We start from the raw sequence: 57,671 nt of genomic DNA, 5'->3' as shown, positions 1-57,671 counted from the left end.
GCTGCAATACCTTTATCTACGGCTGCAGGAAACACAAAACCATCGTTATAATCGGTATGCTCGCCTATAATATTTATTCTTCCTGGTGAAAAAAATAATAAAGGTTCTGTTTTGAATGTATTGATAAAATTTACTTTAACGTTCTGAATTAATGATTCTTGCATTTTAGAAATGATTATATGTAAGTCTGTCCTTAGATGTTATTTGCTATTTCTTAATTTTTACAAATTTCAAGTTATCATTATTTATTGCTAAGATGATGTAAGCTTGATTTTCTACTGTAATTATATTCATGTCTTTTACGTCTCCATGAGCAAAAAAACCACTTTCCGAAGCTTGCTTAGCTATAAAAGAGCCGTTGTTCTTTCCTTTTAGGAACAAACCGTAACCTGCATCGTTTCTTGGAGTTTCTACTTCAGAAGCAAATAGATTCCCTACGATAATTGCATCCAAGGCCCCATCATTGTCATAATCATCAACCAGAATTTTATTGATGCTTGATAGTTGTGCTTCTGCTGGTAATTCATGAATGATGAATTTACCATCCTTATTTTCTAAATACACACTAGCAAACGATTTTACTTGATAATGTAAAGCTGATTCCAGAGATTTTTCTTCGTAAACATCTACCAATGTGGCATTAGAAAAGGTTTCATAATTTTTAAATTTCTCTTTTATTTGAGGAATTTGTTGAGACGAACATTCACGTCCTCTTACGGGGTATTGCTTCCCTTCGTTATAGTAACTTAAAACAATGTCTTTTTTATTGTCGTGATCGAAATCGTTTATATAAATGTCAAAGGTTTCATCTTCTGTAGCTTTGTATTTGTAGTTTAAACCATTATTTCCTACTATGTAATCCATATCGCCATCATTATCAAAATCACCTTCATTAATGCTCCACCACCAACCTGTAGTATCGTTTGTCAAATCTAATTCTTCAGAAACCTCTTCAAAACCAGTTTTGGTATTTTTAAAAACTCGAATCGGCATCCATTCACCAACAATAATAATGTCTTGCCAAGTGTCATTATTAAAATCGGTAATTACAGCGCTGGTTGCCATACCTAGGTTTTTAAAAGGATTAGCGCGTGTCTGGGTTACATCTTCAAATTTTGAAATACCCTTTTCAGATTTATTTTCAAGTAAATAACTACTAGCTGGTGCTGGATAATTTCCCGGAATTTGTCTGCCTAAAACCAACAAATCTTGTTTACCGTCTTTATTATAATCAAGATTGTAAACTTTAGAACCACTTGAAATCATTTCAGGTAAAACCGAAGGATTGGCTTTTGATAAATTACCGTTCCCATCATTAATATACAATCTGTCTTGAAGCATTTTAGATTGTGGTGAAAACTCATAGCCACCACTTACCACATATAAATCGTTATCCCCATCATTATCGGCATCAAAAATTAAAGCCCCTATATCTTCACTTAACTTATCAGGTTCAAGAAATTGTTCGTCCTGCTTCTTAAAACCATTTTCAGTTTGAAAAAACAAACTTCCTGTTCTGTTGAAAGAACCTCCAACAAAATAATCGTCTAAACCATCATTATTTAAATCGCCAACCGCTAGAGCAGGACCAAAACTCGACATTTTATGTGGAAGAAGTACTTGGTACTTAAAATCATCAAAAGTGTTTTCTGAATGCTTATGAGGTGGAAAAATAGTGTTAACTTCAGAAGTAAATAGTTGTTTTGATTTTTTTGGATTTACATTAGAAAGATATTGTGCATCCAAATATTTTAGAACCAACTCTTGATTTGTCGAAACGTTATTTAATATTTGAGTTTTACCATCTGTCCAAACAACTTTTAATTGGTCAATTTTTTTAGATTGATTGAAACCAAAATGTAATTCTGGTGCTACGGATGATTGAAACCCTCTTGTTAAAGTGAGTTCTTGCATTTGAGTATTACCATTAGTTGTTGCGAAAACCCGATTCCCTAATCCGAATTTGTTTTTTGGAGTTCCTTCAAATTTAATGGTTAAATAATTGTTAGAATTAGAACTTTTGTTTTCAAAAACCGATGCATAATCATCAATATTATTGGTAATGATTTCTAAATCGCCATCATTATCTAAATCGGCATAAGCCACTCCATTCGAAAAGCCTTTAAACTCAATACCCCAATCTTTATTAGCTTGTTCAAACTTTAAATTTCCCTTATTTTTATAGATGAAATTATCAATTCTTTCAGAAGGAATTTTTAAACTCATCTCCAATGTCTTGTCACTATCAATACTAAAAGCATCATCAATCTGATTAAAGAAATCACGGTTGTTAACTTCTCGACGTGTACCGTTTGATACGAATAAATCTTTTAAACCATCGTTATCAAAATCAGCAAAAAGAGGCCCCCAACTCCAGTCAGTAGACGATACGCCTGTTATTCTAGATACGTTTGAAAAAAACGGATTATCATTTTCAAAAATACCTGTATTCATTTGTAAACAATTTTGCATGTATTGGTAATGAAAACCAGCATCTACAACCCCCCAAAATAAGTCAGGATTCATCCCTGCCATATTCGCTTTTTTACGCTTATTGGTTTTGGCATCCATATCTACTTGAAAAACATCTAAGTTCCCGTCGTTATTAAAATCGGCTATGTCAACACCCATACCATAAAATGCTGTATGCGATGTAACTTCTTTTACAACTTCTCTAAATGTACCGTCTTGATTATTCATGTATAAATAATCAGGAGAAGCAAAGTCGTTTGAAATATAAATATCTGGCCAAGAGTCGTTATTCAAGTCACCCACTGTAGCACTTAGTGTTAAGCCAAAACTTTTTACGCCTACTTTTTCTGTAACATCAGTGAATATATCGCCATCATTTCTATATAGATGATCGGTTTCAGTATGATTTACAGTTTTCATTTTTTGTTCGTAAACGTACACCGATGCGTTAAATTTTGTAATTGGATAGTTGGCTACATACACATCTAAATCGCCATCTTTATCATAATCAAAAAAAGTAGCTTGTACGCTATTTCCAATGTCTGCCAAACCATATTCTTTGGCTTTTTCAGTAAATGTACCGTCCTGATTGTTTATGAATAACTGATTTTCTTTAGGGTTGAATTTCCCAGCGACAGAGCAATAAATATCCAAATAACCATCGGCATTTACATCGGCCATAGTTACACCTGTGTACCATCTGTTATCTCCTGAAACACCAGCGTTTTGAGTAACATCTTCAAATTTAAGATTGCCTTTGTTTAGGTACAATTTATTAGAAACTTGATTTCCGGTAAAGAAGATGTCCTTTAAACCATCGTTATTAATATCGCCAACAGCTACGCCTCCTCCCATATATAAATAGGAGTAGGTAAAATAGTTTAAACTATCGTTTTCTATAAGTGTGTTTGAAAAGTCAATGCCAGAAATTGAAGCATCAAGAGTTTCAAAAATTGTTTTTGAAGCGGTTGTTTTTTCTTCTTTTTCACAATTGAAAAAAAGCATCAATAAAGCTAAACAAGTTACTAATTTTAATACTCTATTTTTCATGCTATTATTCTATATTTTATTCAAATTCTTCCTTGTAATATGTTGTCGCATCTTGTAAAAGTAATTCCATTTTTTCTTTTTCAGAAGCCATACGTTTTGTGTCCCAATTTAAATAATTTGCACAGTCATCGGAAATGATTTTCATATACTTTTTCACGCTTGGAATATCGAAATATAGCCTTCCTGTGCGCCTCACAAAGAAATCAGTTAAGCTATTTGTCATTTCATGATGCATACAGTACCAAAGTTCGGCTCTTATCAAACGCTCTAAAGCCTCTTTATTTTCAAAAACTTTGGATTTTTCAATGATAACATCAGCCTGTTTGCCATATGTGGTACATAAATACCAAGCATGATAAGTGTCAGAAATGCCCAGCTCTAAAAATTTTATTTCCAACTCTTTTTGATAAATTTTTACTTCATTGGAGCTTTCAAGTGAGGGAGAAACCAAAGAAATTTTTTCGGTATCAGACTTCTTTAAATTTTTCTTATGCTTACTTTTCATGGTTTTTAAAACCGCTTCAATCACACGCTCTGCCATTCTTCGATACCCCGTAAGTTTTCCTCCAGCTATCGAAATTAATCCGCTTTCTGAAATGAATAACTCATCTTTTCTTGACAATTCTGAAGGGTCTTTATCCTCTTCATGAATCAATGGTCTTAAGCCAGCCCAGTTTGATTCAATGTCATCAATATTAAGGTTAACGTTAGGAAATGTTTTATTTATGGCATTTAATAGATATTCTGCATCTTTTTTAGTTGCTACGACACGCTCTAAATTTCCTGAGTAATTGGTGTCTGTCGTACCAACATAAGTGGCACGTCCTCTTGGAATTGCAAAAATCATTCTACCGTCTGGCACGTCAAAATAAAGGGGTTGTTTTACCGGTAAATTTTCATAAGGAAATACAATATGAACCCCTTTGGTTAAGTGCAAGTATTTGTTGTTCATAGAATGGTCTTTGGTTCGTAATTTATCGACCCATGGACCTGCTGCAGACACATAATTTCTTGCTTTTATTTTGAAAGTATTTCCCGTATTGTTGTCTTTACAATTTAGACTTTTAATTTTAGAATCATCATCATAATTAAATGATTCCATTTCACAATAATTAATTATGGTTGCTCCAAAAGAAGCTGCTTTTTTTAATATTTCAATGGTTAAACGAGCATCATCTGTTCTGTATTCTGCATAAAGTCCGCCTCCCAAAATAACATCTTCATTAAGTAAAGATTCTTTTGCTAATGTTTCTTCCTTATTTAGCATTCGTCGTCTATCATCACCTTTTACATCAGCTAAAAAATCGTAAACTTTCAGGCCGATGGAAGTCATCATTTTCCCATAAGTTCCGCCTTCTACTAAAGGCAATAACATTTTTTCTGGAATAACTAAATGTGGTGCTAATTTATGCACGATCGCGCGTTCAGAACCAGATTCCCTTACCAAACCAATCTCAAATTGTTTGAGGTACCGCAACCCGCCATGAATTAGTTTTGTAGATTTATTACTGGTTCCTGATGCAAAATCATTCTTTTCTACAAGACATACCTTTAAACCACGTGAAGCGGCATCCAAAGCTATTCCTGCACCTGTAACACCACCACCAATTATAGCTAAATCAAATTTTGTTGTTTGTAACTTTTCGATTTGCTCTGCTCTATTTAAAACTGATAACTCTATGTTTTTTTCCATCACCTCCAACTTACTTTCTTTTTGTTCTTTTTATCGCTTTTTTCCAGCCTTTGTATTTTCTTTTTCTTATTTTTTCTTCCATTTTTGGACTGAAAATAGTATCAATTTCTCTAATTAGAGCAATATCACTTTTTGTCCAAACGCCTGCTTTTATACCGGCTAAGAGCGCAGCTCCAAAAGCAGTAACTTCTATCATTTTTGGCCTGTCAACTTCAACGTTTAAAAGGTCTGCTTGAAATTGCATTAAGTAGTTATTCGCACTAGCTCCACCATCTACCTTTAAAGTTACTATTTTTTTCTTGCTATCTTTTTCCATAGCGCCAATAACATCTTTGGTTTGATACGCTAAGGCTTCAACAGTAGCTTTAATCAATTCTTCTCTTCCTGTATCTAAGGTCATGCCATATATACTGCCTTTTGCTTTTCCATCCCAATGTGGCGCACCCAGACCCGCAAAGGCAGGCACTACGTAGATGTTTTTTAATGGCGGAATACTGGTGCAAATTGCTTCGGTATCGCTTGCTTTTTTTATAATTTTCATTCGATCTCTAAGCCATTGAATGGAAGCTCCTCCAGCAAAAACACTACCTTCTAAAGCATAGTTTACAGGCTCGGAGTCTAAACTACAAGTTAATGTAGTAAGTAATCCTTTTTTTGATTTTACCTGTTTTCCACCTGTATTCAACAAAATGAAACAGCCCGTGCCATATGTACTTTTTGCAATACCAGCTTCAAATCCTCCTTGTCCAAATAAGGATGCTTGTTGATCGCCTGCTACTCCATAAATAGGAATTTGAATTCCTTTATAATCTATTGTCCCAAAATCTGAAGATGATGTTTGTACTTTTGGTAATAAAGATTTTGGAATGTTTAATTCGTCCAGTAATCTTTCGTCCCAATCCAATTTTTTAATATTGTAAATCATGGTACGGGATGCGTTGGTATGATCCGTAACATGTTTTTTTCCATTTGTGAATTTATAGATGAGCCAACTGTCAATAGTTCCAAACATTAATTTTCCAGCTTCAGCTTTTTCTTGAGCCCCTTCAACATTACCCAAAATCCATTTTAGTTTGGTACCTGAGAAATAAGAATCTATAACTAATCCTGTATTTTTTTTGATGTAATTTGAAAGCCCTTTTTTTTCTAAATCTTTACAAATACCTGTGGTTCGTTTGTCCAACCACACAATAGCATTGTGAATGGGTTCTCCTGTTTCTTTATCCCAAACAACCGTAGTTTCTCGTTGATTTGTAATACCTATTGATGCAATTTCCTCTGGATTAATTCCTGATTCTGTTACCGCTTGATTGAAAGTATCAAATTGGTCTTTATATATTTCCAAAGGATCATGCTCTACCCATCCAGATTGCGGATAGTATTGTTTTAATTCTTTTTGAGCAATTGATACAATAGTTCCTTTTTCATCAAAAACAATGGTTCTTGTACTTGTTGTACCTTGATCGAATGCTATGACATATTTATTGTTCATTTCTTTTTCAATTTAAAAAATCAAATAAGTGCTTAATACTAAAAGAGTGATAGCTATTCCTACAACTTTAGCATATTTCCATGGTGTAATGTCGATTTCTTCTGTAATCTTTGGTTTATAAACATTTTTATTTGGATATAGTTTACCCATTATCAACATGAAACCAACATTGATAACAAACAGAATACCCATAATATGTAAGAAGTGTGGGTATGCTTTTGCTTTTATAATACCTAGTTGTTTTGCATCTGTAATTCCGTTTGCAGCAGCTTCAGCTAAAGCGGCATCAACAAAATGCGGACTCAATACAAACTGACTTATTAGATACATCAATACGCCAACAGTTAATACAATTTTTGCACCCAAAGCTGGTACGTTTTTGGTAGCCATACCAACAGCAACAACCGCTAAAATTGGCACACTTAAACTTCCTAAAGATTCTTGAATGTATGAGAATAAACCATCTGGAGCATTCGCTATAAATGGTGCAATAGCCATTGAAATGATTGCTAATAAAAGGCCAAATGCTTTACCTGCTTTTACCATTTTAAGTTCAGAAGCATCTTTATTAAAATATTGGCGGTATAAATCTACACCAAACAATGTTGAACTACTATTTAATAAACTATTGAAAGAGCTTAAAACCGCCCCAAATAATACAGCTGCGAAAAACCCTAAAAAGGCTCCGGGTAGTACTTTTCTAACCAAAGCTGGATATGCTTGATCTGCATTAGCCAAATCGTTTCCGAAAATATGCCACGCAATAATACCTGGCAATACCACAATAATCGGTATTAAGAATTTTACAAATCCTGCTAATATCATTCCTTTTTGTCCGTCTGCTAAACTTTTAGCACCGAAAACACGTTGTAAAATAGATTGATTCGTACCCCAATAATACATTTGAGCAATCATCATTCCTGTAAAAATTGTACTGAAAGGAATAAAAGAATCTATTTCTCCTTTGGCATTGAATTTATCTGGGTTTTCAGTCCATAATTCGCTTAATCCATCTGAAATACTACCATCTCCAATAAGCATTAAACCAAAAACTGGGATTAAAAGACCTCCAATTAATAAGCCAATAGCATTTACTAAATCTGATACAGCTACGGCTTTTAGTCCACCAAAAATAGCATAAATAGAACCAATAATTCCAATAGACAACACACAAATCCAAATAACTGCAGACTGTGAGATACCTAAAGTTTCAGGTAAAGCGAACATGGTACTAAATGCTAAAGAGCCAGAGTATAAAATGGTTGGTAGCAATACCACACCAAATGCTACTAAAAATAATATAGATAGAATTGATTTTGTTTGTGCATCAAAACGTTCCTGAATAAATTCGGGTATGGTAGTAATGCCTGAGCGCATGTATTTTGGTAATAAATAAATGGCTGTAACAATCATGGAAATGGCTGCCAAGGTTTCCCATGCCATTACTAAAACTCCTTGAGCAAACGATTGTCCGTTAAGCCCAACAATTTGTTCCGCAGATAGATTAGTTAAAAGCAAAGAACCTGCAATGGTTACGTATCCCAAACTTCTTCCTCCAAGGTAATATCCATCCGCTGAATTTTCATCAGTTTTACGGGTTGCATACCAAGCAATAAAAGCCACCAATAATGTAAATCCAAGAAATGAAACAATTGATAGCGTATCCATGGTTTTTATTTTTTTAAAGTTAATTGTACTAAACCACAGGCTGGAACATTAATTTCCATAACACCTTTGTTTAGTTTTAAGTCTTTTTTATTTACTAAATCTCCTTTGCAATTAAAAATACGGCAATTAAAGTTTCCAAAATCAGCATCAATTTTAATAATAACACTTTCTGATAATTTTGCATTTAAAATATCAATACTGTTAAATGATTCATCTAGTTGAACAACATGGTCGTCATGCAAACCAACAAGAAGTTTTTCACTATTACTTACTTTTTGAATAGGATAATTAGCCAAAGGTCTGTAAGGTGTAAAATGACCTTGAGTGATTAATTTTTTGTTTGCATTCCAATATTCAGTATAAAACTTTACCATTTTTAGATGGTCTTTAGGAATATCTTTAAGAATTACTGAAATTTGTGGAACCCCAAAAAGGGTATTTACCATTTGTAAAGCAGCTACTTCTAATTGCTCATTATTATGCCATGTAATCATATCTGAGTGCACAGCGGTATTTCCTGCTAACATTCTAATATCTGCAATTCTAACGCGATTCATAGTCGCATCTCCAGGACAATCAAATGCACGAAACATGTTGCCATATTTTCGCATTGCTGGACCTACATATTTTTGTCTGAACTCAATAAAAACTTCAGGATTAATCTTTTTTAAAGTGGTAATAACGTCTGTTAATAATTTATCTACTGCCGCATTTATGGAAATAAAATCCATGTCATCATTAACTTTTGGTGTATCAACATACAACCTGAAGTCATCAATAAAATCTAGTTTAAAACCATCTAAATTCCAGTCAACTAATGCGTTTTTATAAATATTGATAAGGTACGCTCTAACTTCAGGGTAGCGAGGGTCAAAAACTGGTGCCCAGCGATGATTTTCAGTTAAAAATTTACCTTTAAAACGTTTGTATGCTTTTGATTTTTTTCCACAGAAGGGTACTGAATACCAAAATCCAATTTTCATCCCTGTAGCATGAACAGATGCAACAAATTCTTTAGTTTTATATAGACGTTCAGGTTCCCAATCGCCTGTAAAATCATAGCCTCTATTACCATCATTGGTTTGCCAACCATCATCAATAATTATAGCTTTATAACCTAAATTATAAGCAAGTTTGCATTCTTCAATAAGCACATTTTCTTCTAAAGTTTGATGAAAATTGTACCAAGTAGAATAAAGTGGTACCAATGCGACATCTGGAACAGAAGTTGGTTTTAAATTTTCAAAACTCTCCCACCATTTTGACACACCCTTTAAAGCTTCAGAAAAGTGTTTTTCATCTTCATCAATTCTTAACTGAATGCTGTAATTGTCTATTTTAGATTGTTGTTCTAAAAAGAGTGTAACATGGCAGTAGAAACAATCATCTTCCTCTCTAATTTCTGCATTAAGTTCTAATTTGTTTATGGCGTTAGAACAAGCAAAGGTATGCCTGTTACTATCATCATGACCAAATAAACTAATTACTGGCGCATCAATAGAAATTCTAGACTCCATTCCAGCCATTTCCCAATCTGCTTGTATACGTTTAGCAAAATCGGTAGTTGGTTTCCAAACACCTTTTACATTATGTGCTGGAATTTTCCATTTAAGCGTTATTGGCTCAGGCTTTTTTGGAGTATCAGAAGTGATTTGAATATTATATAAAGACACATTTGAATCTTTAGAAATGGTAGTTATTTCAGTTTTGAAATTGTTACAACCACTTTTAATGGTGATGTCTTTTTTAGATGTAGTGTCGACAATGTGCTTCATTTATCAATTGTAATTGGCGATTAATTAAATGTTTATTACATAGTTTGTAATATTGATTTGAGTAAAAACCGGGTCAAACTAAAACTCGGTCTTTATTCAAAAAATCAAACTAAACTAAATCAATTTTTTTTATTATTAATTATAACCAGGGTTTTGGTTAAGGTTAGGATTTGAATCCCTCTCAGAATTTGGAATCCAGATTAATTCATGTTTTCCGTTCTCGAAAGTCCCACCACTTAATGACTTTGGGTGATATGTTTGCGACCCGTTAGTGACGTGTAAAGACGTGGAACCAAGGTAATCATCAGCTAATCCCCATCTTACTAAGTCGAAGAAACGGTGTCCTTCTCCTGCTAATTCCATAGCACGCTCGTCTATAATAGCTTGTCTTACTTCTGCTTGATTTGTTGCTGTAGTAGCTGCTAAACCAGATCCAGGTCTTTGTCTAACTTCATTTAAATAAGGTATCGCTAAACCTGTCTGATTGTCTTCGTTTAAAGCTTCTGCAAGCATTAACAATACATCAGCATATCGGATTACTCTCCAGTTATTTCCAACATTTGTTCCTAAAAAGTCAACATCTTCTCTAGAGCCTAATTCCATTCCAGAATATTTTCTTGAAAATATAGGTTCAACACCTGCATCAGTAGCGATTTGAATGTCATTCTCGTCATCTGCATTATTAGTGGAAAAATCTATTGCAAAAGGTAAATTGCCATAACCCGTAGAACCAGCATAATCATATGCTAAAGTTGCATCTCTACGCGCTATATCACCGTTATCTTCAAAAAGCTTTTTTAACCATGGATTTACTACGTGCCCTTTATCTGGAGATTTTGCAGGTGGCGCATAATCAATATGATAATTACCCATACTACCAGTACCAGGAATATCTGTACCCCAAATAAATGTGTCTTGTCCTAAATATTGTAATTCAAAAACAGATTCACTATTATTTTCATTTGTTGTAGAGAAATTGTCTCCAAATTGAGCAGCTGGCAATAAACTATATTGCCCTACTAAAGTACCTAAAGCAGTTGCTGCAGGTCCATATTGTTTCATGTATAAGTAACTTTTTCCTTTTAGGGCCGTTGCAGCACCAGATGTAGGTCTTCCTAAATTATCTCCAGTCCAGCTATCAGGTAACATGCTTTCAGCCATTTCTAAATCTGAAATAATTTGAGTCCAAACAGCATCAGAAGTCGCTTGTTCTACTAAAAGATTATCCAAATTTGGTAAATCTGTAATTAAAGGCACATTCCCATATAAGTTTAATAAATACCAATAATTAAATGCTCTTAAAAAATAAGCTTGCCCAACTAAGTTCTCTCTAGTTGTTGTGTCTGAAATCCCTTCTTCTGTAACATTAATAATGATGTTGTTACATCTAGCAATAGATTTGTAAAGTTCTTGCCAAGGTTCTGTTGCCCAACGGTCTCCAGGGTTTCCTTGTAAAGTGGACATAGCTGTATTAGATCCAAAAGGAAATACATTAAACTCATCTGAACGCAACATAGCACCCGTATGAACAATTCTACCCCAGAAAAAGGTTCCTGTAATAGGATGAAATGCACCATTTATTGCAGCTTCTACTTGCTCTACAGAAGTACCAAAATTTGCTGTTGATGTAGCATTGTTATTATTTTGCTCTAATATATCATCAGAACAAGCAACACCAATTGTCATTAATAACGTTGCCGCTATTATGCCTAATGAGGACTTTGTTTTTATTAAATTTTTCATAATCTATATTTTTTAAAACTTAGCTTGTAAACCTAACATGAATGTTCTTGCATTTGGATATGCTCTTTGATCTAAACCTCTACCAAGTAAAGGATTTACATTTGATCGTACACCTGGTACACCAGAGTTGATATTGGCTCTACCACTATTTGTTGATGCCACATCTGGATCGTAACCAGAGTAATCTGTAATAACAAAAACATTTTGAACGTTTAATGATAACCTTACGCTTTTAATCCAGTCTACACCAAGTGCGTTTTCACCAAAATTGTATCCAACTTCCATGTTTTTAAGTCTGAAATAAGACCCGTTTTCTACGAAGAAAGATGAAGGTGCTTTATTTCCTGCAGGATCATCAACAGAAGCTCTTGGAATACTGGTGTCCGTATTAGTAGGTGTCCAAGAGTTTAGCACATCGGTTAACTTACCACCATCTTGCCATAAGATATTATAATATCTACTTAAGTTATAAATTTCGTTACCAGAAACACCATTAAAGTTTAAAGCAATATCGAAATTTTTGTATTTTCCATTAAAATTAAGACCATATGTAAAATCTGGTGTTGGATTACCGATAATAGTTTGATCGTCGGAAGTTATGCCAGCTACACCATCAGTATCTACTCGTATAAAATCTCCTGTTGCAGGATCAACTTTATCTTCAACAATGTAACCGTAAAACGCTCCGACAGGACCATTAGCTTCAGTTCTATTAACAACACGTAAATCTTCATCAATTCCTGGACCTAATATTGTTGCAGGAATATCTTTTGCTTCATTTTTAAGATTGAAAGAGAAGTTTGTACCTACGTTATAAGTAAAATCACCTTCAGATTTTCTGTAAGTAACATCAAATTCAAATCCATTATTTACCAATGTTCCAGCATTTCTTGTTACAGGTAAACTAACACCTGCTGTAGAGGGAATACTAATTGGCACAAGAGCATCTTCAACATCTTTTGAATAATAATCTGCTGAAAGTGTAATAGCACTGTTTAATAATGACATATCTAAACCAATATCAAATGTTTTTGTGGTTTCCCAAACTAAACTATCATCTGCTAAAGTTGTTTGTGCTAATCCATTAGCGATTCCACCACCAAAACTTGTATTTGATTGGTTTGCTAAGAATACTGCTTGAGTTGGATAAAATACATCAGGATAAGATCCTAATTCACCATAAGACACTCTTAACTTAAAGAAATTTATAGTTTCAGATTTCCAAAAATCTTCATTAGAAATATTCCAAGCTGCAGAAACAGCAGGAAAGTAACCTACTTGGTTCGCTTTTGCAAATCTTGAAGATGCATCACGTCTTAAAGTTCCTGAAAATAAATATTTATCATTATAGTTATAATTTAATCTACCAAAATAAGATATTAAACCAGCTTCATTATCTTGACCTAATAGTATGGTTTGGTCGTTTGAAGGTAAAGCACCAACAACTCGAATACTATTTGCAGGCGTTCCTTGGCCATAGATTCCACTACTTTTTTGATTTTCAATAAAACGGGTATGTCCTAAAACTACTGATACTTTATGAACATCATTAAACGTTTTATTATAAGATAGCGTTGGCTCGAATAAAAGGTTAACATCTTCTTGATTAAATTCAGTAAGGTCATTTAAATCATTCACATTTCTTACGGCATCAACCGTACTCATAAAATATGTTGGTGTAAATTGAAAACGCTTTTGAGTTGTATAATCCACACCTAAATTAATACCCGCAGATAATTCTTCAGTAATCTCATAATCTAATTTAAGACTAGCAAAAAGTGTGCGGGTTGTTTCTAAATTATCTTCTAAAGTTGCTAATGCAAATTGATTTACACCACCAGGCCCTTGAATAGCTGATGATGGAGCTTCAAAACCACCATCGTTAGTTGCGTTTCTTAAAGCTACAGTTGGTGCTGTTGTCCCATCAAAACCATACCAGTTGTTTTCTTGTAATTTTCCTTCAGCCAATCCTAAAGATTGAGTCAATTTGAATTTACCAAACTCGTGCGTGCTGTTAAATCTAGCATTTAATCTTTTAAACCCAGAACCTACTAATATACCATCTTGATTAAAGTAGTTGATCGAAGAAAAGTAAGAAGATTTCTCACCACCTCCAGAGATAGAAAAGCCGTAATCTTCAATGATTCCACTTTGTAAGTTTTCATCTTGCCAATCTGTATTCACACCATTAGAAGATACAGTTGTAGAACTTCCATCATTTGCAAAACGTTGATTTAAGTAACTTGTATATTGTTCTCCGTTTATAAAATCTAATTTTTTACTTGGTGTATCAAAACCTATTCTAGAATTAAAAGTAACTTCTAAATCTCTGTTTTTTCTACCGTGATTTGTTTTTATTAAAACGACCCCATTGGCTGCTCTAGAACCATAAATTGCAGCTGCAGCAGCATCTTTTAGAACCGAAATGTTTTCAATATCTAATGGATTAACATAACTCATGTCATCAACAAACAAACCATCAACAATATATAATGGATCTGCGTTACTTAAAGAATTTACACCACGAATAAATACGTTTCCTTTAGCTCCTGGTTGTCCTCCTGGGTTTTCTACTTGTATACCTGTAAGTTTACCTTGTAATGCTGAAGTTGGATTACCCGCTACCGTTGTAGCAATTGCATCTCCTTTTATAGTACCAATAGAGCCAGTAAGTTCTCTTTTATTTGTTGTACCATAACCTACGATAACGACTTCATCTAAAGAAGCGGCATCTTCTACCATAGTTATTTTAAGTGTTGTTTTTCCTCCTATGACTACCTCTTGTGTTTTATAGCCAACATAGCTAATAACAAGAACATCGTTGGAGTTTACATCCGAAATAGAAAAATTTCCATCAAAATCTGTGGTGGCGCCTTTTGATGTACCTTTTACTATAATGTTAACTCCAGGTAGTGGAAATTCACTATCCGAAACCGTTCCTGAAACGGTTATTGTTTGTGCATAAGCAGTGAACCCCTGTAAGGTTAATGCTAAGCAAAATAACAATCTTAATAAACTTTTTTTCATAAGATAATTGTTTAATGTTACTTAATTTTAGTTGTTAATTTAGTATGATACAGTGTGCTACTTTTATAAATTAACATAATTGTGCTACTGTATGCTACTTTACAAATATATATAAAAAGTCCAATAAAAAAATGAAAATGAAAAAAAAATGCTATTTTTTTTATGAAATGCTTTGAAAAAGCACTGTTTTGTTACTATAATGAGTTTCTTTGAAATAGCTCTGATGATATGATTTCGTGAATTTGATCACCAGTTTTAACATATTTAGCTGATTCTCTCGCCATTTTGTTAAAATCTGTAGAAATTGTAGTAATACCACCAAAAATAATTTCTTTTATAGTAGTATCGTTGTGCGCCAAAACACCAATATCGGCCCCCACCTCATATCCTTTTCGTTTAGTATCTCTTAATACTTCCCATAAGTTGGTGTCATCAATAAAAAAGTATAGTGTGCCTTCTTCTATGCTGTTTTTAGTGTAACTTTCTTTAACTCGTCCATTAATTTTAAAATCTTTAATAAACTTGCTAAATGCTTTGAGAATGCCTTTTGGGTAATCAGAATCTTTTCTATAAAAAAGAATAAACTCATCATATTTTTTAATTGCTGGAAGTAGATTCTTTAATTGATTGTAAGTTGAATTTTCGAACTCCTGAGTTATATAAGAATAATTAGAAGGCATAGAAAGATACCTATCAATAATCAGTAATTTTTCTGCTGGAATGGTATTTAAAATGTTACTTATTTCGGGAACTTGAATAGGAGCAATAACATACATGCCGTACCTACCAGAAATTCTTGTCAATATATCCTTAAAAACATCAATATTGTTATGATGGAAAAATACATTTATAATATATTTTTTCCCTAATTCTTCCCTAAACGTATTATAAAACTCTTCTTGAAACGAATGGAACGCATATAGTACAAGTGCCACTCTAAGCTTTGTACCAGTATTCACGTCAGCAATATAGTAGCCCTTAAAGTTTTTGGATTCTACAATACCTCTTCCTTTTAATTCTTCATAGGCTCTTACAATGGTTTTACGTGCGTAACCAACATTAGCAACCATTTTATTTATAGAAGGCAACCTATCTCCTTTTTTTAATTCTTTAGCTTCTATGACATTTATAATAGCATTAACTAAGCGTTCATGTTTGGTTAAAGGTTTTACGTTTTTTAATTCGTTTATTTTATCAAAAAGTATTTTCATAAGATGAATTGAAAATTATGCGCAAAATACATCATAATATTTAATTGATAGAAAAAAGAAATTAGTAAATATTGTTCCCAAATCTATAATATCACAATATTATATTTTTAAATAAAGATTATAATTATTGAATAATAAATGAGAAAAGATACTACTGAATATTTTTATTTCATTTTTTGAATCAATACAGCTTTCATCCACTCAAAAGCTGCTTTTTGGTCATATTTTATTTCTGGCCTCAATAAAGCCTCCATATCGCCTGTGAAATTTGGGTCATTTTCTTTTTCTTCGATATTTAATAAAAATTCCTTTTTACTTGGAGGTCTGTTTCCTGTGGCAAAGGTTATGTACTCTTTAAAGCAATGAATGATTTGATCTAAATCTAGCTCTATATTTAATCTGGAATAATCCAAATCAAATAAATCTCGACCTTTACTGCGTTGATAAAGAGCTCTTAGTTTAGTTCCCAAGAGTTCATTTATGTTGTATGTTTTTATTTCTGTTTTTCCTGAAAACCATTCACTTTCAACCTTGAAAGGGAAATCTACCCAATCGAGCACATTAAAATGTTCTTTGCAGTTTATTTCTAATTTTAACCTTAACCGTATGTCTTCATATTAAGAATTGAACCTATACATAGCCTTTGCGCCATGACCACCAATTTTAGTATTTCTAGGTTCTTCTAAAAAAGTAATGACTTCTTGGAGGCGTTTCATTATTGGTTTTATAGGCCCTGGTTTAGTTTGAACCAAATCAATATCTTCGGAATACCTTGGAGCAGGATTTAAATATAATTTATGCAAAGCAGTTCCTCCTCTGAAAGCCAGATTTTCTTTAAGAAAATCATCAGAAAAAATAGCTATTAAAGTACGCCTTATAACCAAGTCTTGTTCTACCTGAGCAAACTGTTTCCAAGGTGCATGTTCTTGCCATTTGGCTATATCTGGTCTAGGAATCATATATCGTTTTCTAATTTAATATTAATATCTACTTTCCATATATTGTTAACTGCTCCAGGCTTTTCTTTTGATTTTGGACTTAGTAATACTGGGAAATAGTTGGTTGATTTTAAATGTTTTAATAGAAGTTCTTTTAATTGAGCATCTGCCTGAAGTTCTTCCAATAAAAACCCTAAGCGCTGCAACGTACTTTTATGTGGGTACCATGTTAATAGGTCTTTTAAATCTGATAGGCTAATCTCTTCCATTAATTCTTCAAGAACGGCTAACATTCTGTTTAAACCTCCTAATTTTGTTTGATAATGAATAAGGTCTACCGCCGTTAGTACTGGATCTGAAATTTTAAAGTTTCCAGCATCCGATTTTTTATTAATTACATTCCTTTTTGGCCAGTTGGAAGTTGTCAAAAACTTTAAATCTAAAGCTCCTTTCTTTATATTTAATAGCGTAGGGGTAGAAATAATTATATAATCTCGCTGAATTTGTTGATGACCAGCTCCATGCAATCTTGCGGCTGAATATAACCCTAGGTAATATGGCCTATCAATAAATTTAAATAATTTCTCTACATAGAGATCTATGGGCAGTTTTCCAAGTTTAGAATATCTTGGAGGTATTATCAAATAAAAACCTTTTCTTAAAGCAATTATTTCTCCCTTCTTGGTTAGATAAGATAAGTCGGTGGTTAAATTGGATTTGTCCTTTTGACTAACCATGTGGAGCTCATCCTTTGAAAAGGAGTATTCCTCAAGAGAAAGGCGTTCTTTTATGAAATCTGATAAATACAATCTTAGTATTTTTGCGAGCAATTTAGAAATTATTACTAATAATCTCGAATTTTTACTAAAATAATTTTACTTTTTCTCAAAAATTATATCATTCATATAAATTAAGAACACGCAAACAGCTACATGATTTAGTTTGGTCAACCCTATATCTCTACCAACTTTTTATTATAATCATCCAATACCTCACTAGGCAAAGATTTAAGATAAATTTGAGTGGTTGTTAGTCGATTATGTCCAAGCATTGATGAAATGGCTTGTAACGGAACATTTTGTAACATGGCTTGAGTAGCAAAACTATGGCGAGATACATAAGATGTTAGGCGTTGGTCAATATTACATTTTTTGGCAATTTTCTTTAACCCACTATTATATCTTTTGCGAGCCCATAATACATCTTTGTATTGAAGTTCGTATGTGTCTCTTTTGATAATTGGAAATATAAAATCGGATTTATCCTTATTTTTAATGTAAACAGTAAGTATCTCTTTTAGTTGAGGGGTAATTTTTATATCATAGGGTTTGGATGTTTTTCTTCTGAAGAATTTTACCCGTTCATCCAAGATGTTTTCAAGCTTCAGAAATGCCATATCAATAAATGAAATGCCATAAAGCATATAGGATGTTAAAAAGTAGTTTCGGTAATGAAATAGACTGTCGGTTTCTTTTAAATGTAACAGCATTATTGATTTTATACTGTTGATTTCAAGAGCCCTTTTTTCGGTTGGTGTTGTTTTTATTCTATAATTTGTAAATGGATAGGCATCTTTTGAGATAATTCCAGCTTTAATGGCTTTATTATAAATGGCTCTTATTGTTTTCATATAAACAGCTAGACCGTTGGTGGAATTTCCTCTTGAATAATGGAATTCCTCAAATTTTTTAAGAAACTCGTAATTAACTTCATTAAATTTTAAGTCATTACCCTTATTAAATTTTTCCAATATTTTGATTACAGCATAGTATGAGTTTGCATTACCATAACGTTCAACCTTTTTAAGGTCTTCAATGATGCTATTACTGTACTCAAAAAACGAAATAAAAGTAACTTTTTTAGTTATTTTATTTTTTAACTGTAAAATAGACAGATAATTAAGCTCTTCTTTTTCATTTAATTTGTCAATGATATCTATAGCTCGAATTTTTGCTTTTAATAATTTATTATTTAACTTTCTTACCGTAATAGTACTGCCAAATGATTTTTTAATTTTTTCACTATGCTCGTCCCAATATTTTAATTCTACAGAATGACCGAGACTTATGGAAGTGGTTTTCCGAAAATGACTTAACCTTAAAATAACAGGAAAGGAGTTATCTTTTTTACTTCTACGGGTATCTAAAGAAAGTTTTAAATTAGTGCTCATGATACTCAAAGGTAAAAAAAAATTTGCACGCAATTTGCACGCAAACCATTGATTTTATTTGATATCAAATAGAGCTAAAATTAATTAAATTACTGGTTATCAATATAGTATGAGGTGTTTTGATTCTGGTTGAATTGCTGTTCGTAACTCTGGCAGTCAAGAGGTCGTCGGTTCGAATCCGATCTTCTCCACCACAAAGCGTTAGTTTTAATTATTTAAAAACTGAATACTTATAATTAACGCTTCTTTTAACGCCTTTGGTAAGTTATCTTTTGGCCAAGGATGGGACCCTCCAAAAACATGATTAGCGCTTTCAATAATTTCTAGAAGGCTATTAGAATTCCAATTATTAAGATTATAAGCTTCATCAATTAAAACACTTGTGTCGGCATCGCCATGAATGATTAAATACGGTATTTTTAAATTTGAAACCGCACGTTTAATAGTTAATCGATGTTCGTTGGCTACAAAATTTTCATAAAACTGATAAAAGTGAGGCATTTGTTGTTTGGTACGGCCATTTAAAACGTATTTAACACCCTCTCTTTTCCATTCTTCTAAATTTCCAATGGTAGATGTCCTTTTTCCAAAATCGCAAACACCAGCAAGACTTATTACCTTTTTAATTCGATTGTCTTCTTCAGCCTTTATAGTTACAATACCTCCAGCTCTACTGTGTCCAATTAAACTAATATAATCTATATTAATTTCTGGTTGATATTTGGTATGATTACTTATCCAATCGATAACCGATTCGAGATCATCTAACTCTTTAGTATAGTTATTATTCCCGAAGGCTTCTAAATCAGGAAAATCTATAGGTTGCTCTACCGTTCCACCATTATATGAAAAATTAAACTTTATAAAAAAGAAGCCTGCGTTTGCAAACGCTTCCGCCATTAAATCCCAAGGCCCCCAATCTTTAAAACCTTTGTACCCATGACAAAATATAACCAATGGTTTTTGTGTCTTGTTTTTAGTGTAAAAAACATCAGCAACAATAGGTTTGTCGTGTTTTCCAGGAATGACACTGTTTTTTGTAATATTCATATTTATACTTCTTTTTCGGTAAAATCTATATTCGGATTACATATTTCTATGATTAAGTTTTTTAGCTCTGTTTCAAAATTAGCTAAAGTATCAGCCGTAATTAAAGCATCTTTACTTCTACTAGATATACTTTCCTTTTTTGCAAATTTTAAAAATCCTTTGTTCAAATTTTTAAATGATATAATTCCAGCTTCTATAGGTAAATTAATAACTCCAGTTTGATTCATCATATAAGCATAAGTAAGCACTTGAAAACTCTTGCTGTACTTTTTATAATCTGTTGTAAGATCTTCCCAATTAGAAATTTCTACCTGGCCTGATTCTACTTTACCCGTTTTATAATCAATAATCCTCGTAATGCCGTTACACTCGTCTACCCTATCAACCTTACCTTTTAATCTTACAGGATAATTAATTTCTGAGATTTTAATTTCAATATCATTATCTGCCTCAATAGCTATAATCTTTATTTGATCTCCAGCCTTTATTGCTTTTAATTCAAGATCTAAAAAGTTATTTACATAGCGCTTAGCAATCTCATAGATAATAAGATTTTTACCTTTTGTTATATCGCCTTCCTTATATTCATTTTTAAAATGATAAGTGACTCTTTTTTCTATGTCGAGTTTTAACTTTTTAACCACTTCAGTCGTCAAAAATTCACCAACAAAAGGTTTATAAAAATCCTCTAAAGTATTATGAACAACAGTTCCTAATGTATTTGCTGCAACAGTTTCTTCAACATCATTATGTTCTCTAATTTTTAAAACTTTCTGATAATAAAAATCGATAGGGTTTCTAATATAATTGGTTAATGATGAAGGTGAAAATCCGCTTTTAGCGACTTCTATTAATTTTTGTTGTAAATCACTATTCTTTTTTACCACATTTAATTCCTTTTCAATTTGCGGAACTTGTGGTGTTATTATTTTACTATTAATTTTATGAATACCTTCTAGCTCTAGCTGTGTAATAAACCTGCTTTTTTCTCCTGCAGTTAATACATCGGCCTCCGTATTATAAGTTATATAGATGTTTTTAGCACGTTGTAAAAGCTTATAAAAGTGGTAGGTGTAAACAGCGTCTTTTTCCTTAAATGTAGGTAACTTATTTTCTAGTTTAACATCGAAAGGAATAAAGGAATTATTGCTTTTCCCTGCCGGCAGAATACCTTCGTTTACCGAGGCTATAATTACGGTTTCAAAATCTAAAACACGAGACTCTAGCATTCCCATAATTTGCAAACCTTGTAGTGGTTCACCTTGAAAATCTAGAGTTTCGGTACTTAATAACTCTTTATAAACACTAAATAATGTTGAAATATCTTTAATGTGTTGATGCTCTTCATTTAATCGTTTAAGCTCGGTAAATAATTCGTTAAAACGGAAAACATATTCCAACTGCAATAAGTTGGATGCTTTATCCTTATCCAAATTAGCCTTCATAGCCAATACTAATTTAGATATGTTTTCTAGCGCAAATGGAATTGAATTATCCCAATTAGCGAATAATAAATCTATAACTGTATGGCATGCGGTAGCCATTTTTGATAAGCGCTCCTTGTTTAAGTAAACAAGATTATTTTTATCGATAGTCTGAATTATTAAAGCAGCATAGTCCACGTTTTCAATAAAAAACAATGGTCTGATAAATTGATGGGATATTATTTTAACAACATCTTTAAAATAAAATGAATTTGAATTGGTTTTATGCGATTGAAAAAGAACCTCAAATAACGATGTTAAAGGAATTGACTTTAATGGAAACCCCATAGTAACATTTAAAGCATCTATGCTTGATGGCAATGAATTAAGTACGGGTATTAACAAGTTTTCGTCGCCCAATACTACAGCCGTATTTTTTAATGAACCGTTGTTTTTTTGCAAAGATTCTAAAATACTACCAATGTGTTTAGCTTGCCCTATGTTTTTAGGAACACCAAATACAGAAATATTTTTGTCTTTGGAATAATTATCGGCTATCCAATTAAAGGGATTCTCTTTAAAAAACGGCCAATTATTTTTGTGTTGCCTTGTAAACAAGGCTGCATCGTGTTTTTTGTTTTCCATAAAAGCACGATCGACATCCCAATAAGCACTTGCTAGCTTATTTTTTAATAACTCTTGAATTATGGTTTCCTCGGAAGTATTTAACGCATTAAAACCCAAAAAAACGTGATTCTTTTTGGCGTTATTCTTAATATAGTTTTCTAGATTATTAACCGCCTCGCGATAAATTAAACCTTGATAGCCTATATTTTTGCTTAGTAAATGCTTTGAAAACGCATTATAGTAACCATATAGTTTTTTCCAAAAGGCTAAATAATTTTTAACAAAATCGGTTTGAGGTTCCTCTAACGACCAATGATTTAAATCTTGGATACTACTTAAATAATCGAATATTTTTTCTTGAGGAATAAGATATCTGTCTATTTCGTTAAAATCCTGAAGTAAAATTTGTCCCCAATTTGAAAAAGACTCAAAAGAATCTGCCTGTTCTTTTTTTGTTAATTGGATATAAATGGAATAAAACTCGAAAAGAAGCTCGGTATTAGAGGTTGATTTTATCTGGGATAAATCTTCAACAAACTCTTCAATACTTAGTATTTCTGGAGCAAAAATAGTTTTTTCTACAACCTCAGCAAGCTGATGCTTTAGGAAGAGTCCTGCTCTTTTACTAGGTAGAACAAAAGTTAATTCAGAAAAATTCTGATTATCATTTTGTAAATCATTTAAAACATCGTGAATGAAAGTTGTCATTTTATAAAAATAAAAAACGCTTCGGATATCCGAAGCGTTTTTTGTAAACTTATTTATTTAAAATTTAATTAGCTATTTCTTATTTAGCTAAGTTAATTTCTACACGTCTGTTGTTTGCTCTACCAGCTCTAGTTTTGTTAGAATCGATTGGTCTAGCCTCTCCGTATCCAAGTGCAGATAATCTGAAAGCATCAATACCATTCTCAACTAAATATTCTTTTACTGAATTAGCTCTAGAATCAGATAATCTTTGGTTTAATTGATCGCTACCAACACTATCAGTATGACCTTCAACTGTAAATTTAGCTGTTGGGTATTCTTTAAGGATACCAATTATATCAGATAATACAGCAGCAGATTGTGCTTTTATAGTTGCTTTACCAGTATCAAATAAGATAGTTTTAGCATAAGCGTTAAGTGTTGCTTGAACAGCTTGAGTTACTTCAGGGCAACCGTTGTTTGCAACAGTACCTTTAACTTCTGGACACTTATCATCTTTATCTAATACACCGTCACCGTCTTTATCAGCCCAAGGACATCCTTTGTTTGCAGAAGGACCAGCTTCGTTAGGACATTTATCATCAGCATCAGTTACACCGTCACCATCAGCATCAGGACAACCGTTTAATGCTTTTAAACCAGCAACTGTAGGACAGTTATCTTTGTTATCAGCAATACCATCACCGTCAGAATCAGGACAACCGTTAAGTTCAGCTAAACCAGCTTCGTTAGGACAATCATCTTTACTATCTTCGATTCCGTCGCCATCAGTATCAGGACAACCGTTGAAAGCTTCTAAACCAGCAACATCTGGACAAGCATCGTCTTTGTCATATATTCCGTCACCGTCAGTATCAGTTCCACCAAATTTGATAGAGATACCAGCAGTATGTTGGAAGTGTGTATCTAAGTAATCTTCAAAAGCATGTTTGTAAGCTGTTTGCACAGTTAAACCAATGTTTTCGTTAAACCATACGTTGAAACCTAAAGTTCCGTTTACAGTACCAGCACCAATTTCATCTACCCAAGTGTAACCACCACCAAGACCTAAGAAAGGATCGATAGTTGTACCTTCAAGAAAGTTGTATTTAATTGTACCATCTACACCGTAGTATGATAAATCAGATACTTCATTAGCTACATCAGGATTTACACTGATATCACCGTATTTATCAATTTTATTTAAAGATCCAGTAATTCCGAAAGAAAAACCATCGCTTAAATATTTAGATACAGAGATCGTTGATAAAGAAGGTAAAACATTCCAGTGGTCTGTCGCATTTGCAAATTCTTCTCCAAAAGACTCACTAGCGAAACCGCCTTTAGAAAGTGCTCCGTCTCCTGTAGGATAGAAATCAACTGCGTTTACCCCGATAGAAATTTGCCATGGGTTGTTTTGGTCTTGCGCATTAACGTTGCTATAACCAAGTACAAGCAACATAGCGAACAATAATCTGCTAAGATTTTTCATATTCAAAAGTTTAATTTTAAGTGTTAAATTTACTGCAAAAGTAAGTTGTTAAATGTTATTAACAAAGACAAATATATAAAAAAATAGGATAAACAAGTAGTTCGTCGATAGTTCATAATGAATTTAGATAACTTTAAGCGCTTCCCCTACACTAACTAATACCTACAACATCTTATGTAAGTCTTATTTTACGTGGGCTGCCACGAGATGCAATAGATTTCTAGCTTTATGAAAAGAACGATTAAAAAAAGAATCCTACAACCAAGCTCCTCCAAATAAAACGCATATTAACAATAGATTGACACAGTTTAACGGCACAAAACTTCTAAATATTGGTCTATAATATCAAAACATTTAAATTTTGCCCACTACCGTGCTATTTCGAACACTCCTTATATACTAATACAGTTTAAACAGACTTATTTTTCACCAAACGATAGTACGTTTCGTATTCAACACACCTAAACATCCTTAACTAATATATCGTCATTTATATATACAAGAACTTTCTTTTTAACGCTAATATCCATCTCTTCCAAAACATCTTCATAGGATTGTAGCTGCTGCGCATATTTTATATCTTCAGAACCCGTTTTATAATCTATAATTACAGCTTCGTTTTCAGAATTTACAATAACCCTGTCCGGTCTCAAAATAATTCCATCTTTAGTAATAATATCGCGTTCATTATATATGGTATTACTTTTTGTATAAAATGTTTTTAGTTTTGGATGATTAATTATTTGTAAAACAGTGTCTTTAAGCGGTGTAATTTGTTCTTTTTGTATGATTGCACTCTTTATAAAATCATCTATTACAGCATCTACCTCATCTCTAGTTTCAATTTTAGCCATGATGTTATGGATTAAATTCCCCTTTTCAATAGCTTCTTGTTGATTGGTGTCCCATAATAAACCAGATTTTGTAACGACATTAATATTATGGTCTTCTTTGGCTGTTGAAATAAATGACTCTTGACGATAGGTTTTTTTCTTATCTTCAAAAGGTTCCGATACCTTTTTAGGATTTCCAAAGCTATATTCTAATTCCGAATCTTGCCACATACCCAAATGTTGCAGGTAACTAATTAAAAGTCCCGAATACCTATTATTTTTAACCTCGCCTTTTGCAGAAATATCATTAGCTGAAATAATATGCAACTGTTCCACAGGGCGTGTTAATGCCACATATAATAGGTTTATGTTATCTAATTCCTGTTCAGATTGATGTTTGTTAAAAATTCGTAAGCCCTCTTCTGCATAATGCTCAAAATCTTTATTATAGTTTAATAGCGTACTAGAAAAACCATTATATTTTTCTTTATCCAAACTAAACCATTCTTTAGGTTCTACCTCTCTGAAAATATCTAAATCGGCATAAGGGAAAATGACCACCGGAAACTCTAATCCTTTAGATTTATGAATGGTCATAATCTGAACAGCATCCTGACCTTCGGGCGATATAATACTTAAATTATCTTTTTTCTTTTCAAAATAATCCAAAAACCCCGAAACGTCAGAAACTTTTTTCATTGAAAAATCTAAAATAATGTCTAAATAAAACTGGATATAAGCATTGGATGTTTTAACCAAACCAAAAGCTCTTACAATAGTTTCGGCTAAATCGTAAAGTGGACGTTGTAATAACATGTTAGCATCTATAAATACATTGTAAGTCTCGAAACTTTTAAACAACTCATCGGTGGGAATATTAATATGTGCAGTAAAAAAATCGTGTTTCTCTTCTATGTTAAAAAGTGTGGTTAAATAATTTAAAACTTGAATTTTAATGTCGTTGTTTTCTGGCTGAACTAATAGGGCCAAAACATGGTTTATAAAAACAACTTCGGGCGAATTATTAACCAACAAAGTTTCAGAAGAAATTATAGATATTTTTTCCTGACTCAAATAATCGGCAATAGCAACACCTTCTTTTTTCTTTCTAACTAAAACACAAATATCTTTAAGTTTAAAACCATTTTCTAAACATGACTTTATGGTTTTTAAAACTTCTTCCGGAAATTCCTCATCCCTTTTATCTTCTTTATCTAGGTCCAAAAAAGATAACTTAACAAACCCTTCATTTTCACTGGTAATATGCTGTGTAGAATTTTGGTAAAGCCCTTGATGTTCGGCATCATTAAAAAAGGTGCTTGCCAAAAATTTAAACAATCCATTATTAAAATTTACTACCGCTTTAAAACTCCTATAATTTTCTTCTAAATGCTTTACAACTTGCTCTATTTGAAACGGAACATCCTTTTTATTAAACAAATCCATAAACTGTTCTGCCTTACCACCACGCCAGCGGTAAATGGCTTGTTTTGCATCGCCAACCAACATGGTGCTGCCGTTAATTCCAGAAAGTGAGTTATCTAACAAGGGTTTTAAATTTTCCCATTGCATCACCGAGGTGTCCTGAAACTCATCAATAAAATAATACTTAAATTTTTCGCCTAAACGCTCGTAAATAAACGGCGTAGGCTGGTCGGTAATCTCTTTACTAATAATGGCATTAAACTCGGAGATTAGCATTTTATTCTGTTCACCTTTTAATGCAGTTAGCTCAGTATTAATGGCGCTTAAAACGGAAAGCGGTGTTATGTTTCTATAAAAAGCTTTTAAAAACTTTAGATGAAAAACCGCATCTTTTGTTAGATTGAAAGCCATAATTAAATTAGGCTTAATTCCATCCAATATAACTTTAACTTCCTCTAGTGTCTTTGTTTTAGGGTATAATGGATTTTCTTCTAGTTTGGTAATCCAGGAAGTTGAAAAATTAATATCTAAAACAAGCGCTTTTAATTTTAAAAAATAAGTTGGTAAATATGCTCTACTTCCGCCAGTAAAATCAGAATGTTCTACTCCTGTTTCATCTATTAAACCAAGAACACCTTCCGCAGTTTCAACAATTGTTTTTTCTAAATCTACAATCTCAGTTCTCAATTGAGTTTTAAGAACCTTAAAATCCGCTAAAGTTTTATCTTTTAACGTATCAATAAAAGGTAAATCGTTTTCTTTAACTAAAAGTTTAGCAATTTTATTAAAATCGAAAGCCACATCGTAACTCTTATCATCGTCCGCTTTTTCAATAGCAAAATCAACTAGCACCTTTGTAAGCTCAACATCGCTTCCAGCCTTAGCTATCAAACTATCAACCGCTTCATTTAAAAGCGAATCCTGGTCCAGCTCCACTTCAAAATTTAATGGCAATCTTAAATCGTGAGCAAAGGTTCGTATTACTTTATGGGTAAAACCATCAATGGTCGAAATATCAAAAGCTGCATAATTATGTAAAATCGTATTTAATAAATGATCAGATTTTTCTCGAAGTACACTTGGCTCCATCTGCAATTCCTCACAAAGATCCTTAAACATTGGCGTTGGCTCATTTAAAACAGCAGGATTAGAAAACGCCTTTAACATTTCAACTATACGTCCTTTCATTTCGGCAACCGCTTTATTAGTAAACGTAATGGCCAGTATACGTTTAAAAGGCTCCGGATGGTTAGACTTAAAAAGTATTTTTAAATACTCTTTAACCAAGGTATAGGTTTTCCCGCTACCCGCAGAAGCATTATAAATACTAAAAGGATGTGTTTCCTGCATAAAGAATGATTTGTTACAATATAAAAACTATCGATGAGTTGATAACAATTAATTATTTTTTATTGACCTGTTTTATCCGTAAATTTGAATTAAAATAAATATAAATACTAAAAACAAAAAAATTATGGCTTTCGAATTACCGAAATTAGGATATGCTTATGATGCTTTAGAGCCTCATATTGATGCTAGAACCATGGAAATACACCACACTAAGCACCACCAAGGATACACAAACAATTTAAATAACGCCATTGCAGGAACAGATTTAGAAGGAAAATCAATTAACGATATTCTTACAAATTTAGATTTAGATAACGGCGCAGTTAGAAATAACGGTGGTGGATTTTACAACCACTCTTTATTCTGGGATGTTTTAAATCCAGAAGACAGAGGACGCTTATCTGGCGAATTAAAAGACGCTATCGATGCTACTTTTGGTTCTAAAGAAGAGTTTATAGCTGCATTCTCTAAAGCTGCCGGAACACGTTTTGGTTCAGGATGGGCATGGTTATGTGTACATAAAGGTGGTAAATTAGAAATTTGCTCTACACCAAACCAAGACAATCCATTAATGCCAGGAATTGGTTGTGGAGGAACTCCAATTTTAGGATTAGATGTTTGGGAACACGCATACTACCTAAACTACCAAAACCGTCGTCCAGATTACATTAGCGCATTTTTTAATGTAGTTAACTGGAACGAAGTAGAAAAACGTTACGCAGAAGCTAAATAATTCCATTTAGTCTTAAAAATAAATAAGCAAATCTAGAAATAGGTTTGCTTTTTTTTGGCGTTACCACAAGGGTCGGGCTTTACTCTGCAAGTCCTCGCACCTCCTACGTCGGGCTGTGGGCTATCCGTTGCAACCCCTAACGCGGGCATATTTACAAACTTTTAGCCATAAAAAATGCTTTGCTTACCCGTCTGGTTTACAGAAAAGCTACTTTTTTAAAATCTCATTAACATAAATAGTACGATACTTTTCAGGATATTCAATTTGAACGCCATGCGTGCCATTTTCGAACAAAAACCATTTTTTTGATGGCGCAACAAGCGAATCAAAATAAGCCTTAGCAATCTCGGTTTCTGTAAAGTGGTCGTTATCTCCATGCATAAAATAAACAGGTACTTTCAGTTCTGGTACATCACGCAAAAGATTTATATTAAGTGCCGTAGATTGCATTAATTTAGAAGCTGGATAATACGATTCAGGCTTATTTATCATATCTGTAAATTTTTCCTTAAAGGTTAAACCATTATCCATAAACATACCTTTAAGTAATTTAAAACCAGTATCCATTTTTATGGGCGCGTACTTAAACACAATAGCTCTTTCAATTTCTATAGCATCACTAATTTCCATACCCGGTTTATTGGTATATGGCGGCCTTCCTGTTTTTTTTAATTGATTAATAGATACCGTATCGTTACGTTTTTGCGCTTCTGCCATAACAAAATTATAAGATAATATTTCCGACTCTGCTTGCTTAGCACAAATACCGCTACCTATATACGCATGGTACAACTCCGGTTTTTTCTGAACCATAAAAGCAGCTACCGCAGTACCCCACGATAAACCTTCAATATAAATTTTATCCTTTTTAAAAGTTTTCTTTAAGTAATTTGAAACTTCCAAGCCATCATCTACAATTTCATTTAAAGTAATGGATGCATCTGGCACACTATCGTTATACGCGAGACCCGAACCTCTTTGCTCCCAGTAACAAACGGTAAATAGATCTTCCAAATCGACGCCAAAAAGCCTATAAATAACAGGATAAATAGGAGAACCCGGACCACCATGAACTATTAAAAGCACAGGATTATTAACATCTTCCCCTCTAATGGTAACTCTTTGAGACACACCTCGTATTAACATATCTTCGTGCATCGCAATACTATTTGGCAACACCTCACCGTGTTCATCCAAAAAAGGCTCTTCAACTCCCGAACTATTAAATCTAATAATTACTAATAAAATTAAAATAGCTCCGACAATAACTCCCAGCAGAATTAACAACCATTTACCTAGTTTTTTTAACAGCTCCATAATTTCTTGATTTTCTGGTTTAGTTTTCTTGCTAATTTACTAACAACAAAAAATAAACACCTAGTTTTCAATACTTAACGAATATATAGTTTTTCTCCAAAAAATGCCCAACCCAACATTAAAATTCTCTAGTTATAAAATAATAAATATTAAAATCAAATAATCTAGCATGCTCAGGAATTAGTATATTTACGCATGCAAATTCCAAAAGGAAAAAAAATATATTTCGCCTCAGATAATCACTTAGGCGCACCAACCAAAGCGGCTTCTTTTCCTCGCGAAAAAAAGTTTGTAGCTTGGTTAGACGAGGTAAAACACGATGCTGCTGCCATTTTTCTTTTAGGCGATTTATTCGATTTCTGGATGGAGTTTAAAACCGTAATACCAAAAGGCTTTACAAGAACCTTTGGTAAACTTGCCGAAATTAGCGATTCTGGAATTCCCATTTACTATTTTGTGGGTAATCACGACCTTTGGATGAATGGCTATTTTGAAGAAGAACTAAACATACCCGTTTACCATAAACCAAAAGAATTTACCTTTAACAACAAAACCTTTTTAATAGGTCATGGCGATGGTTTAGGCCCAGGAGACAAAGGCTATAAGCGTATGAAAAAAGTGTTTACAAATCCATTTTTTAAATGGCTTTTCCGTTGGTTACATCCAGATTTAGGTGTGCGTATGGCACAATACTTATCGGTAAAAAACAAACTTATTTCTGGCGATGATGATGCTATATTTCTTGGAAAAGAAAACGAATGGCTAGTACAGTATTGCAAACGAAAGTTAGAAGATAAACATCTAGATTTTTTTGTGTTTGGCCACAGACATTTACCTTTAAATATCGACCTTAACGCTACATCCAAATATATTAACCTGGGCGATTGGATTCAGTATTACACCTATGGCGTTTTCGATGGCGAAAACATGGAACTTAAAGAGTACAAGTAAGCTATTTCAATAAAGCTTCAAAGGTTAACAAATCTACTTTACCATCAGGAAACAGTCCGTTTTTTTCTTCAAACGATAAAACCGCATCTCTTGTAATGGTTTTATATAATCCATCAACTGGAATATCAAAACCCTTTTTTACTAGTAGCTTTTGAAGTTCATAAACGAATACACTTTTTTGCCCAATCCTCAACTCAGAGATATTATTATTAAAAAGAGTAATCAATTTACTTTGTGTTTTTTCTTTTTCAAATTCAGCTTGACTGATACCTTCGCTTTCCAACAACCTAATATTAGCATTAGTTAAACCACTATCTTTTAAAGTTTTAGACTTCACTAATTGATCTTCATAAAACTTTACAGCACCTAGTTTATCTGTATATTTAGAAATAGCAGCTAACTCCTCTTCATCATCACTATCCGAGTTTCTTACATCTATTCCATTAGCGCTCCATTGCGTAATTACATATCCATTTAAGTCTTCAATAGACTTGTAATAATTGAACAAAAACGACCTATCATGGTAATTTAAATCAATATTTTTATTTCTAACATACTCATATTCTGGTGGCGTAAAACGCTTGTATTCCTTATAGGTATTGTAACCTATAGCCCACACAATAATAACCAGTAAAAATATGATAATTTGTTTCATTTTTTATCATCGTTTTTTTTTGCTAGTGTAAATATAATTAAAGAAAATGACTATTTCGAAGTTTTATTTTCCTTCATATCAGCAGTTAAATCTAAATCTCGTAGTACAGGGTTTTTAATTCCAATGGCAATAACAGTAATCAAGGTCATGGTCCCTCCAAAAACTACAGCAGCTACGGGACCCAATATTTTAGCGGCTACACCACTTTCAACAGCTCCCAATTCATTAGAAGACCCAACAAACATAGAATTAACCGAAGATACTCGACCACGCATATCATCAGGCGTTTTTAACTGCAATATAGTTTGACGAATTATCATAGAAATACCATCGGCTGCACCACTAATAAATAACATTAAAACGCTTACCCAAAATACAGACGAAAGGCCAAAACCAATCATACTTAAGCCAAATATAAAAATTGAAACAAGCAATTTTTTACCTGTATTTTTGCTTATAGGAATGTAGGTAGTAACAAACATGGTTATAATACTTCCTAAAGATATTGATGCATTTAAAATACCCAAACCTTGGCTTCCAACCTCTAAAACATCTTGCGCAAAAATTACTAATATGGCAACAGTACCTCCAAATAACACCGCAATCATATCCAAAGTTAAAGCGCCTAGTATCGCTTTGTTATGAAACACAAATAAAACACCAGCCTTTAAACTTTCTTTTACCGATTCCCCAATTTTCTTATTTAAAATAGGTTTCTTTTTTATTAAAAAAGTTAAGAAGAAAGCAATAATTACTAAAACAAACACAACACATAAGGTACTTGGTACTCCCATCCAACCAATAAAAAAACCACCAAAAAGCGCACCTAAAACGGCAGCAGTTTTCCAGGTGCTTGTACTCCAAGTAGCCGCATTAGGGTATATTTTTTTAGGAACAATTAAAGCAATCAAAGAAAAGATAATGGGGCCAAAAAACGAACGCATAAAACCGCCAAAAAACACAAGTGCATAAATTGAATATAAAATACGATTTGTGGACCAACTAGTAATTACCATATTGGTTGTCAATAAAAAAAGACCTAAACTAATTAGAGAAAAAGCAGCTATACAAAGTGCTAAAAGATTTCGTTTCTCTTTTTGATCTACTATATGACCAGAAAATGGTGCCATAAAAAAAGCAGGAATAAACTCGCAAGCTCCTATTAAGGCTAAACTCCAAGGGTCTTTTGTTAAGCTATATACTTGCCACTCTATTACAATAAATTGCATAGACCAACCAAAAACCAAAAACAATCGAAGCAATAAAAATATATTAAACTCCTTTATGCGCAGTGCCGCATACGGGTCGGTTTTAGCCATAATTAAGTTTTAAAATCTATTACTTTTGCTTCTTAATATCCCTTAACTTTAGCTGTAAACTAATGTTACCGTTCCATTCGTTTTCATCAATAGAGTAAGCAGCACGAAATAATTTACCGTCGGAAATTTTATTTATTTTTTTACCCAATCCAAAACCAATACAAACTATTTTAGTTGCCGATTCTGGCTGCGTTGCCGTTAAACGTAAATGTGTTTTATCTGCTCCAACACACTTACCATAGCCGGTATCCATTACATTTTCACTTAAAAAAACCGGAGTCATATTACTAGGACCAAAAGGCGCAAACTGCTTTAAAATTCTATGAAATTTAGGTGTAATATCATCTAAATCAATTTGAGCATCAATTTTAATTTCAGGAGTCAATAAATCTCTATCTATGGTTTTAGAAACCTCATCCTCAAAAGCTTTTTTAAAGGCTTCATAATTTTCTGGTTCTAGTGTTAAACCTGCAGCATATTTATGTCCTCCAAATTGCTCAATATGTTCCTTACAATTTCCTAAAGCATTATAAATATCAAATCCTTTTACCGATCGTGCAGAGGCTGCCAATTTATTTCCGCTTTTTGTAAAGACTAGCGTTGGTCTATAATATGTTTCTATTAATCGAGAAGCCACAATACCAATAACGCCTTTATGCCAATCTTCATTAAAAACAACAGTAGTAAGGCGGTTCTGTTCTTTTTGTTCTTCAATTTGATTAAGAGCTTCTTCTGTAATTCGTTTATCCGTTTCACGTCTATCTAAATTATACTCATTAATTTCGGCGGCGTACTTTTTAGCCATATCTGGCTCTTCTTCAGATAATAATGTTACCGCATAATTACCATGTTTCATGCGTCCTGCAGCATTAATTCTAGGCGCTACAATAAACACAACATCGGTAATAGTTAAGGTGGTTTTTTCTACTTGATCTAAAATGGCTTTTATACCAGACCTAGGGTTTGTATTTATTACTATCAAGCCAAAATAAGCCAAAACTCTATTCTCTCCATCAATAGGAACAATATCTGCTCCAATTGCTGTAGCTACCAAATCTAAATACTCAGTTAAATCTTCTGCAGTTTTACCTTCTTTAGACGCTAAGGCTTGAATTAACTTAAAACCCACACCGCATCCACACAGCTCTTTAAAAGGGTAGTTACAATCCTCTCTTTTAGGATCTAATACAGCTGCTGCGTCTGGAATTTCATCTCCTGGCCTATGGTGATCGCAAATAATAAAATCGATACCAAGTGTTTTGGCATGCGCTACTTTATCAACAGATTTTATACCACAATCTAAAGCTATAATTAGCGAAAAATCATTCTCTAAAGCAAAATTTATTCCTTTATACGAAATACCATAACCTTCATCATACCTATTAGGAATATATGTATAAACTAAATTATGTTTCGTTTTTAAATATGAAGACATTAAGGCTACAGACGTGGTGCCATCCACATCGTAATCGCCATAAACTAAAATATTTTCTTTATTAGCAATAGCTTTTTCAATACGCGCAACAGCCCTATCCATATCTTTCATTAAGAATGGATCGTGTAAATCTTCTAAACTTGGTCTGAAAAAACGCTTAGCATCCTCATAATTATCAACACCTCTATGAACTAATAACTTTGCAGTAATAGCATCTACCTGAAGTGCCTCTTGCAAAGCTTCAACTTTTTCTTTTGGAGGTTCTGTTTTTAATGTCCAGCGCATTGAGAGATTGCAATTTTGTTGTAAAAAGTAAACTTTATTGGTTCCTTTTTATGCTTTATGAAAATGTGTTTCTATGGTTAGTTCTGCGAATTGACGAAACATTTCCATAACGCCACAATATTTTTCAATGGATAAATCTACTGCGCGTTGTAGCTTTTTCTCGTTTAAATTATTCCCATAAAAATGAAAATGCATGGCTACTTTATCATAATACTTTGGGTGCTCATCGGTTAAATTTGCTTCGGTTTCAATTTTAAATGTATCAACCTCTAGCTTCATTTTTTTAATTAATGCTGCAACATCCAAACCAGAACAACCAGCTAATCCCGATAGCATTAAAGCTTTTGGACGGTATCCCTCGCTTTTGCCTCCGTTTTCCTCTCCTGCATCAATAAATAAATTATGTCCTGATGGGTTTGTACTTTCAAACCTCATATCTCCTAACCATGTTGTGGTAACCTCAACTGCCATTTTTAAACTGTTTTTTTTGTTTTATGTAAGTATCAAAAATACTACATAAAAACCTAAAACAATAATCTAAGCTTTTAAATTCATGTTTTACAAGAATCCAAAGAATTGTAAAATACCAATCCGTTTATCATAAGCTTTTAAATAAAATTTAACAAAAAGCACTAGGTTTAATAATTATCGCGAAGACTTTCTAAAATAAGCTGCATTTGTTTTTTAACCTCTATAGATGATGTTTTGTAATGATTATTCATAAAACTAAATATTAAAGTTTCGCCAGAATGAGTTATTAAGTATCCGCTTAAGGAGTAATTGTTACCTACAGTTCCTGACTTCGCATAAATATACGGTTCGCTAACTCCCGAATAATAACGTTTTAGGGTTCCTGACGCTCCACCAACGGGAAATAAGTTAAACAAGCGCGCTCTAGGTAATGCTTTATATAATTTTGTTAGCACTTGCACAAAGGATGTTGGCGTGAATAAATTATACCTACTTAAACCAGAGCCATCTACCCACCTAGGCTGTTGTTTTAAATCTTTTAATTGATTATTTAATATAGTATCGCGAATTCTACGAGAACTTAAAGTGTCAGAAAGCACAGAAGAAGCCATAATTAACATCTGTTCTGCTAAAAAATTATCACTTACAACCATCATACGTTTATATAAAGAATCTGCAGGAACGCTGTAAGCTATTTTATTCAGTTGTTTTCCCGAAAATTTAGAAACCTCAACTTTATTAGGCAGTAAATCTTGCCAAAATTTAGTTATCAATTCGTCATTTAAAACCATAGGTACCTCAATAGTATCTTTCCTTTTGGGATTATAATAAAACGCATTAGCGTTATAAGCTCTTCGCTTCTTTGCTTCGGTAAGTTGAATGTTATTTTTTAATAACCTTGGTTCACTTTGCAAGCTATATTGATTACTTATGGTTAGCACATTTCCGTACATAGGAAAACTGCTTCTTTCTGGACTAAAATACGTGTCGTAATCTTCCCAAGCCCAACCAGGACCAAATTTATCATCATCTAAATTATCTAAAATTAGGTTTACCTTTTTATACGGTTTTGCCAATTTTAATGCCGTACTATCTTTAAAAAAAGGATGTAAAAATGCAGGATTTCCAACACCTTGAATAGTTATGGTATCATTATCTACCTCATATTTAAAAGCAGGAAGTTGCTCTGGTAAAAATTGCAATGCTGTAAACAACGTAAATATTTTAGTATTGCTGGCCGGTGTAAAATATTTATCAGCATTATACTTATAAATGGTGTCGTGGTTTTTAGGATTATAAACTAACAGTCCGGTAAATTGATTGTTATAAAATGGCGATTCAAATTGTTTTGTAATGCTTTTTTTTATCGCTGCAGATTTACAACTAAATAAAAATCCGCCTACCAAAATCGCTAGTACACTAAATTTAAAATTTCTCATAAACGAACAATTTAAACCATCTTCTTTAAACGCGAAATTAAGAATTTACCTGTAAATTAATGCAATTTAACATTTTTGGTAAATTATATTCATCAAAAATACATTATACAAATAATACTTTAACAAATATTGAAAAACAATAAAAAAACAATATATTTGAATGACTAACAATTCAAACTCTATTTTATGAAGAAAAAAGCAACCCTCTCTTTTCTTGTCTTTTTTACAGCTACATGCAGTTTTTTGTTTGCGCAAAACATAACTGTTAGTGGTCAAGTAACGGATGCTTCTAGCGTACCGTTGCCTGGTGTAAATATTCAAGTAAAAGGAACAAGTAACGGAACATCAACTGATTTTGATGGATATTATAAAATTTCCGCAAAACAAGATGATGTATTACTGTTTTCTTTTTTAGGTTTTAAAACCAAAGAAGCAACAGTAACAGGAACCACATTAAATATTAACCTAGAAGAAAGCACAGATATACTTGGCGAAGTTATTGTTACCGCTTTTGGTATTGAACAGAAAGAAAAATCTCTTGGATATTCTGTAACACAGGTTAAAACAGAAGACCTTAACTTAACAGGACAAAACGATGCTATGACTGCCTTACAAGGTCGTGTGGCGGGTTTACAAATTTCTCAAACTTCGGGAACTCCTGGCGGTGGTGTAGATATTTTAATTAGAGGCATGTCTTCTATGAATCCTAATCAAAACAATCAACCTTTAATTGTCGTCGATGGTGTTTCCATTAATAACGATACATTTTCTGGTAATATTCTACCAACTTCTGGAACAAACTCTGCGGGCTCCGACTCTCAGTTTTCATTTTCGAACAGAGCAACTGATATAAACCCAGACGATATAGAAAGCTATAACATTTTAAAAGGAGCTGCAGCAACAGCACTATATGGTGTTAGAGCAGCAAATGGAGCAATAATAATCACCACTAAAAAAGGAAAATTAGGGAAGCCTAAAATAGGTTTTTCTGCTAGCACAACATTTAATAATGTTAAAACTACACCAGGTATCCAATCTACTTTCAGAGAAGGACGATATGGAGCACCTTACAGAACATACACTCCAGAAACAGACACTGGATTTACTGTAACAGGCGTTGGTAATTATAATGGGCCAATGACTTGGGGTGTGCGTTACACAGACGATTCTTACACACATACCGATAACACCGTTATAGACTTAAGCAATGACCGCTTTTACAGCCCTTACGATTTATTTGATACCGGTATTTCACACACCGAGAATTTTAATATTTCTGGTGCAGATGAAAAGTTTGATTACTACATGTCGTTAGGAAACACATCATCAGACGGAACTTTACCTAACTCTGAGTTTGGCAGAATTTCTTCAAGATTTAAAGCAGGGTACCAAGTAACCGATAACTTTAAAATTGGAGCAACTGTTAATTATTCAAACTCGAGCTCTACTAAAGCCACTGGTGGCGACAAATCTGTAATGAGTGCCTTAGGATGGTGGTCGCCTACATTTCCTATTAACGATTATTTAAATCCAGACGGATCGCATCGCGCCCTGTTTCCTGGATTTATTGATAACCCAAGATATAACGCTTATATAAGCGCATTAACAGAAGATACAGATCGTTGGGTTGGTAATATAAACCTAAACTGGAATCCGAAAGATTGGATAAACGTTAATTATACAGGGCAAATTGATAACTTTACAACACTTATAAATAGGTTTGTTCCTGCCGATTTAGATGGTGGCTCTGGAGTAAACGGTTATATTGTCGATCAAAATTATATTTTCAAAGGTTTAGAATCCAATTTACTTGTAACACTTTCTCACGATTTTTCCGATAAAGTAAGCAGTTCACTTTTATTAGGGCAGTCTATTTTAGACAATAAAAGAACAAGCTACAGAATGTACGGGCAAAGTTTAAACCTCCCTTATTTTAATCATATTAGTAACATTCAAGAGAACCAATCGATATCTAATTTTGTTACTCAAAAACGCCTTGTTGGATTTTTTGGAGAACTTAAATTAAGTTATGATGATAAACTCTTTTTATCTCTAACGGGCCGAAACGATAACGATTCAACTTTACCAACAGACAACAACTCTTATTTCTATCCATCGGCAAGTTTAGCTTACGATATGAAAGATGTATTTGGCAATAATAGCGTGGTTTCTTTTGGTAAAATTAGAGCATCTTATGCAGAGGTTGGTAACGGAACCACTTTTGGACAAGTTGGCTTTTTTAATTACCCCGACCCAAATTTTCCTTGGGCAGGCACAGGTGGTTATGTTGCCGATAGATATGTTGGCGCTCCAGATTTAAAACCGGAGCGCACTAAAGGTTACGAGTTAGGTTTAGATTTCCGTTTTCTTAAAAACCGTATTAGGTTAGATTATGCATATTACAACTCAAAAGTGTACGATGCTATTTTCCCTGTAGGAACAGCACCATCAACTGGTATTATTCAATTTACCAGAAACGCAGGTATTTATCAAACATTTGGACATGAGTTGTTAATTAGTGGTGATATTATTAAAAATAATGACTTAAAATGGGAAATGATTTTCAACTTCGGAACCAATAACGGGGAAGTTGTTGAGTTACCTGAAGAAATTCCTTTTTTAGATTTTGTAGACGATGTTACCGGAGCACGTATTTATTTACAACCACAAGAAGGCGATAAAATAGGAACATTGTACGGCTATAAGTGGAAACGCGTAGATGGTGAAATTTTAATTGACGACGCCGGCTTACCCGAAACTAACTTTGATGAAAAAGTAATAGTTGGAAATGTTACTCCAGATTTTGTAGCATCTTTAGGATCTAACATTAATTACAAAGGTTTTGGTTTAAACTTTTTGTTTGAATGGAAAAAAGGAGGCGACAAATATACTTGGCAACGTTACCAAATGAATAGAGCAGGAACCTCTGAATACACTATGCAATACAGAGAAAATGACACCTATGTGTTTGATGGTGTAATGGAAGACCCAGCAAATCCAGGAACGTATATTGAAAATAATACTGAAGTAGATTTTTCAGTTAGTTCGGCAACAGGGTATCAGTTTTTTAACTTTACCTCTCTAGGAAGACGTAATGCCGAAGTACTTCTACAAGATGCATCATGGGTTAAACTAAGAAACGTAGGTCTAACCTACAGCCTTGGCTCTAATGTATTAGACAAGTTGAAATTAGAAAGCGTAAAACTATCGGCTAACTTAAGCAATGTGCTAATATGGACACCTTTTGATGGTTTCGATCCAGAAGGAAGCGATTATGGCGCAGGAAGTAACAAATATGGTTTTACAGGTAGAGGCATACCGCTAACGGAAAACTATTCGTTTGGTGTTACAATTGGATTTTAAAAAAAGAACTATGAAAAAATATATAAAATACTTTCTATTTATAACAATGATCTCCAGTTTTTCTGGCTGTGATGATTATTTGGATGTTAACACACCATCTGACGCTGTCCCTTTAGACAACCTTAGCATGAAGGACATTTTAGGGCCAACACTGTTTAATACAATTTATGGGTATTACTATGCAGAATTATCATTATGTAACTATACGCAGTATTATGCTGGATACGGTACTGCTCCGGTGGTAGAATCTTTTAATAGTAGCACATGGAGCAATATTTACACAAAGGTATTACCAAATATTGAAAACTTAAAAGAAAAGGCAATCGCACAAGATGCTCCGCATTTTTTAGCCGTTGCTAAAATTATCACAGCAATGAATTTAAGCTTTGCAGTAGACAATTGGGATAACGTGCCTTATACACAAGCTGGTAAACCTTTTGAATTCCCTGCGCCTAAATTTGATGATGGCGAAGTTGTATACAATGACATGATTACCTTATTGGACGAAGCAATATCAGCACTTTCAGGAGCTTCAAACCCTAAGTTTAATTTAGAATCAGGTGACCTTGTCTATAAAGGAGATGTATCAAAATGGATACGTTTAGCGTACACATTTAAAGCACGTATGCAATTACACATGATAAAAAATGGAGGTGTAACAGCAAGCGATGTTCTAAGCTCAATTAACAATGGGTTTACCTCAAACTCTGATAATTTTATACTCACTTATCCAGAAGGTGAACTTAATCCGTATTACGCCACTAATGTGCAAGCCAGAGCAACTTCAAATTATTTCCGAGCTCCAAACGATCAATTAGTAAGCATGCTAAATGGTACAACTTATCCTTTTGAAAGTGGGGCCGTAGAAGTTGACCCACGATTACCAGCTATGTTTGTAAAGGAAATTGGGGTAGATGTTCCTGCACCTGATACTGATCCTTGGCGTGGCTTTTTAAACGGAGGAACAGGACAATCTTCCGATGGCGAAGCTGCAAACACTTACTATAAAGATGGCGGATATTACACCAAAGCAAGCGCACCACTAGAAGTATTAACTTATGCTGAAGCCATGTTTATTAAAGCGGAAGCGGCATTTTTAGCAAACGGAGGCACCACAACCAGTGCTGGCGCGACTTCGGAAGCTTACAACGCCTACCTTGCTGGAATTGAAGGTAGTATGGAACAAATAGGTGTAGATGGTGCCGATTATTTGGTAGACACAGCCGTAGCTGTTGGCGAAGGTGGCCTAATGCTAAACCATATTATGAAGGAAAAATATATTGCAAACATTCATAACACAGAAACTTGGAATGATTTTAGACGCTATAATTTCTCTGCCGATGTTTTTAAAGGCTTAGAACTACGTTTGGAAGAGGATAATTCTGATGATGAATTTGCAGGCGAATGGATTAGACGAGTTTCTTATCCAACATCAGAATTAGACGCTAATTTTGACGAGGTTAAAGCAAACGAAAAAAGCCCAATTACACCTATTTGGTGGGCTGAATAAGCTTAAATATCCATAATAAAAAAGCCGAATAGAAAATAATCTATTCGGCTTTTTTTTGTTCAATTTTGAGCGTGTTTTAAAATGAGGCTACATGCCATTTAAAACGTTGCATAGCTTAAAAACATCAGTTTCAGTATGTCCTGCACTTATAACAATGCGACTCATCATAGGCGAGTTTATATCTGGGTACCTAAAACTTGTTACTATTATACCATTGCTTTCTAGGTAATCATTAAGATCTTCATCTATAAAACTAAAAGCAGGATGGCCTTCCATGTATTGAAATTTATTAAGCGAATTCAAGTGTTTTTTAAAAAACGTTGTGTTATATTCTAGTTGTTTTCGCTTGGTCTTATAAATCTCTTCAGCATGAATTAAAGTAGCCAAATTTGCAGGAGAGGCAGGACTAGAGCCTCCAAAAAAGGCTGTACTTTCTAAAGAAGAGATTCTGCTTTTAGAACCAAAAATAGCACCAGCCTGAACACAGAACCCTTTTCCTAAAGAGCCACAAACTATAAGTTCCTTTGGGTTTAAATCTTTAATGGTTTTATAAACACCGCCACCGTGCTCTCCAATAACACCTAAACCATGCGAATCATCAACTACCAAAACAAGTTCTGAAAGCGGTAAGGATTTCAAGCCTTCAAAATCAGGAAAGTTATTTCCTGAAAATTCTATAGCGTCTAAAAACACAACTGGTGTTTCGCTTGTTTTTTGTTTTAAATGAACATGTAATGCTTCTTTTAAAGTTTGATACGTTGAAAACGATTGGCTTTTGCTTGATGATAAACTTAACGCCGAATGTGTATTTGGTGCATAAAAAAACGCATATTTTTCAGTGTTCAAACCATGAGCCACAAGTTGCCCCGCTAAATACCCCGAAGACATGCTAATACAGGCTTCGCTTCCTACTAGTTGAGATAAATAGGCTTCAGTTTCATCATAAATAGAAATACGAATATTTGATTTACGCGAGGCACCATAATTAGTGCCGTACTTTTTAATATTCTTAATAAATATATTTTGAAAATCAACATCAGTTTGCAAACCTAAATAGGCAGTGCCACCAAAATAAAGATAGTTTTCATTTTGGATTGAAATATGATTTCCCGGAAATGAATTTAAATAATATGCCATTACTTTAAAGTTATACCACTGCCGCCTAAAGTTGGAAACATCACCTTTGCATCTGGCCGAATAATAACGCCATTTGCAATATCTTCTTTTAGTAAAAGTGCTCCGTCCATATCAACATAATCTAGTTGAGGTAACAGTTGCGCAATAGCCGAAATACCAACGGTAGACTCCGTCATGCAACCCACCATCACTTTTACTCCCATGGCTTTACCTTTTTTAATCATGCGTAAAGCCGGTGTTAATCCGCCGCATTTAGTGAGTTTTATATTAATACCGCTAAAATGATTTCCGCAAGCCTCCACATCACTTTCAACAATACAACTTTCATCTGCAATAACGGGTAAAACAGCATGTTTCATTACTTCTTTCATGCCTTCCCAATCGCTTGCTTTTAAAGGCTGCTCCAAAAACTCGACTCCTAAGTCTTTTAAAAGTGGCGCATTCCTAATGGTTTCTTCTGCTGTCCACGCACAATTAGCATCAATTCTAAACACAGCGTCACTATGTCTTCTAAGCGCTTTTACAATACTAACATCGTCGTCTGTACCTAATTTTATTTTATAAATTGGCCAAGGGGTTTCTTGCATTTTAGCCACCATCTCGTCTATACTAGCAATACCAATCGTGTAATTTGTAGTAGGAAAGCTATCCAGATTTGTTCCCCAAATACTATAAAGTGGTTGGTTTTGGAGCTTTCCATATAAATCATGAGCTGCCAAATCTAAAGCACAAATAGAAAAGTTAGTTAATCCTTTTTCAACTAAAAAAGCATGAAAAACATCGGGTGTTGTAAAGTCGAAATCTTCAATATCTTTTAAAATGGCATTAATTTCCAACATCATGCTTTCAACCGTAATGTTGTAATATGGGTTTGAAGTAGCTTCTCCATAACCTGTTTTTCCGTTTAAAGAAAGACAAACAATTAAACTGGGTTGTACATCGTGAGACTCGCGAGAAATTGTAAAAGTATGCCTTAACTTTAGTTCGTATGGCTTTAAAATAACCTCCATAAATTTCTTTTTTATTAGATGTGAAGTTAATAAAATTATACCTTTGAGAATAACGAAAACTTAAATATATGCCACTAGTAACACCACTTTCTGCCGACCATGATTTAGAAACTAAAAAACTAGCCGAATTTTTTAATGAAACCTTAGGTTTTTGTCCCAATTCGGTATTAACCATGCAACGCAGACCCGCCATAAGTAAAGCATTTATAAACCTAAATATGGCTGTTATGGCTAACGAAGGAAAAGTTACTTCTGCCCTAAAACGTATGATTGCTTGGGTGTCTAGCAACGCTACTAGTTGCAGGTATTGTCAAGCGCACGCTATAAGAGCTGCAGAACGTTACGGCGCAGAACAAGAACAACTCGATAATATCTGGGAATACCGAACGCACCCTGCTTTTAACGAAGCCGAACGTGCTGCCTTAGATTTTAGTTTGGCCTCAAGCCAAGTACCGAACGCTGTTGATGAAACCATTAAACAACGGTTGCATCAATATTGGGATGAAGGCGAAATAGTTGAAATGCTTGGTGTTATTTCTTTATTTGGCTACTTAAACCGTTGGAATGACTCCATGGGTACATCTATTGAAAGTGGCGCTGTTGAAAGTGGCGAGCAGTATTTAGGAAAACATGGTTGGGAAAAAGGGAAGCACATCTAATTCCTGCGAAAGCAGGAATCTCATGATAGGCGTTATTTGTTTCAATTTAGAATCAACAATTTTTTAACCCTTTCCCTCAACACCGGCAAAACCTCAACCTCAAACCAAGGATTTTTAGTTAACCAAAACCTGTTTCTAGGCGAAGGATGCGGCAACGGCAAATATTTGGGCAGGTAGTCTTGAAAATTATCTACAGTTTCTGTCAAGGTTTTTTTAGCCCTTTTGCCTAAGTAATATTTTTGAGCATACATACCAATTAAAATAACGAGTTCTACATTTTTAAGCTCGTTAAGTATTGGTTTATGCCATTGTGGTGCACATTCTGGTCGCGGTGGTAAATCGCCCGTTTTTCCTTTTCCAGGATAACAAAACCCCATAGGAATTATGGCGAACTTGGTTGCATCATAAAAATCTTTAGTTGAAACATTAAGCCATTTACGCAATTGTTTACCACTAGCATCGTCCCAAGGAATTCCCGAAGCATGCACTTTGGTTCCGGGAGCTTGACCAATAATTACAATTTTAGACTCTGGGTGCGCAGAAACCACAGGTCGTGGGCCTAAAGCTAAATGCTCTGCACAAATAGTACATTGTTTTATATTATCGAGTAAATCTTGCATTTAGCTTTAGCTCCTAGAACTCATCAAAAATTCTAATTGTAAGTTTTATTTTTCGGTTAACGGATTTCCTTCAAAACTTAAACCATTAAAACCGGTATTCATAAAATTTCTAATGTTTTGGTGTCCCGTTCCATTAGGGTCTTTTAAAACCTCATCAAAATAATACTGCCCAAAACAAGCTAATGTTTCGTCTTTAGAAAAGCCTTGTGCTTTAGCAAAAGCAAATAATTTACAAGAGCCCGAATTTTGCCCTTCGGCATTTTCTAGAGTTCCGTTTTTAAATGCTGTAGGCTCAAATTTGTAATTTTCTTCAATAACGCTCATGGTTTCGGTAAACACTATGGCAGTTGGGTCTTCTTTTAGTTTCTTCTTGAACGATTCTAAATTCATTGTAATACTTTAATTCTATTTAACTTTTCCTCCAACAATAACAACAATTTCGCCTTTTGGAGGTTTATTGGTATAATATTCTAATACTTCTTTGGCTGTACCTCGAATGGTTTCTTCAAATAGTTTTGTTAATTCTCTCGAAACCGATACTTGTCTTTCTTCTCCAAAATACTCGCAAAAATGCCCTAAGGTTTTTACTAGTTTATGCGGACTTTCGTAAAAAATCATAGTTCTAGTTTCTTCTGCCAAAAGCAATAGCCGTGTTTGTCGGCCTTTTTTAGCAGGTAAAAAACCTTCAAATACAAACTTATCGTTTGGTAATCCAGAATTTACCAATGCCGGCACAAATGCTGTGGCTCCGGGTAAACAATCTACCTCTATACCGTTTTCAATACAGGCACGCGATAATAAAAACCCGGGATCTGAAATGGCTGGTGTTCCCGCATCGCTAATTAGCGCCACCGAAGTTCCGCTCTTTAATTTATGAATAATACTTTCAACCGTTTTATGCTCATTGTGCATGTGGTGCGATTGCATGTGAGTTGAAATTTCGAAGTGTTTTAAAAGTTTTCCTGAGGTTCTGGTGTCTTCGGCTAGAATTAAATCGACATCTTTTAGAACTTCAAGCGCCCTTAACGTGATGTCTTTTAAATTTCCAATGGGTGTTGGAACTATATATAGTTTACTCATGTGTTAGTGATTGAAATGGTTAGCTTTTGGCGAGGCGCGCATCGAGCCAAAACTATGAATGAAAAGCACGACCGCGCTTTTTCTGCGCGGTAACACCCAAATATTAATTAAACTTTGCTTCTATGATCTGCATAAAACGCTCTTCGAACTCCTCTTTTCCTTCCCAATTATTATAATCTGGTTTAACCATTTGCACAATAAAGTTTTTAGCATTTTCATAGGTTACAAATGTATTTAATTGCGACAAAACACGATCGTAATCTTCACTTTTACCATCAAATAAGTGTTTAATAAATGCAATTTTATCGTTTAACCCAATGTTTAACCCGCCAACTTTAAGCTTATCATTCAAGGATTTTTTACCGTTAGGTGGCACTCCGTTTTGTGAATTAGAAACAGGCTCAAAAACAGGAATGTCTCCAAAGCCCGCAGTAATATCTTCTATGTTTTGTTGTTTTTCTGGTGTTTTAGGCACAAAGATATCCTCTTCGGCTGCCGCATTAGGTTGTTCTGCCTCTTCAGTTTCTTCTGGCATAAAAGCAACCATATCTCTAATTTTATTCATTACAGGCTCCATAATATCATCCTCTTCAACAGTATCAAGGTTTACATAAATTTTATCTTCAACCTCTATATTATCGCTTACTTTATTGTTGAAAGCCGTGTCTAACATACCGAAAAAGGACGAATCGTTGCCAATGGTTGGCAAATCGCCTTCAAAATTTTCATGTGCAAATTTCATGACCGAAAGCTTCTCATAAAGTGCAGAAACCTCAGCATGCATTTTTAAAACATCTTCTTTTCCTTTTAATTTAAGAATCCTGTGTGCTATACTAACGAGTTCAGATTCAACCTTCTTCTTCATTGTTTATAAATTTTAAATTATTGCACTTTAGCCTTTTGTTTTTTTAATAAATTTACGTCACCTTTATACAAATGATAATCGACTACGAATTAGTGTTAAAATTACGAAATGTTTCTTGAAAATACAGTAAATCATAAAGAACAATTTGGATGGATAGAAGTAATCTGCGGCTCTATGTTTTCTGGAAAAACCGAAGAACTTATTCGTAGACTTAAACGGGCTCAATTTGCAAGGCAAAAAGTAGAGATCTTTAAACCTGCTATTGATGTCCGCTATGATGAAGAAATGGTGGTCTCACACGACGCCAACGAAATACGCTCTACACCTGTGCCTGCAGCAGCCAACATTCCTATTTTGGCCGATGGTTGCGATGTTGTTGGCATTGATGAAGCCCAATTTTTTGATGATGAAATTGTACGTGTTTGCAACGACTTAGCCAATAAAGGCATTCGTGTTATTGTGGCTGGCTTAGATATGGATTTTAAAGGCAACCCATTTGGCCCAATGCCTAATTTAATGGCTACTGCCGAGTATGTTACTAAAGTACATGCCGTTTGTACTAGGACTGGCAATTTAGCCCAGTATAGCTACAGAAAAAATCAAAATGAAAATCTTGTTTTACTAGGCGAGGTTAATGAGTACGAGCCTTTAAGTAGAGCAGCATATTACAAAGCCATGCTACGCGAAAAGGTAAAAAACATGAAGGTTAATGAGGTTGAAGAAGTAAGCACTAAACCAAAAAACTCCAATGCCTAAAGCACAAGAAACGGTGCTTGAAATAAATTTAAAAGCGCTAAAACATAACTTTGAACACCTAAAATCTAAGCTACAACCTAGCACCAAATTTTTAGCAGTTGTTAAAGCGTTTGCATATGGTAGTGATGCCTGCGAAATAGCCAATTATTTACAAGGTTTAAATGCAGACTATTTTGCTGTAGCTTATATTAACGAGGGTATTACCCTGCGAAATGCTGGCATAACAAAACCTATTTTAGTACTGCACCCGCAATCTGTAAACTTTAAAGCCTTATTAGATTATAACTTAGAGCCTAGTTTATATAACACCAAAATTTTAAATGAATTTATAGCGTTCGCTTCCGCAGAAAAGCAAACAAATTTCCCAATTCATATAAAATTTAATACAGGATTAAACCGCTTAGGGTTTTCAGAACCTGAAGTTAACTCTATAGTTACTAAAGTTAAAGAAACGGAGGCAGTACATGTTACATCGCTATTTTCTCATTTGGCTGCTAGCGAAGATTTAAACGAAAAAGAATTCTCTTTAAACCAAATACAAACCTTTAAAACCATTGCTGAAGGGTTTACAAAAAAGATAGGTTACCAACCTATACTGCATATGTGTAATACTTCGGGCATACTAAATTACCCCGAGGCGCATTTTGATATGGTTAGAAGCGGTATTGGATTATATGGCTTTGGCAATTCTGTAAAAGAAAACCAGCACCTAACGCCAATTGCCACTTTAAAAACTATTATTTCTCAAATTCATACCATTAATAAAGGCGACTCGGTGGGCTATAATAGGGCGTATAAAAGTGAAGGTGTTTTAAAAACAGCTACGCTGCCCATTGGTCATGCCGATGGTATTGGAAGGCCTTACGGTAACGAAAAGGGTTTTGTAAGCATAAATGGACAAAAAGCACCTATTATAGGTAATGTTTGTATGGACATGATTATGGTTAATATAACTGATATTGAATGCAATGAGGGCGACGAAGTCATTATTTTTGGTAAACACGCCACTGCAGAAAATCTAGCTACTAGCGCAAGCACCATCTCTTACGAACTTATTACCGCTATATCGCAAAGAATAAAACGTCTAATTATAAATTAATCAAATAGAAGATTAAACATATTGTGACTTTTTATGTAAATTGTGTCCTATTAATACTAACTAAAAATTTAAAATTATGTTAAAAGAGTTTAAAGATTTTATCATGACGGGTAACGTTGTGGAATTTGCAGTTGCTGTAATAATGGCGGGAGCTATTGGAGGCGTTGTAAAAGGATTTGTCGATAATATTATCATGCCAATTGTAGGTCACTTCTCTGGCGGAATGGATTTTGCAGAATTAAAAATAGTTCTTGATGAGGCTGTTGTTAATGCAGAAGGTGTTGTAACATCACCAGAAAACGCTATTATGTGGGGATCTTGGATTAACACCATAGTAAACTTAATTATTGTTGGTTTCGTTATGTTCATGATTGTTAAAGCTTATAACAAAACTAAAAAACCTGTTGAAGAGGCACCTGCTGAACCAGCTGGACCTTCTCAAGAAGAGTTATTAGCAGAAATAAGAGATTTACTAAAAAAATAACAAAATGTTAATTAAATAACAACCTGTTATTTCTTGTTAAAAAGCCCTCGTTTTAATAAAATGAGGGCTTTTTTTATATTCTAAAATAGAATAAATAGTTAGTTTTGTCCACACAAATTTTTTAAAATCTATAAAACGATGAGAGTAGCTGTAGTAGGTGCCACTGGAATGGTTGGCGAAGTAATGTTAAAAGTTCTTGCAGAACGTAATTTCCCTGTAACAGAGTTAATTCCTGTTGCTTCAGAACGTTCGGTTGGAAAAACATTAACCTATAAAGGAAAAGATTATACGGTAGTTGGATTAGAAACAGCCGTTTCTATGAAACCAGATATCGCTCTATTTTCTGCAGGTGGAGATACCTCATTAGAATGGGCTCCTAAATTTGCAGAAGTAGGAACAACAGTAGTCGATAATTCTTCGGCTTGGAGAATGGACCCAACTAAAAAATTAGTAGTTCCAGAAATTAACGCTCACGAATTAACTAAAGAAGACAAAATTATTGCCAACCCTAATTGTTCTACAATTCAATTAGTTATGGCGTTAAACCCGCTTCATAAAAAATATAAAATGAAACGCGTTGTGGTATCTACTTACCAATCGGTTTCTGGTACAGGTGTTAAGGCTGTGCGTCAATTAGAAAATGAAATTGCTGGTATTGAAGGCGAAATGGCATATCCTTACCCAATTGGAAGAAATGCATTACCGCATTGTGATGTTTTTCAAGACAACGGATACACTAAAGAGGAAATGAAATTAGCTAGAGAACCTCAAAAAATTATGAACGATAGATCGTTTTCTATTTCGGCAACTGCCGTTAGAATTCCTACCGCAGGTGGACACTCGGAATCTGTTAATGTTGAGTTTGAAAATGATTTCGATTTAGCTGAAGTAAGACAACTATTAAGTGACACTCCAGGTGTTGTAGTGCAAGATAATACAGCAACTAACACCTACCCAATGCCTATTTTTGCTCACGATAAAGATGAAGTTTTTGTGGGTAGAATACGAAGAGACGAAACGCAACCCAACTCATTAAACATGTGGATTGTTGCCGATAACCTTCGTAAAGGTGCTGCAACAAACACCATTCAAATTGCAGAATATTTAATTGAAAACAAACTAGTATAATATACTTTATCAACTAAACAAACCAATTTTAGCCTCTTTAATTAACGTAAAGAGGCTTTTTTATTATAGCTTTGTAGTAAAAAGCATACTTCTCCCTATATAATCATTATTTTTTAAAATTTTAAAATACCACGTGAAATATCCTTTTACTAAAACAGTTGATGTTACCGATAGCTATTTTGGGGCTGAAGTTAAAGATCCATACCGATGGTTAGAAGACGATAGAAGTCTGGAAACCAAAACATGGGTTGAAACACAAAACGAGGTTACCAATGCGTATTTAGATAAAATTCCGCATAGAGCGCAGTTAAAAAACCGCTTAGAGACCTTATGGAATTACGAAAAAATTAGCGCCCCTTATAAAGAAGGCGATTTTATCTACTTTTCTAAAAACGATGGTTTACAAAACCAAGACGTTATATACCGAAAGCAAAATGAAAATAGTCGAGCTGAAGTTTTTCTAGATCCTAATACGTTTTCTAAAGATGGTACTGTTTCATTAGGCGCCATAAGTTTTTCTAAAAGTGGTAAGTTTTTAGCCTACACCATATCAGAAGGTGGAAGCGATTGGAGAAAAGTTTTTGTTATGGATGCTGTAAGCAAAACCATAATTGAAACGGCTCTTACTAATGTGAAATTTTCTCAAATTTCGTGGTATAAAGATGAAGGCTTTTATTATTCTAGCTACGACAAACCCGAAGGCAGCGAGCTTTCGGCTAAAACAGACCAGCATAAAGTATATTATCATAAATTAAAAACACCCCAAGAAAATGATGTTATAATTTATGGTGTTAAACCAGAAGAAAAACACCGCTATATTTATGCAAAAGTAACCGAGGATAATCGGTTTTTAGTATTAACTCCACGCGTATCCACATCCGGAAACAAGGTTTTTATAAAAGATCTTTCTAAGCCAGATAGTGCCTTAAAAACAATAATTAACAATACAGAAACAGACACTTACCTTATTGACAATGCGGGAGACACGCTATTTCTATTAACCAATTTAAACGCTCCTAATAAAAAGGTAGTTCGAGTAAATTTTAATACTCCCGATCCTGAACATTGGGAAGATGTCATTCCAGAAACTAATCAGGTTTTAACCATTGCCAAAAGTGGCGAATATTTTTTTGCGCATTACATGGTAAACGCCATTTCTAAAGTAAAACAATACACTTACAACGGTGAATTTATTAGAGATATTGAACTACCAAGTTTAGGCACATCAATTGGTTTTGGCAGCAAAAAAGATGAGCTGTCGTGCTACTTCTCTTTCTCCAACTACTGCACGCCTAGTAGTATTTATAAATTCGATTTAAAAACTGGCAATTATACACTGTATTGGCAACCTTCAATAGATTTTAATACTAACAATTTTGAAAGTCATCAGGTCTTTTATACATCCAAAGATGGCACTAAAATCCCTATGATAATTACCCACAAAAAAGGGATTAACTTAAATGGCAAAAACCCCACTATTTTATATGGTTACGGCGGTTTTAACATAAGCCTTACACCTGCTTTTAGCATAACTAATGCGGTTTGGCTAGAACAAGGCGGCGTATTAGCTGTACCCAATATTCGTGGCGGTGGCGAATACGGTAAAACATGGCACGATGCCGGCACGAAATTGCAAAAACAAAATGTATTTGACGACTTTATCGCTGCCGCGGAATACTTAATAGCTAACAATTATACCACCTCTAAATATTTAGCTTTACGTGGTGGATCAAATGGTGGGTTATTAGTTGCTGCTGTTATGACACAGCGCCCAGATTTAGCTAAAGTTGTTTTACCAGCAGTTGGTGTTTTAGATATGTTGCGCTACCATACCTTTACAGCAGGAGCAGGTTGGGCGTACGATTATGGCACTGCCGAAGACAGCAAAGCCATGTTCGATTATTTAAAAGCATACTCGCCCTTACACAATATAAAACCCGGTGTTGCATATCCTGCTACACTAATAACAACAGGCGATCACGACGATAGAGTAGTGCCAGCCCACAGTTTTAAATTTGCAGCCGAATTACAAGCTAAACAAACAGGCAACAACCCTGCTTTAATAAGAATTGAAATCAATGCAGGCCATGGTGCAGGAACACCTGTTAGCAAAACCATAGCCCAATATGCAGATATTTTTGGGTTTACATTATACAATATGGGCATTAAAGCTTTACCTATCACACTTTAAAAAAGTAAAAATGTTAAGTTTTAGCAAAAATTGTTGGCTAAAAAAAAGTATTACAATAGTTTTGTAGTCTATTATGAGTAAAATTATACTTAAATATATTTCGGTTTTTGCATTGCTATTCTTTTCAGGATTTAGCAATTTGCATGCTATTCCCGATGCATCTTTAAATGCAAATAATTACTCCATAACTTCCGATAGCACGTTTAAGCATAGCGCTATAAAACCTGCTCAACACACCACGACTACTAATTTAGTTTTAGAAATTACTGAAGTCGATGAAACAGAAAACGAAGAATCTGCTTCAAAAAACAACCAGTCTTCTTTTAAAAACTTTTTAGCCGACATTTTAAATCTTTTGACTTATAATGAAACGCTCCAATCGGAAAAAGCATTTAATTTTCACAAAAATTTTCAAGATAAGTCCTCATCAAAACTTCATGTTAGGCTTCAGGTTTTCATAATTTGATTTTTTTTTTTTTGTAAATCATTCCCGATTTGCACTTTTCTAAAGCTATATAAATAATCTATATAGTTAGGAAACCATTGTGCTTTCGCACCTAAAAAATCATTTTACCTCCATTTATTACAATATAAAATTATGAAAAAAGCATACCTTTTCATGAGTTTGCTTGTGCTTATAATTGCAACAAGCTGCAACACCAAGAAAGAAAAAAAAGAAGAACATACAGCCTTTTTAGTTACCAACCCTATAAAAAAGGACACTTCAATCACTAAAGATTATGTAAGTCAAATTCACGCTGCAAGGCATATAGAAATAAGAGTATTAGAAAGAGGTTACCTCAAGCAAATATCTGTCGATGAAGGCCAATATGTTAAAAAAGGTCAACACATGTTTCAAATTATGCCTAACGTTTATCAAGCAGAGCTGAGTAAAGCAAAAGCAGAATCTGACGCAACCAAAATAGAATTAGCAAACACACAGATTTTAGCAGATGGTAATGTAGTATCGCAAAATGAACTTGCCATAGCAAAAGCAATGAACGACAAAGCAAATGCAGAAGTCATACTTGCAGAAACTCATTTAGGATTTACAAGAATTAAAGCCCCTTTTGATGGTATTATGGATCATCTAGAAGCAAGAGAAGGTAGCCTTTTGGAAGAGGGCGAATTACTCACTACACTATCTGACAACAGTAAAATGTGGGTATATTTTAATGTTCCTGAAGCCGAATATTTAGATTATATAACCAGCGCGGATAAAAATTCAAAAAAAGAAGTAGCCCTTTTAATGGCAAACAACAAACGTTTTAATCAAAAAGGTATTGTAGAAACTATTGAAGGTGAGTTTAATAATGAAACTGGAAATATAGCATTTAGAGCTACGTTTCCTAATCCTGATGGCATTTTAAGACACGGCGAAACAGGTAGTGTTTTAATGACGGTACCTTTTAAAGATGTTATTATTATCCCGCAAAAAGCCACTTTCGAGGTTTTAGATAAAACCTATGTTTTTGTAATAGATAAAGACCACGTTGTAAAACAAAAAGAAATTACTATTGGTGCCGAATTACCACATTTATTTATTGTTAATGAAGGTTTAAAAGAAACCGACACCATCCTGTTAGAAGGTATTAGAATGGTAAAAAACAACGAAGAAATTCACACCAAATTCGTAAGACCTAACCAAGTATTATCTGAGTTAGACTTATATGCCGAATAATTAGAATTTAATCTACAAAAACATGTTTAAAAAATTTATAAAAAGACCCGTTTTGGCAATCGTCATTTCGGTCATCATCGTATTTGTTGGTGGGCTTTCCATTAAACAATTACCCATATCTCAATTTCCTCAAATTGCACCAACCACGGTAAACATTTTTATTGCTTATCCTGGTTCAAGCTCGGAAGTTTTAGTCAATTCAACATTAATCCCACTAGAAACAGCAATTAATGGTGTACAAGGCATGCGCTATATTGCATCGGATGCAACAAGTGCCGGAGAAGCAACTATTAGGGTCATTTTCGAACCCGGTACAGATCCTAATCAGGCCGTTGTTCGGGTAAAAACTCGAGTAGATCAAGTTATGCCATTATTGCCAGAACTTGTACAACGCGAAGGGGTAATTATTACGCCCATTCAGCCCAGTATGTTAATGTACGTTAACCTTTCGAGCACCGATAAAAACAACGACGAGAAGTTTCTTTACAACTATGCATACACTAAAATTATTCCCGAAATACAACGGATTAATGGTATTGCAAGTGCCAAAATTTTAGGAAGTAGAAAATATGCCATGCGTGTTTGGTTAAAACCAGATAGAATGCGTGCCTACAACATTTCGGCAGAAGAAGTACTTGAAGCCATGGAAGAGCAAAGTATTTTAGCTAGACCTGGTCGTTTAGGGCGTAGTTCGGGTATAACATCCCAATCGTTAGAGTATGTTTTAACCTACCAAAATAGATATAATGAACCCGAACAATATGAAGATATAATTATTCGAGCCAATAAAGAAGGCGAAATAATAACACTTAAAGAAATTGCCGATGTAAAGTTAGGGAGTGAATTTTTCGATATTTACTCCAATCTAGACGGAAATCCATCGGCCTCTATTGTTCTTAAACAAACTTTTGGCAGTAATGGTAGCGATGTTATTGATGCTGTAAAGGAAAAGTTAGATGAATTAAAAGAAGAATTACCACCAAATGTTAATTTTAATATAAGCTACGACGTATCTAACTTTTTAGATGCATCCATAGAACAAGTAATACACACACTTCGTGATGCTTTTATTCTGGTAGCATTTGTTGTGTTTATATTTTTAGGTGATTGGCGTTCTACCTTAATTCCTATCATAGCCGTTCCTGTATCTTTAATTGGTGCATTTTTTGTCATGCAGCTTTTTGGATTGTCTATAAATCTAATTACCCTATTTGCGTTAGTACTCGCCATTGGTATTGTAGTAGATGATGCCATTGTAGTTGTAGAAGCAGTACACGTTAAAATGGAAGAAAAACACCTGAATCCATACAAAGCAGCATCCGAAGTTTTAGGGGAAATTGGTGGTGCCATTATCGCTATTACCTTAGTTATGGTATCTGTATTTATTCCTATTTCGTTTATGACAGGGCCAGTTGGTGTATTTTACAGACAATTTTCTATAACCATGGCAGGAGCTATTTTAATTTCGGCATTAGTCGCTTTAACATTAACACCTGTTTTATGTGCTATGTTGCTTAAAAATAATCATGGAAAAAGAAAAAAATCGCTTGTAGACCGTTTTATCGATTGGTTTAATAACGGCTTTGAAAAACTAACAGGTCGATATGTTAAGATACTCAATAAAATTGTAGCACGACGTGTTGTTACCTTCGGTATTTTGGCTGCCTTTTGTGCCGGTATATATTTTACTAATAAAGTATTACCCGCTGGTTTTATTCCCAATGAAGATCAAGGGATGATTTATGCCATTATCCAAACACCTCCAGGAGCCACATTAGAGCGCACAAACGAAGTCGCTAAAAAACTTCAAAAAATTTGTGAAGAAACTGAAGGTGTAGAATCTGTATCATCCTTAGCGGGTTATGAAATTATGACTGAAGGTCGAGGCTCAAATGCGGGTACGTGTTTAATTAACTTAAAGCCATGGGGCGATCGTCATCATTCCGTTCATGAAATTATGGAAGAATTGGAAGAAGAAACGAAAGACTTAGGTGCCGTAATTGAGTATTTCGAGCCACCTGCAGTTCCTGGTTTTGGTTCTTCTGGTGGGTTCGCCATGCGTTTGTTAGACAAAACCAACTCTACCGATTACCATAAGTTCGAGAGCATAAACAATGATTTTATGGAAGCCTTATCAAAACGTAAGGAGCTTACCGGTTTATTTACATTCTTTTCGGCTAATTATCCGCAATACGAATTAAAAATAAACAATAAAATTGCCATGCAAAAAGGCGTAACTATTAGCAAAGCTATGGAAAACCTTAACATTTTAATTGGTAGTACTTACGAGCAAGGTTTTATTCGTTTTGGTCGATTCTTTAAAGTGTACACCCAAGCGGGACCAGAATACAGACGTTTACCATCGGATCTTGAAAAACTTTTTGTTAAAAACGAAGAAGGTGAAATGGTACCATATTCAGCATTTATGTCTATAGAAAAGAAGCTAGGACCAAACGAAATTACACGTTATAACCTTTACAATTCGGCTTCAATACGTGGATTACCTGGTAAAGGCTATACCAGTAGTGATGCCATAAACGCTATTAAAGAAGTAGCTGCACAACAGTTGCCTAGAGGTTACGATATTGCTTGGGAAGGTCTATCGTATGATGAGGCAAGCAGAGGTAACGAATCTATTTACATTTTTATTGTTGTATTAGTATTTGTGTACTTTGTTCTGGCAGCACAATATGAAAGTTTCATGCTTCCATTGGTGGTAATATTATCATTACCCGTTGGTGTTTTTGGCTCGTTCTTCTTATTAAAATTAATGGGATTAGCTAACGACGTTTACGCACAAATTGGTGTGATTATGCTCGTTGGATTACTCAGTAAAAACGCCGTATTAATTGTAGAATATGCAGTACAGAAACAACGAGAAGGCGCCACAGTATTAGAAGCTGCTATAGAAGGTGCCAAAGCACGTTTCAGACCTATTTTAATGACCTCGTTTGCTTTTATAGCAGGTTTAATTCCGCTAATTATAGCAACAGGAGCCGGAGCAATTGGAAATAGAACCATTGGTGGTTCTTCAATGGGCGGTATGCTAATTGGAACATTTTTCGGGGTTTTAGTTATCCCAGGACTGTACTACATTTTTGCTACAATGTCTGAAGGTAAAAGCCTTATTAAAGATGAAGACAGCGAACCATTATCAGAACAATTTATTAGAACAAGTGAGGCAGAAAACCAAACACAAGCCAACACGACTCAAATAAATAAACTGAAAAACCTCATTAGAAAACTTAGAAAAAACAACAAAGATGAATAATTTAAAACCACAGATAAAATTAGGGAAAGGCTTTTTGCTTAGTTGTTTTATTGCTGTTACCTTGTTTTCGTGTGTACCCACTAAA

42 protein-coding genes and 1 pseudogene (3 of these 43 running past the window's edge) are annotated in these 57,671 nt (G+C 34.0%); 14 read left to right on the top strand and 29 right to left on the bottom strand.

What is annotated here, in order from left to right; all coding sequences use genetic code 11:
* Window positions 1-7, bottom strand: partial view of a galactokinase gene (galK, locus tag AAFN75_RS07030; RefSeq protein ID WP_411808891.1) — the start only. 986 nt of this gene lie to the left of the window's left edge; 7 of the gene's 993 nt are visible here — the first part of the coding sequence; its start codon is at window positions 5-7; its stop codon lies beyond the left edge, outside the window.
* On the bottom strand, window positions 1-164 hold the 5' portion of the coding sequence (locus AAFN75_RS07025; protein ID WP_411808890.1) for a galactokinase family protein. It extends 19 nt beyond the left edge of the window; 164 of the gene's 183 nt are visible here — the first part of the coding sequence; it begins with the start codon at window positions 162-164; its stop codon lies beyond the left edge, outside the window. The genes galK and AAFN75_RS07025 overlap by 26 nt, the downstream gene beginning before the upstream one ends.
* Before the next feature lie 43 nt (window positions 165-207).
* Window positions 208-3,522, bottom strand: coding sequence for a VCBS repeat-containing protein (locus AAFN75_RS07020; RefSeq protein WP_411808889.1), 3,315 nt, complete (start codon window positions 3,520-3,522; stop codon window positions 208-210).
* A 16-nt stretch (window positions 3,523-3,538) separates the two neighbouring features.
* On the bottom strand, window positions 3,539-5,215 hold the full coding sequence (locus AAFN75_RS07015) for an FAD-dependent oxidoreductase (protein ID WP_411808888.1): 1,677 nt from the start codon (window positions 5,213-5,215) through the stop codon (window positions 3,539-3,541).
* A gap of 10 nt (window positions 5,216-5,225) precedes the next feature.
* Window positions 5,226-6,707 (bottom strand): glycerol kinase GlpK, encoded by a 1,482-nt coding sequence (gene glpK, locus AAFN75_RS07010; RefSeq protein ID WP_411808887.1) that lies wholly within the window; start codon window positions 6,705-6,707, stop codon window positions 5,226-5,228.
* A 12-nt stretch (window positions 6,708-6,719) separates the two neighbouring features.
* Complete coding sequence (locus AAFN75_RS07005; RefSeq protein WP_411808886.1) at window positions 6,720-8,375, bottom strand: solute:sodium symporter family transporter; 1,656 nt, start codon at window positions 8,373-8,375, stop codon at window positions 6,720-6,722.
* 5 nt (window positions 8,376-8,380) lie between these two features.
* Entirely contained in the window at window positions 8,381-10,150 is a 1,770-nt protein-coding gene (locus AAFN75_RS07000; RefSeq protein ID WP_411808885.1) for a glycoside hydrolase family 36 protein, read from the bottom strand.
* A 135-nt stretch (window positions 10,151-10,285) separates the two neighbouring features.
* The gene (locus AAFN75_RS06995; RefSeq protein WP_411808884.1) at window positions 10,286-11,893 is read right to left on the bottom strand and encodes a RagB/SusD family nutrient uptake outer membrane protein; all 1,608 of its coding nucleotides are present in this window, start codon (window positions 11,891-11,893) and stop codon (window positions 10,286-10,288) included.
* A 12-nt stretch (window positions 11,894-11,905) separates the two neighbouring features.
* Window positions 11,906-14,920 (bottom strand): SusC/RagA family TonB-linked outer membrane protein, encoded by a 3,015-nt coding sequence (locus AAFN75_RS06990; protein ID WP_411808883.1) that lies wholly within the window; start codon window positions 14,918-14,920, stop codon window positions 11,906-11,908.
* A gap of 194 nt (window positions 14,921-15,114) precedes the next feature.
* On the bottom strand, window positions 15,115-16,131 hold the full coding sequence (locus AAFN75_RS06985) for a GntR family transcriptional regulator (RefSeq protein WP_411808882.1): 1,017 nt from the start codon (window positions 16,129-16,131) through the stop codon (window positions 15,115-15,117).
* Between the two features lie 164 nt (window positions 16,132-16,295).
* A pseudogene (locus tag AAFN75_RS06980) lies at window positions 16,296-17,090 on the bottom strand (nucleotidyl transferase AbiEii/AbiGii toxin family protein).
* Window positions 17,087-17,878 carry a type IV toxin-antitoxin system AbiEi family antitoxin gene (locus AAFN75_RS06975; RefSeq protein ID WP_411808881.1) on the bottom strand — a complete coding sequence of 264 codons (792 nt, stop codon included), beginning with the start codon at window positions 17,876-17,878 and terminating at the stop codon, window positions 17,087-17,089. The pseudogene AAFN75_RS06980 and the gene AAFN75_RS06975 overlap by 4 nt, the downstream one beginning before the upstream one ends.
* A 143-nt stretch (window positions 17,879-18,021) precedes the next feature.
* The gene (locus AAFN75_RS06970; RefSeq protein ID WP_411808880.1) at window positions 18,022-19,239 is read right to left on the bottom strand and encodes a phage integrase SAM-like domain-containing protein; all 1,218 of its coding nucleotides are present in this window, start codon (window positions 19,237-19,239) and stop codon (window positions 18,022-18,024) included.
* Between the two features lie 207 nt (window positions 19,240-19,446).
* Window positions 19,447-20,289, bottom strand: coding sequence for an alpha/beta hydrolase family protein (locus AAFN75_RS06965; RefSeq protein WP_411808879.1), 843 nt, complete (start codon window positions 20,287-20,289; stop codon window positions 19,447-19,449).
* Window positions 20,290-20,291: 2 nt separating this feature from the next.
* Window positions 20,292-23,048, bottom strand: a complete 2,757-nt coding sequence (locus AAFN75_RS06960) for a PD-(D/E)XK nuclease family protein (protein ID WP_411808877.1) — start codon at window positions 23,046-23,048, stop codon at window positions 20,292-20,294.
* Window positions 23,049-23,127: 79 nt separating this feature from the next.
* On the bottom strand, window positions 23,128-24,519 hold the full coding sequence (locus AAFN75_RS06955) for an OmpA family protein (RefSeq protein WP_144114878.1): 1,392 nt from the start codon (window positions 24,517-24,519) through the stop codon (window positions 23,128-23,130).
* A gap of 461 nt (window positions 24,520-24,980) precedes the next feature.
* Entirely contained in the window at window positions 24,981-28,127 is a 3,147-nt protein-coding gene (locus tag AAFN75_RS06950) for a UvrD-helicase domain-containing protein (RefSeq protein ID WP_411808876.1), read from the bottom strand.
* A 124-nt stretch (window positions 28,128-28,251) separates the two neighbouring features.
* Between AAFN75_RS06950 and AAFN75_RS06945 the strand changes: the two genes are divergently transcribed.
* Window positions 28,252-28,860 (top strand): superoxide dismutase, encoded by a 609-nt coding sequence (locus AAFN75_RS06945; protein WP_411808875.1) that lies wholly within the window; start codon window positions 28,252-28,254, stop codon window positions 28,858-28,860.
* 207 nt (window positions 28,861-29,067) lie between these two features.
* Here AAFN75_RS06945 and AAFN75_RS06940 read toward each other — a convergent pair whose 3' ends face one another.
* Window positions 29,068-30,177, bottom strand: coding sequence for an alpha/beta fold hydrolase (locus tag AAFN75_RS06940; protein WP_411808874.1), 1,110 nt, complete (start codon window positions 30,175-30,177; stop codon window positions 29,068-29,070).
* Window positions 30,178-30,372: 195 nt separating this feature from the next.
* Between AAFN75_RS06940 and AAFN75_RS06935 the strand changes: the two genes are divergently transcribed.
* Complete coding sequence (locus AAFN75_RS06935; protein ID WP_411808873.1) at window positions 30,373-31,128, top strand: UDP-2,3-diacylglucosamine diphosphatase; 756 nt, start codon at window positions 30,373-30,375, stop codon at window positions 31,126-31,128.
* Window position 31,129: 1 nt separating this feature from the next.
* Here the strand turns inward: AAFN75_RS06935 and AAFN75_RS06930 are convergent, their stop codons facing one another.
* The 5 genes from AAFN75_RS06930 to AAFN75_RS06910 form a co-directional block, all read right to left on the bottom strand.
* A complete protein-coding gene (locus AAFN75_RS06930) occupies window positions 31,130-31,783 on the bottom strand; it encodes a peptidoglycan-binding domain-containing protein (protein WP_411808872.1) in 654 nt (217 codons plus the stop codon).
* A gap of 50 nt (window positions 31,784-31,833) precedes the next feature.
* Window positions 31,834-33,102 carry an MFS transporter gene (locus tag AAFN75_RS06925; RefSeq protein ID WP_411808871.1) on the bottom strand — a complete coding sequence of 423 codons (1,269 nt, stop codon included), beginning with the start codon at window positions 33,100-33,102 and terminating at the stop codon, window positions 31,834-31,836.
* A gap of 19 nt (window positions 33,103-33,121) precedes the next feature.
* On the bottom strand, window positions 33,122-34,822 hold the full coding sequence (recJ, locus tag AAFN75_RS06920; protein ID WP_411808870.1) for a single-stranded-DNA-specific exonuclease RecJ: 1,701 nt from the start codon (window positions 34,820-34,822) through the stop codon (window positions 33,122-33,124).
* 48 nt (window positions 34,823-34,870) lie between these two features.
* Window positions 34,871-35,293, bottom strand: a complete 423-nt coding sequence (locus tag AAFN75_RS06915) for an OsmC family protein (RefSeq protein ID WP_144114870.1) — start codon at window positions 35,291-35,293, stop codon at window positions 34,871-34,873.
* Window positions 35,294-35,460: 167 nt separating this feature from the next.
* Complete coding sequence (locus tag AAFN75_RS06910) at window positions 35,461-36,732, bottom strand: D-alanyl-D-alanine carboxypeptidase/D-alanyl-D-alanine-endopeptidase (protein ID WP_411808869.1); 1,272 nt, start codon at window positions 36,730-36,732, stop codon at window positions 35,461-35,463.
* Window positions 36,733-36,918: 186 nt separating this feature from the next.
* Here AAFN75_RS06910 and AAFN75_RS06905 point away from each other — a divergent pair, with 186 nt between their 5' ends.
* Both AAFN75_RS06905 and AAFN75_RS06900 read left to right on the top strand, forming a co-directional pair.
* On the top strand, window positions 36,919-40,095 hold the full coding sequence (locus AAFN75_RS06905; RefSeq protein ID WP_411808868.1) for a SusC/RagA family TonB-linked outer membrane protein: 3,177 nt from the start codon (window positions 36,919-36,921) through the stop codon (window positions 40,093-40,095).
* Between the two features lie 10 nt (window positions 40,096-40,105).
* Window positions 40,106-41,605, top strand: a complete 1,500-nt coding sequence (locus AAFN75_RS06900; RefSeq protein WP_411808867.1) for a SusD/RagB family nutrient-binding outer membrane lipoprotein — start codon at window positions 40,106-40,108, stop codon at window positions 41,603-41,605.
* Window positions 41,606-41,692: 87 nt separating this feature from the next.
* Here the strand turns inward: AAFN75_RS06900 and AAFN75_RS06895 are convergent, their stop codons facing one another.
* Window positions 41,693-42,742, bottom strand: coding sequence for a pyridoxal phosphate-dependent aminotransferase family protein (locus AAFN75_RS06895; protein WP_411808866.1), 1,050 nt, complete (start codon window positions 42,740-42,742; stop codon window positions 41,693-41,695).
* On the bottom strand, window positions 42,742-43,752 hold the full coding sequence (locus tag AAFN75_RS06890) for a dipeptide epimerase (protein ID WP_411808865.1): 1,011 nt from the start codon (window positions 43,750-43,752) through the stop codon (window positions 42,742-42,744). The genes AAFN75_RS06895 and AAFN75_RS06890 overlap by 1 nt, the downstream gene beginning before the upstream one ends.
* A 68-nt stretch (window positions 43,753-43,820) precedes the next feature.
* Between AAFN75_RS06890 and AAFN75_RS06885 the strand changes: the two genes are divergently transcribed.
* The gene (locus AAFN75_RS06885; RefSeq protein WP_411808863.1) at window positions 43,821-44,411 is read left to right on the top strand and encodes a carboxymuconolactone decarboxylase family protein; all 591 of its coding nucleotides are present in this window, start codon (window positions 43,821-43,823) and stop codon (window positions 44,409-44,411) included.
* A gap of 41 nt (window positions 44,412-44,452) precedes the next feature.
* Here the strand turns inward: AAFN75_RS06885 and AAFN75_RS06880 are convergent, their stop codons facing one another.
* The 4 genes from AAFN75_RS06880 to AAFN75_RS06865 form a co-directional block, all read right to left on the bottom strand.
* Window positions 44,453-45,031: a uracil-DNA glycosylase family protein gene (locus AAFN75_RS06880; RefSeq protein WP_411808862.1), complete on the bottom strand. Its 579-nt coding sequence runs from the start codon at window positions 45,029-45,031 to the stop codon at window positions 44,453-44,455.
* Between the two features lie 45 nt (window positions 45,032-45,076).
* Entirely contained in the window at window positions 45,077-45,421 is a 345-nt protein-coding gene (locus AAFN75_RS06875; protein WP_411808861.1) for a HopJ type III effector protein, read from the bottom strand.
* 15 nt (window positions 45,422-45,436) lie between these two features.
* Window positions 45,437-46,111, bottom strand: coding sequence for a 16S rRNA (cytidine(1402)-2'-O)-methyltransferase (rsmI, locus tag AAFN75_RS06870; protein WP_411808860.1), 675 nt, complete (start codon window positions 46,109-46,111; stop codon window positions 45,437-45,439).
* 103 nt (window positions 46,112-46,214) lie between these two features.
* Window positions 46,215-46,976: a hypothetical protein gene (locus tag AAFN75_RS06865; RefSeq protein WP_411808858.1), complete on the bottom strand. Its 762-nt coding sequence runs from the start codon at window positions 46,974-46,976 to the stop codon at window positions 46,215-46,217.
* A gap of 108 nt (window positions 46,977-47,084) precedes the next feature.
* On the opposite strand from AAFN75_RS06865, the gene AAFN75_RS06860 reads away from it, so the two are divergent.
* The 9 genes from AAFN75_RS06860 to AAFN75_RS06820 form a co-directional block, all read left to right on the top strand.
* A complete protein-coding gene (locus AAFN75_RS06860; RefSeq protein WP_411808857.1) occupies window positions 47,085-47,732 on the top strand; it encodes a thymidine kinase in 648 nt (215 codons plus the stop codon).
* Window positions 47,725-48,831, top strand: coding sequence for an alanine racemase (gene alr, locus AAFN75_RS06855; protein ID WP_411808856.1), 1,107 nt, complete (start codon window positions 47,725-47,727; stop codon window positions 48,829-48,831). Before AAFN75_RS06860 ends, alr begins: the two co-directional genes overlap by 8 nt.
* A gap of 76 nt (window positions 48,832-48,907) precedes the next feature.
* Complete coding sequence (gene mscL / locus AAFN75_RS06850; RefSeq protein WP_411808855.1) at window positions 48,908-49,315, top strand: large conductance mechanosensitive channel protein MscL; 408 nt, start codon at window positions 48,908-48,910, stop codon at window positions 49,313-49,315.
* Between the two features lie 138 nt (window positions 49,316-49,453).
* The gene (locus tag AAFN75_RS06845) at window positions 49,454-50,443 is read left to right on the top strand and encodes an aspartate-semialdehyde dehydrogenase (protein WP_411808854.1); all 990 of its coding nucleotides are present in this window, start codon (window positions 49,454-49,456) and stop codon (window positions 50,441-50,443) included.
* 133 nt (window positions 50,444-50,576) lie between these two features.
* Window positions 50,577-52,634, top strand: a complete 2,058-nt coding sequence (locus AAFN75_RS06840) for a prolyl oligopeptidase family serine peptidase (protein WP_411808853.1) — start codon at window positions 50,577-50,579, stop codon at window positions 52,632-52,634.
* A gap of 73 nt (window positions 52,635-52,707) precedes the next feature.
* Window positions 52,708-53,100, top strand: a complete 393-nt coding sequence (locus tag AAFN75_RS06835) for a hypothetical protein (protein ID WP_411808852.1) — start codon at window positions 52,708-52,710, stop codon at window positions 53,098-53,100.
* 132 nt (window positions 53,101-53,232) lie between these two features.
* Complete coding sequence (locus AAFN75_RS06830) at window positions 53,233-54,315, top strand: efflux RND transporter periplasmic adaptor subunit (protein ID WP_411808851.1); 1,083 nt, start codon at window positions 53,233-53,235, stop codon at window positions 54,313-54,315.
* Between the two features lie 22 nt (window positions 54,316-54,337).
* The gene (locus AAFN75_RS06825) at window positions 54,338-57,586 is read left to right on the top strand and encodes an efflux RND transporter permease subunit (protein WP_411808850.1); all 3,249 of its coding nucleotides are present in this window, start codon (window positions 54,338-54,340) and stop codon (window positions 57,584-57,586) included.
* A protein-coding gene (locus AAFN75_RS06820; protein WP_411808849.1) for a TolC family protein crosses the window boundary here: on the top strand, window positions 57,579-57,671 show its start. It continues 1,356 nt past the right edge of the window; the window shows 93 of its 1,449 coding nt (coding positions 1-93); its start codon is at window positions 57,579-57,581; its stop codon lies off the right edge, out of view. The genes AAFN75_RS06825 and AAFN75_RS06820 overlap by 8 nt, the downstream gene beginning before the upstream one ends.

This window comes from Algibacter sp. AS12 (genome assembly GCF_046736315.1).
Classification (GTDB): domain Bacteria; phylum Bacteroidota; class Bacteroidia; order Flavobacteriales; family Flavobacteriaceae; genus Algibacter_B; species Algibacter_B amylolyticus.
The sequence above is the reverse complement of the archived record's forward strand: the minus strand, read 5'-3'. Positions and strand labels throughout refer to the sequence as shown.

Excerpts from the sequence above, each read along its gene's own strand:
- recJ (WP_411808870.1), bottom strand. The coding sequence starts at position 34,822 with ATGCGCTGGACATTAAAAACAGAACCTCCAAAAGAAAAAGTTGAAGCT.
- AAFN75_RS06970 (WP_411808880.1), bottom strand. The coding sequence starts at position 19,239 with ATGAGCACTAATTTAAAACTTTCTTTAGATACCCGTAGAAGTAAAAAA.
- rsmI (WP_411808860.1), bottom strand. The coding sequence starts at position 46,111 with ATGAGTAAACTATATATAGTTCCAACACCCATTGGAAATTTAAAAGAC.
- AAFN75_RS06875 (WP_411808861.1), bottom strand. The coding sequence starts at position 45,421 with ATGAATTTAGAATCGTTCAAGAAGAAACTAAAAGAAGACCCAACTGCC.
- AAFN75_RS06890 (WP_411808865.1), bottom strand. The coding sequence starts at position 43,752 with ATGGAGGTTATTTTAAAGCCATACGAACTAAAGTTAAGGCATACTTTT.
- AAFN75_RS07015 (WP_411808888.1), bottom strand. The coding sequence starts at position 5,215 with ATGGAAAAAAACATAGAGTTATCAGTTTTAAATAGAGCAGAGCAAATC.
- AAFN75_RS06935 (WP_411808873.1), top strand. The coding sequence starts at position 30,373 with ATGCAAATTCCAAAAGGAAAAAAAATATATTTCGCCTCAGATAATCAC.
- AAFN75_RS06835 (WP_411808852.1), top strand. The coding sequence starts at position 52,708 with ATGAGTAAAATTATACTTAAATATATTTCGGTTTTTGCATTGCTATTC.
- AAFN75_RS06880 (WP_411808862.1), bottom strand. The coding sequence starts at position 45,031 with ATGCAAGATTTACTCGATAATATAAAACAATGTACTATTTGTGCAGAG.
- AAFN75_RS07000 (WP_411808885.1), bottom strand. The coding sequence starts at position 10,150 with ATGAAGCACATTGTCGACACTACATCTAAAAAAGACATCACCATTAAA.
- AAFN75_RS06900 (WP_411808867.1), top strand. The coding sequence starts at position 40,106 with ATGAAAAAATATATAAAATACTTTCTATTTATAACAATGATCTCCAGT.
- AAFN75_RS06860 (WP_411808857.1), top strand. The coding sequence starts at position 47,085 with ATGTTTCTTGAAAATACAGTAAATCATAAAGAACAATTTGGATGGATA.
- AAFN75_RS06985 (WP_411808882.1), bottom strand. The coding sequence starts at position 16,131 with ATGAAAATACTTTTTGATAAAATAAACGAATTAAAAAACGTAAAACCT.
- AAFN75_RS06990 (WP_411808883.1), bottom strand. The coding sequence starts at position 14,920 with ATGAAAAAAAGTTTATTAAGATTGTTATTTTGCTTAGCATTAACCTTA.
- AAFN75_RS06940 (WP_411808874.1), bottom strand. The coding sequence starts at position 30,177 with ATGGAGCTGTTAAAAAAACTAGGTAAATGGTTGTTAATTCTGCTGGGA.
- AAFN75_RS06885 (WP_411808863.1), top strand. The coding sequence starts at position 43,821 with ATGCCACTAGTAACACCACTTTCTGCCGACCATGATTTAGAAACTAAA.
- AAFN75_RS06895 (WP_411808866.1), bottom strand. The coding sequence starts at position 42,742 with ATGGCATATTATTTAAATTCATTTCCGGGAAATCATATTTCAATCCAA.
- AAFN75_RS06925 (WP_411808871.1), bottom strand. The coding sequence starts at position 33,102 with ATGGCTAAAACCGACCCGTATGCGGCACTGCGCATAAAGGAGTTTAAT.
- AAFN75_RS06950 (WP_411808876.1), bottom strand. The coding sequence starts at position 28,127 with ATGCAGGAAACACATCCTTTTAGTATTTATAATGCTTCTGCGGGTAGC.
- AAFN75_RS06960 (WP_411808877.1), bottom strand. The coding sequence starts at position 23,048 with ATGACAACTTTCATTCACGATGTTTTAAATGATTTACAAAATGATAAT.
- AAFN75_RS06905 (WP_411808868.1), top strand. The coding sequence starts at position 36,919 with ATGAAGAAAAAAGCAACCCTCTCTTTTCTTGTCTTTTTTACAGCTACA.
- mscL (WP_411808855.1), top strand. The coding sequence starts at position 48,908 with ATGTTAAAAGAGTTTAAAGATTTTATCATGACGGGTAACGTTGTGGAA.
- AAFN75_RS07020 (WP_411808889.1), bottom strand. The coding sequence starts at position 3,522 with ATGAAAAATAGAGTATTAAAATTAGTAACTTGTTTAGCTTTATTGATG.
- AAFN75_RS06910 (WP_411808869.1), bottom strand. The coding sequence starts at position 36,732 with ATGAGAAATTTTAAATTTAGTGTACTAGCGATTTTGGTAGGCGGATTT.
- AAFN75_RS06915 (WP_144114870.1), bottom strand. The coding sequence starts at position 35,293 with ATGGCAGTTGAGGTTACCACAACATGGTTAGGAGATATGAGGTTTGAA.
- alr (WP_411808856.1), top strand. The coding sequence starts at position 47,725 with ATGCCTAAAGCACAAGAAACGGTGCTTGAAATAAATTTAAAAGCGCTA.
- AAFN75_RS06995 (WP_411808884.1), bottom strand. The coding sequence starts at position 11,893 with ATGAAAAATTTAATAAAAACAAAGTCCTCATTAGGCATAATAGCGGCA.
- AAFN75_RS06845 (WP_411808854.1), top strand. The coding sequence starts at position 49,454 with ATGAGAGTAGCTGTAGTAGGTGCCACTGGAATGGTTGGCGAAGTAATG.
- AAFN75_RS06965 (WP_411808879.1), bottom strand. The coding sequence starts at position 20,289 with ATGAATATTACAAAAAACAGTGTCATTCCTGGAAAACACGACAAACCT.
- AAFN75_RS06930 (WP_411808872.1), bottom strand. The coding sequence starts at position 31,783 with ATGAAACAAATTATCATATTTTTACTGGTTATTATTGTGTGGGCTATA.
- AAFN75_RS06955 (WP_144114878.1), bottom strand. The coding sequence starts at position 24,519 with ATGAAAAATCTTAGCAGATTATTGTTCGCTATGTTGCTTGTACTTGGT.
- glpK (WP_411808887.1), bottom strand. The coding sequence starts at position 6,707 with ATGAACAATAAATATGTCATAGCATTCGATCAAGGTACAACAAGTACA.
- AAFN75_RS06865 (WP_411808858.1), bottom strand. The coding sequence starts at position 46,976 with ATGAAGAAGAAGGTTGAATCTGAACTCGTTAGTATAGCACACAGGATT.
- AAFN75_RS06825 (WP_411808850.1), top strand. The coding sequence starts at position 54,338 with ATGTTTAAAAAATTTATAAAAAGACCCGTTTTGGCAATCGTCATTTCG.
- AAFN75_RS06945 (WP_411808875.1), top strand. The coding sequence starts at position 28,252 with ATGGCTTTCGAATTACCGAAATTAGGATATGCTTATGATGCTTTAGAG.
- AAFN75_RS06830 (WP_411808851.1), top strand. The coding sequence starts at position 53,233 with ATGAAAAAAGCATACCTTTTCATGAGTTTGCTTGTGCTTATAATTGCA.
- AAFN75_RS07005 (WP_411808886.1), bottom strand. The coding sequence starts at position 8,375 with ATGGATACGCTATCAATTGTTTCATTTCTTGGATTTACATTATTGGTG.